Annotated in this window: 55 protein-coding genes and 2 tRNA genes; 17 read left to right on the forward strand and 40 right to left on the reverse strand. The window is 54.1% G+C overall.

The annotated features are described in order from the left end of the window. Window positions 1-404: DUF4345 domain-containing protein (locus RUE5091_RS19665; RefSeq protein WP_131726341.1), on the forward strand; the 404-nt coding region annotated here is incomplete at its 5' end. Between the two features lie 133 nt (window positions 405-537). Here the strand turns inward: RUE5091_RS19665 and RUE5091_RS19670 are convergent. The 5 genes from RUE5091_RS19670 to RUE5091_RS19690 are packed head-to-tail and all read right to left on the reverse strand — an operon-like array spanning window position 538 to window position 5,344. Beyond that, window positions 538-1,296: an SDR family NAD(P)-dependent oxidoreductase gene (locus RUE5091_RS19670; RefSeq protein WP_058283649.1), complete on the reverse strand. Its 759-nt coding sequence runs from the start codon at window positions 1,294-1,296 to the stop codon at window positions 538-540. 18 nt (window positions 1,297-1,314) lie between these two features. Further along, complete coding sequence (locus tag RUE5091_RS19675; RefSeq protein ID WP_010442232.1) at window positions 1,315-2,136, reverse strand: ABC transporter permease; 822 nt, start codon at window positions 2,134-2,136, stop codon at window positions 1,315-1,317. A 7-nt stretch (window positions 2,137-2,143) separates the two neighbouring features. Further along, window positions 2,144-2,995 (reverse strand): ABC transporter permease, encoded by an 852-nt coding sequence (locus RUE5091_RS19680; protein ID WP_058283650.1) that lies wholly within the window; start codon window positions 2,993-2,995, stop codon window positions 2,144-2,146. Between the two features lie 38 nt (window positions 2,996-3,033). Next, window positions 3,034-4,197 carry an ABC transporter substrate-binding protein gene (locus RUE5091_RS19685; protein WP_058283651.1) on the reverse strand — a complete coding sequence of 388 codons (1,164 nt, stop codon included), beginning with the start codon at window positions 4,195-4,197 and terminating at the stop codon, window positions 3,034-3,036. Window positions 4,198-4,231: 34 nt separating this feature from the next. Further along, on the reverse strand, window positions 4,232-5,344 hold the full coding sequence (locus tag RUE5091_RS19690; protein WP_082643741.1) for an ABC transporter ATP-binding protein: 1,113 nt from the start codon (window positions 5,342-5,344) through the stop codon (window positions 4,232-4,234). Window positions 5,345-5,485: 141 nt separating this feature from the next. Between RUE5091_RS19690 and RUE5091_RS19695 the strand changes: the two genes are divergently transcribed. The 3 genes from RUE5091_RS19695 to RUE5091_RS19705 all read left to right on the forward strand — a co-directional run bounded on the left by RUE5091_RS19695 (window position 5,486) and on the right by RUE5091_RS19705 (window position 8,258). Then, window positions 5,486-6,253 carry a helix-turn-helix transcriptional regulator gene (locus RUE5091_RS19695; RefSeq protein WP_112297204.1) on the forward strand — a complete coding sequence of 256 codons (768 nt, stop codon included), beginning with the start codon at window positions 5,486-5,488 and terminating at the stop codon, window positions 6,251-6,253. Window positions 6,254-6,489: 236 nt separating this feature from the next. Next, window positions 6,490-6,693, forward strand: coding sequence for a hypothetical protein (locus tag RUE5091_RS19700; protein ID WP_058283652.1), 204 nt, complete (start codon window positions 6,490-6,492; stop codon window positions 6,691-6,693). 332 nt (window positions 6,694-7,025) lie between these two features. Continuing rightward, window positions 7,026-8,258: a flavin-containing monooxygenase gene (locus RUE5091_RS19705; RefSeq protein ID WP_058283653.1), complete on the forward strand. Its 1,233-nt coding sequence runs from the start codon at window positions 7,026-7,028 to the stop codon at window positions 8,256-8,258. A gap of 55 nt (window positions 8,259-8,313) precedes the next feature. On the opposite strand, the gene RUE5091_RS19710 is transcribed toward RUE5091_RS19705, so the two are convergent. Further along, window positions 8,314-9,210 carry a LysR family transcriptional regulator gene (locus RUE5091_RS19710; protein WP_082643731.1) on the reverse strand — a complete coding sequence of 299 codons (897 nt, stop codon included), beginning with the start codon at window positions 9,208-9,210 and terminating at the stop codon, window positions 8,314-8,316. A gap of 159 nt (window positions 9,211-9,369) precedes the next feature. Here RUE5091_RS19710 and RUE5091_RS19715 point away from each other — a divergent pair, with 159 nt between their 5' ends. The 5 genes from RUE5091_RS19715 to RUE5091_RS19735 all read left to right on the forward strand — a co-directional run bounded on the left by RUE5091_RS19715 (window position 9,370) and on the right by RUE5091_RS19735 (window position 12,507). Then, window positions 9,370-9,780 carry a GFA family protein gene (locus tag RUE5091_RS19715; RefSeq protein ID WP_082643732.1) on the forward strand — a complete coding sequence of 137 codons (411 nt, stop codon included), beginning with the start codon at window positions 9,370-9,372 and terminating at the stop codon, window positions 9,778-9,780. A gap of 31 nt (window positions 9,781-9,811) precedes the next feature. Continuing rightward, the gene (locus RUE5091_RS19720) at window positions 9,812-10,006 is read left to right on the forward strand and encodes a DUF1059 domain-containing protein (RefSeq protein WP_058283656.1); all 195 of its coding nucleotides are present in this window, start codon (window positions 9,812-9,814) and stop codon (window positions 10,004-10,006) included. A 232-nt stretch (window positions 10,007-10,238) separates the two neighbouring features. Then, window positions 10,239-10,859, forward strand: coding sequence for a DUF1326 domain-containing protein (locus tag RUE5091_RS19725; protein WP_165590803.1), 621 nt, complete (start codon window positions 10,239-10,241; stop codon window positions 10,857-10,859). Between the two features lie 28 nt (window positions 10,860-10,887). After that, window positions 10,888-11,658 (forward strand): DUF2182 domain-containing protein, encoded by a 771-nt coding sequence (locus RUE5091_RS19730; RefSeq protein WP_058283713.1) that lies wholly within the window; start codon window positions 10,888-10,890, stop codon window positions 11,656-11,658. Window positions 11,659-11,832: 174 nt separating this feature from the next. After that, complete coding sequence (locus RUE5091_RS19735; protein WP_058283658.1) at window positions 11,833-12,507, forward strand: class I SAM-dependent methyltransferase; 675 nt, start codon at window positions 11,833-11,835, stop codon at window positions 12,505-12,507. A gap of 247 nt (window positions 12,508-12,754) precedes the next feature. Here the strand turns inward: RUE5091_RS19735 and RUE5091_RS19740 are convergent, their stop codons facing one another. The 4 genes from RUE5091_RS19740 to RUE5091_RS19755 all read right to left on the reverse strand — a co-directional run bounded on the left by RUE5091_RS19740 (window position 12,755) and on the right by RUE5091_RS19755 (window position 19,322). Next, the gene (locus tag RUE5091_RS19740) at window positions 12,755-13,552 is read right to left on the reverse strand and encodes a GNAT family N-acetyltransferase (protein WP_058283659.1); all 798 of its coding nucleotides are present in this window, start codon (window positions 13,550-13,552) and stop codon (window positions 12,755-12,757) included. Window positions 13,553-13,923: 371 nt separating this feature from the next. Beyond that, window positions 13,924-15,339: an FAD-binding oxidoreductase gene (locus RUE5091_RS19745; protein ID WP_058283660.1), complete on the reverse strand. Its 1,416-nt coding sequence runs from the start codon at window positions 15,337-15,339 to the stop codon at window positions 13,924-13,926. Between the two features lie 117 nt (window positions 15,340-15,456). Further along, complete coding sequence (locus tag RUE5091_RS19750; RefSeq protein WP_058283661.1) at window positions 15,457-15,714, reverse strand: DUF4242 domain-containing protein; 258 nt, start codon at window positions 15,712-15,714, stop codon at window positions 15,457-15,459. 26 nt (window positions 15,715-15,740) lie between these two features. Further along, window positions 15,741-19,322, reverse strand: coding sequence for an adenylate/guanylate cyclase domain-containing protein (locus tag RUE5091_RS19755; RefSeq protein WP_058283662.1), 3,582 nt, complete (start codon window positions 19,320-19,322; stop codon window positions 15,741-15,743). Between the two features lie 503 nt (window positions 19,323-19,825). On the opposite strand from RUE5091_RS19755, the gene RUE5091_RS19760 reads away from it, so the two are divergent. Together RUE5091_RS19760 and RUE5091_RS19765 are read left to right on the forward strand one after the other, a co-directional pair. Then, window positions 19,826-20,731, forward strand: a complete 906-nt coding sequence (locus tag RUE5091_RS19760) for an ankyrin repeat domain-containing protein (RefSeq protein ID WP_058283663.1) — start codon at window positions 19,826-19,828, stop codon at window positions 20,729-20,731. Window positions 20,732-21,046: 315 nt separating this feature from the next. After that, the gene (locus tag RUE5091_RS19765) at window positions 21,047-21,547 is read left to right on the forward strand and encodes a hypothetical protein (protein WP_058283664.1); all 501 of its coding nucleotides are present in this window, start codon (window positions 21,047-21,049) and stop codon (window positions 21,545-21,547) included. A gap of 3 nt (window positions 21,548-21,550) precedes the next feature. Here the strand turns inward: RUE5091_RS19765 and RUE5091_RS19770 are convergent, their stop codons facing one another. From RUE5091_RS19770 to RUE5091_RS19780, 4 genes are all read right to left on the reverse strand, one after another. Beyond that, window positions 21,551-24,295: an AsmA family protein gene (locus RUE5091_RS19770; RefSeq protein WP_082643734.1), complete on the reverse strand. Its 2,745-nt coding sequence runs from the start codon at window positions 24,293-24,295 to the stop codon at window positions 21,551-21,553. Window positions 24,296-24,695: 400 nt separating this feature from the next. Beyond that, on the reverse strand, window positions 24,696-25,076 hold the full coding sequence (locus RUE5091_RS19775; RefSeq protein WP_131726342.1) for a hypothetical protein: 381 nt from the start codon (window positions 25,074-25,076) through the stop codon (window positions 24,696-24,698). Window positions 25,077-25,100: 24 nt separating this feature from the next. Further along, on the reverse strand, window positions 25,101-25,223 hold the full coding sequence (locus RUE5091_RS23760; RefSeq protein WP_010437819.1) for a hypothetical protein: 123 nt from the start codon (window positions 25,221-25,223) through the stop codon (window positions 25,101-25,103). Between the two features lie 64 nt (window positions 25,224-25,287). Further along, a complete protein-coding gene (locus tag RUE5091_RS19780) occupies window positions 25,288-25,587 on the reverse strand; it encodes a hypothetical protein (protein WP_058283667.1) in 300 nt (99 codons plus the stop codon). Window positions 25,588-26,154: 567 nt separating this feature from the next. Between RUE5091_RS19780 and RUE5091_RS19785 the strand changes: the two genes are divergently transcribed. The 3 genes from RUE5091_RS19785 to RUE5091_RS23640 all read left to right on the forward strand — a co-directional run bounded on the left by RUE5091_RS19785 (window position 26,155) and on the right by RUE5091_RS23640 (window position 27,845). Then, complete coding sequence (locus tag RUE5091_RS19785; RefSeq protein WP_058283668.1) at window positions 26,155-26,670, forward strand: DUF805 domain-containing protein; 516 nt, start codon at window positions 26,155-26,157, stop codon at window positions 26,668-26,670. 73 nt (window positions 26,671-26,743) lie between these two features. Beyond that, window positions 26,744-27,514: a hypothetical protein gene (locus RUE5091_RS19790; protein ID WP_082643735.1), complete on the forward strand. Its 771-nt coding sequence runs from the start codon at window positions 26,744-26,746 to the stop codon at window positions 27,512-27,514. After that, window positions 27,498-27,845: a hypothetical protein gene (locus tag RUE5091_RS23640; RefSeq protein ID WP_058283670.1), complete on the forward strand. Its 348-nt coding sequence runs from the start codon at window positions 27,498-27,500 to the stop codon at window positions 27,843-27,845. The genes RUE5091_RS19790 and RUE5091_RS23640 overlap by 17 nt, the downstream gene beginning before the upstream one ends. A gap of 753 nt (window positions 27,846-28,598) precedes the next feature. Here the strand turns inward: RUE5091_RS23640 and RUE5091_RS19800 are convergent. The 9 genes from RUE5091_RS19800 to RUE5091_RS19840 form a co-directional block, all read right to left on the reverse strand. Then, window positions 28,599-30,335, reverse strand: coding sequence for a Mur ligase family protein (locus RUE5091_RS19800; protein WP_082643736.1), 1,737 nt, complete (start codon window positions 30,333-30,335; stop codon window positions 28,599-28,601). Window positions 30,336-30,349: 14 nt separating this feature from the next. Next, entirely contained in the window at window positions 30,350-33,151 is a 2,802-nt protein-coding gene (gene cphA, locus RUE5091_RS19805; RefSeq protein WP_058283671.1) for a cyanophycin synthetase, read from the reverse strand. Between the two features lie 20 nt (window positions 33,152-33,171). Beyond that, window positions 33,172-34,062 carry a cyanophycinase gene (locus tag RUE5091_RS19810; RefSeq protein WP_082643737.1) on the reverse strand — a complete coding sequence of 297 codons (891 nt, stop codon included), beginning with the start codon at window positions 34,060-34,062 and terminating at the stop codon, window positions 33,172-33,174. A 55-nt stretch (window positions 34,063-34,117) separates the two neighbouring features. Next, complete coding sequence (iadA, locus tag RUE5091_RS19815; RefSeq protein ID WP_058283672.1) at window positions 34,118-35,284, reverse strand: beta-aspartyl-peptidase; 1,167 nt, start codon at window positions 35,282-35,284, stop codon at window positions 34,118-34,120. 538 nt (window positions 35,285-35,822) lie between these two features. Continuing rightward, on the reverse strand, window positions 35,823-36,413 hold the full coding sequence (locus RUE5091_RS19820; protein WP_058283673.1) for a hypothetical protein: 591 nt from the start codon (window positions 36,411-36,413) through the stop codon (window positions 35,823-35,825). 736 nt (window positions 36,414-37,149) lie between these two features. Beyond that, window positions 37,150-38,352: a tyrosine-type recombinase/integrase gene (locus RUE5091_RS19825; RefSeq protein ID WP_058283674.1), complete on the reverse strand. Its 1,203-nt coding sequence runs from the start codon at window positions 38,350-38,352 to the stop codon at window positions 37,150-37,152. Between the two features lie 705 nt (window positions 38,353-39,057). Further along, the gene (locus RUE5091_RS19830) at window positions 39,058-40,035 is read right to left on the reverse strand and encodes a hypothetical protein (RefSeq protein ID WP_058283675.1); all 978 of its coding nucleotides are present in this window, start codon (window positions 40,033-40,035) and stop codon (window positions 39,058-39,060) included. Beyond that, window positions 40,032-41,711: a hypothetical protein gene (locus RUE5091_RS19835; RefSeq protein WP_058283676.1), complete on the reverse strand. Its 1,680-nt coding sequence runs from the start codon at window positions 41,709-41,711 to the stop codon at window positions 40,032-40,034. Before RUE5091_RS19835 ends, RUE5091_RS19830 begins: the two co-directional genes overlap by 4 nt. Before the next feature lie 880 nt (window positions 41,712-42,591). After that, window positions 42,592-42,927 (reverse strand): hypothetical protein, encoded by a 336-nt coding sequence (locus RUE5091_RS19840; RefSeq protein WP_131726343.1) that lies wholly within the window; start codon window positions 42,925-42,927, stop codon window positions 42,592-42,594. Window positions 42,928-43,098: 171 nt separating this feature from the next. Here RUE5091_RS19840 and RUE5091_RS19845 point away from each other — a divergent pair, with 171 nt between their 5' ends. Next, a complete protein-coding gene (locus tag RUE5091_RS19845; protein ID WP_243470824.1) occupies window positions 43,099-43,719 on the forward strand; it encodes a type ISP restriction/modification enzyme in 621 nt (206 codons plus the stop codon). Between the two features lie 273 nt (window positions 43,720-43,992). Here RUE5091_RS19845 and RUE5091_RS19850 read toward each other — a convergent pair. The 6 genes from RUE5091_RS19850 to RUE5091_RS19875 form a co-directional block, all read right to left on the reverse strand. After that, a tRNA-Phe gene (locus RUE5091_RS19850) sits at window positions 43,993-44,067 on the reverse strand. A 79-nt stretch (window positions 44,068-44,146) separates the two neighbouring features. Continuing rightward, window positions 44,147-44,329: a DNA gyrase inhibitor YacG gene (locus tag RUE5091_RS19855; protein ID WP_058283679.1), complete on the reverse strand. Its 183-nt coding sequence runs from the start codon at window positions 44,327-44,329 to the stop codon at window positions 44,147-44,149. Beyond that, the gene (locus RUE5091_RS19860) at window positions 44,326-45,348 is read right to left on the reverse strand and encodes a ribonuclease E/G (protein ID WP_058283680.1); all 1,023 of its coding nucleotides are present in this window, start codon (window positions 45,346-45,348) and stop codon (window positions 44,326-44,328) included. Before RUE5091_RS19860 ends, RUE5091_RS19855 begins: the two co-directional genes overlap by 4 nt. After that, window positions 45,345-45,923 carry a Maf family protein gene (locus RUE5091_RS19865; RefSeq protein WP_058283681.1) on the reverse strand — a complete coding sequence of 193 codons (579 nt, stop codon included), beginning with the start codon at window positions 45,921-45,923 and terminating at the stop codon, window positions 45,345-45,347. The genes RUE5091_RS19860 and RUE5091_RS19865 overlap by 4 nt, the downstream gene beginning before the upstream one ends. Window positions 45,924-45,934: 11 nt before the next feature. Next, window positions 45,935-46,153 carry a translation initiation factor IF-1 gene (infA, locus tag RUE5091_RS19870; protein WP_005978431.1) on the reverse strand — a complete coding sequence of 73 codons (219 nt, stop codon included), beginning with the start codon at window positions 46,151-46,153 and terminating at the stop codon, window positions 45,935-45,937. Between the two features lie 91 nt (window positions 46,154-46,244). After that, the gene (locus RUE5091_RS19875; protein ID WP_058283682.1) at window positions 46,245-47,120 is read right to left on the reverse strand and encodes a carbon-nitrogen hydrolase family protein; all 876 of its coding nucleotides are present in this window, start codon (window positions 47,118-47,120) and stop codon (window positions 46,245-46,247) included. A gap of 147 nt (window positions 47,121-47,267) precedes the next feature. On the opposite strand from RUE5091_RS19875, the gene RUE5091_RS19880 reads away from it, so the two are divergent. Further along, window positions 47,268-47,483, forward strand: a complete 216-nt coding sequence (locus RUE5091_RS19880; RefSeq protein ID WP_058283683.1) for a hypothetical protein — start codon at window positions 47,268-47,270, stop codon at window positions 47,481-47,483. Between the two features lie 14 nt (window positions 47,484-47,497). On the opposite strand, the gene RUE5091_RS19885 is transcribed toward RUE5091_RS19880, so the two are convergent. From RUE5091_RS19885 to RUE5091_RS23325, 10 genes are all read right to left on the reverse strand, one after another. Next, window positions 47,498-48,097: a GNAT family N-acetyltransferase gene (locus RUE5091_RS19885; protein ID WP_058283684.1), complete on the reverse strand. Its 600-nt coding sequence runs from the start codon at window positions 48,095-48,097 to the stop codon at window positions 47,498-47,500. After that, a complete protein-coding gene (locus tag RUE5091_RS19890) occupies window positions 48,090-48,488 on the reverse strand; it encodes a ketosteroid isomerase-related protein (RefSeq protein WP_058283685.1) in 399 nt (132 codons plus the stop codon). Before RUE5091_RS19890 ends, RUE5091_RS19885 begins: the two co-directional genes overlap by 8 nt. 2 nt (window positions 48,489-48,490) lie before the next feature. After that, window positions 48,491-48,943: an arsenate-mycothiol transferase ArsC gene (locus RUE5091_RS19895; RefSeq protein ID WP_082643738.1), complete on the reverse strand. Its 453-nt coding sequence runs from the start codon at window positions 48,941-48,943 to the stop codon at window positions 48,491-48,493. A 3-nt stretch (window positions 48,944-48,946) separates the two neighbouring features. Beyond that, entirely contained in the window at window positions 48,947-49,426 is a 480-nt protein-coding gene (locus tag RUE5091_RS19900) for a UPF0262 family protein (protein ID WP_058283715.1), read from the reverse strand. A gap of 70 nt (window positions 49,427-49,496) precedes the next feature. Next, complete coding sequence (locus RUE5091_RS19905) at window positions 49,497-50,297, reverse strand: hypothetical protein (protein ID WP_058283687.1); 801 nt, start codon at window positions 50,295-50,297, stop codon at window positions 49,497-49,499. A gap of 131 nt (window positions 50,298-50,428) precedes the next feature. Beyond that, a complete protein-coding gene (hisD, locus tag RUE5091_RS19910) occupies window positions 50,429-51,730 on the reverse strand; it encodes a histidinol dehydrogenase (RefSeq protein WP_058283688.1) in 1,302 nt (433 codons plus the stop codon). A 60-nt stretch (window positions 51,731-51,790) separates the two neighbouring features. Next, window positions 51,791-52,309, reverse strand: coding sequence for a GNAT family N-acetyltransferase (locus tag RUE5091_RS19915; RefSeq protein WP_058283689.1), 519 nt, complete (start codon window positions 52,307-52,309; stop codon window positions 51,791-51,793). Further along, window positions 52,310-52,786 carry a DUF2948 family protein gene (locus tag RUE5091_RS19920; protein ID WP_058283690.1) on the reverse strand — a complete coding sequence of 159 codons (477 nt, stop codon included), beginning with the start codon at window positions 52,784-52,786 and terminating at the stop codon, window positions 52,310-52,312. Then, on the reverse strand, window positions 52,783-54,051 hold the full coding sequence (gene murA / locus RUE5091_RS19925) for a UDP-N-acetylglucosamine 1-carboxyvinyltransferase (RefSeq protein WP_058283691.1): 1,269 nt from the start codon (window positions 54,049-54,051) through the stop codon (window positions 52,783-52,785). Before murA ends, RUE5091_RS19920 begins: the two co-directional genes overlap by 4 nt. A 6-nt stretch (window positions 54,052-54,057) precedes the next feature. Next, complete coding sequence (locus RUE5091_RS23325; protein ID WP_165590804.1) at window positions 54,058-54,213, reverse strand: hypothetical protein; 156 nt, start codon at window positions 54,211-54,213, stop codon at window positions 54,058-54,060. A gap of 83 nt (window positions 54,214-54,296) precedes the next feature. Here RUE5091_RS23325 and RUE5091_RS19930 point away from each other — a divergent pair. Next, window positions 54,297-54,371, forward strand: a tRNA-Thr gene (locus tag RUE5091_RS19930). A 1,296-nt stretch (window positions 54,372-55,667) separates the two neighbouring features. Here the strand turns inward: RUE5091_RS19930 and RUE5091_RS19940 are convergent. Beyond that, window positions 55,668-56,267, reverse strand: a complete 600-nt coding sequence (locus RUE5091_RS19940) for a hypothetical protein (protein ID WP_243470825.1) — start codon at window positions 56,265-56,267, stop codon at window positions 55,668-55,670. Window positions 56,268-56,489: the final 222 nt, after the last annotated feature.

Raw genomic sequence — 56,489 nt, forward strand, 5'->3', positions numbered from 1 at the left:
TGAAACTTGAACTTAGATGCAGACTTATCTTGGGCATGTCCGGATTAACGGCATTTGCAATAGGTCTGGCCATCACATTGGACCCACAGTCTTTCTACGCCAACTACGGCATCGTACTCTCACCGCAGCCAAACCTGATGAGCGAGTTGCGTGCACCTGCTGCCAATCTCGCGGTACTTGGCCTGATCATTTTGTGCGGAGCATTTTACCAAAAGTTGATCCAGGCCTCAGCCTTGCTTGGGGCTACGGTTTTCTCAGCTTTCGCCGTGGGCAGGACAATCAGTTTCGTCCTCGATGGTTGGCCATCCGAAAACATTCTTGCCGCATTTGCGATAGAGGTTTTGCTTGCGGTGTTGTGTTTGTGGGTTGTCGGTGGAAATGCGAAATCTGCAGCGCCTGCCTGAGACGGTTTTGTCCACGTAGAAGTCGTTCACACCTAGTGCAGCGAACGGCTGCCCTGAGCCCAAAGCGGACTGAAATGTGCTCGCCAAAATGAATTGCGGCGATAGACATTCTCTTGAGCGGTCTAACCCACCACTAAATGCATTCACCGCCATCGATAACCAGGGCTTGCCCCGTCATAAAAGCGGATTCATCTGAAGCTAAATAGACGATCCCATGGCCAATCTCTTCAACTGTCGCCCATCGACTCATGGGGATCGCCTGCTCGATGTAGCTTTCCAGTTTGGCACGGCCTCCCATCTGCTTTTCGAAGCCTGCATTGAAAGGGGTGTCTACAAATCCTGGACATAGGGCATTGAAACGGATTGCATGGACAGCGTAGTCGGCTGCCATCTGCCGGACCATCGCAACAGCAGCGTGCTTTGTAGTCGCATAGGCGATCATACCCCGGTCATATTGAACCCCAGAATTGGAGGCCGTGACGATCACGCTGCCTCCACCTTGTGATTTCATATGGGGGACGGCTGCACGCGCGGCAATGAAGTGAGCGCGGACATTCAATGCCCAAGAAGCATCCATTCCATCTGGTTCCACTTCTTCCAGTGTTCCTTCGATCTGCAACCCAGCGTGAGAGTGCAACACGTCAAGCCGACCGAAGTTTTTAACTGCTTCGTCTATGGTTCTGGTAAGGGCATCGTCATCGGTCACATCAAGCTGTATGGCAGATGCTTGATTTCCCTGCGCATCGATCGCGGCCACAGTGGCTTCAGCAAGTGTTGCATCGCGATCGGTTACCACAACATGCGCACCCTCTTGTGCCATTGCCATTGAACCCGCCCGACCAATTCCTGATCCCGCGCCCGTCACGAGCGCGACCTTACCTGCAAGCCGCATGTCACTTGGCTCCTTTATTTAATTATTCGATTTTGAGGCGCCTCGGCGCAAAAGCAGCTGCGCTGCAACGAGCAACAAGAGCGACGCGCCCATAACCATAGTGCCGATGGCATTGATCTCGGGTGTTACGCCGCGCCGGATGGATGAGAATATGTAGATTGGCAGGGTTGTTTCTGAGCCAGCTACGAAGAATGCGATGATGAAATCATCAAATGAGAAAGTGAAGCTGAGCAGGAAGCCTGCCAAAATTGCCGGTGCTATCAACGGCAGGGTCACCTGTCGAAAGGTGCCCCAGGGCGTCGCAAAGAGGTCAGCCGAAGCTTCCATGAGCGCGCGGTCCATACCCGATAGCCTTGCACGTACGATGATTATGACCAGCGCCATTGTGAACATGGTGTGTGCGGCGACAAGCGTGGGCATCCCCATGGAAAGTTGCGGGGGATTTGCTCCATCGGGCCATAGGCTTGCAAGAAGCGGGTTTAGCCAGCCGAATACGGTGACCAGAGCAATGAGTGTCGCGATGCCGATGACGATACCGGGTATCATTATCGCAATATAAATCATCGCATCAAACAAAGTTCGGAGCCATCCCTTAACCCCTTGTAAAGCGATGGCCGCCATGGTTCCGAGAGTGGATGCGAGGCAAGCAGTTATGAATGCCGCAAGCAGACTGGTCTCGAGCGCGTCCATTACAAATGGGTTGTTGAGCGCTTTACCATACCATTGGGTCGAGAACCCCATGAACTGGCTTGCGTGTCGTCCGGCATTAAAGCTGAAAAGCGCGATGATGCCGATTGGAATATAGAGAAAAAGGTAGACGCAAATCGCGTATAAGCGCATCGGACCCTCACATCAGCGAGACATCTTCGCGCTGGCCACCCAGGCGCGCGATGAATTTCATGTAAATTGAAACAGTGACAAGCATTACGACAACCAGAGTCATTGCGACCGCCGATCCGTACGCCCAGTTCCGAGACTGCAGGAACAGGTCCACCAGCGCATTTCCGACGAAAAAAACCTTTCCGCCGCCCAAGATCGCTGGGATCAGAAACTCGCCCATCAGCAAGATGAAGACCAGCATGCAGCCAGTTGCGATACCAGGTACCGACAAAGGAAGTGTCACCTGACGGAACGTACGCCATGGGGTAGAGCCGAGATCAGCCGATGCTTCCAGAAGGCGTTTATCCAGTTTGTCTAAGCTTACAAAAATCGGGAAAACCATCAGAGGTAGATACCCATAGACAATCCCGACAAGCACAGCGAACGGCGTATTTATCAGGCGGACATCATCGATGCCGATCGACTCCAGTAAAGCGGGCAAGCCACGCCCCCCAAGGATGAAAATCCAAGCGTATGACCGGATCAGAATCGATGTCCAGAACGGCACGATCACTAGGATCAACAGCGAAGTTCTCCACTTTGGTGAACAACGCACCGCAAGAAAGTAGGCGAGCGGGTAGGCAATTACCAACGCAGCGATAGTCCCCAGAGGTGCAAGGATCAAAGTGTTCTTAAACGCCGTCCATCGCGCAGGAAGGTTGGCATATTGTTCCAACGTGAACGCTGGAACGTAGCCTCCGGCGGCACCCCGTTCGCCAAAGGAAAAGACGAAGACGACCAGCAGAGGAAGGGCTAGCATTACCAAAAGCCATATTCCTGCTGGAGCCAGCAACAGTGCTTTTCTGCCTCGTTCGGTCATTTTGTCCTCGTCTTTTCCGATATTGGCGGCCTTGCCGCTTAGGCCGACTTGAAGCGGGCGAGCAACTCGGCACGGTTTGGATCGGTTAGTGTAGCCGCCGCGCCGAACTCGAGTGCATTCAGAAGGTCAGCTGCCGGATAAAGGATCGGATCTTCCAGTAGTTCCTTCGGCAGCAACGCATTGGTGCGAGCATCAGCCGATGGATAGCCGTGAGCGAGGACTTCTTTCGCATTAACTTCCGGGTTCAGCAGGAAGTCGATCAAGGCATAAGCGGCATCCATATGGGGTGCGCCCTTAGGAATAGCGTAGTAGTCGGACCAGAGTTCACCGCCCTCAGTCCCCAGAACGTAGGCGATTTCAGGCATGTCGACATTCATCTGCTTGCCGTCACCTGTCCAGCACATCGTCATCCAGGCATCACCGTTACGCATCGGCGGCTGATAATCCGACGAGATTGCAAACAGATGCGGTTTGGCATCCAGCAACAATTTCTCGGCATCCGCCAGTTCCTTCTCATCGACCGAGTTGAAGGAGTAGCCGAAGTATTTCAGGGCATTACCGATGGTGGTGAGTTGGTAATCATGCACCATTGTCCGGCCTGAGTAACCTTCCATAGTAAGGTCCCAGAACTCTTTCCATGTGGTTGGAGTCGGAGCGCCGTCAAGCTTGCTGGTGTTCACTGCAAAGCCAGTCGTGCCCCAGTTTTTTGGCACCGCGTAAAGCTGGCCATCGACAGAACCGGCATCGGAAAAGCGCTGTTCGAATGAACCTGCGTCGTAGTTTGGCAGTTTGGACGTATCGAGCGGGATGATCAGATCTTCACCCACATACGTAGTGATGGTGTAGTTGGTTGGAACGAAAACGTCCCAGCCAGACCCTCCAGCCTGTAGTTTTGCCAACATCTCTTCGTTCGAACCAAAAACATTGACCTGAACATGGGCGCCAGTGGCTTCCGTGAAGGCTTCGAAGTTCATCTCGTCATGGTAGTTCGGCCATGTGGCGAGGATCACTCGGTCGCCAATGTCCCCGGCAGCAAATGCCGGGCGTGGACGCAACCCAGGAACGGCCGTGCCCAGAACGGCCGTTGCCATCCCAAGACCTGTCACGCCTAAGAAATGTCGCCGTGTAACCGAACCCTTTTGGTACCGGCGAAGCTCTTCCATGAACTTTTGCTTGGAAATAGTCCCATTATCCTTGGTCATTGTGAACCTCTCTGTTGTTGGATTGCGGGATTTGTTATTTTTCCAGGATCAGCAGTGCGCCTTCGCCCCATGAAACAAAGGCCTGCTCTCCTGCATTGAACGTCCCCTCGTTCAATTCCGCTTGCCTTGGCACAAGTACGTGGAAATCACCCAGTGCTTCGTTGCGCGCAAGGTATTCTGTGTGCTCACCAAGGAAGATCCGATTTTGAATGGTAACTGGCAGAGCGATTTCAGCTGTGGGTAGCGCGCGGGTCAGCGTGATCTGTTCAGGACGGATACTAACGCACACTTCCTGCCCTGCATCTATTGGAATCTCCGGAGTTCCGTGCACCTTTTGGCCACTCGCTAAACGCACAGTGATTTGGTCGGCTGCTGAGTCAGTCACAGTTGCATCAAAGAAATTTGAGGTGCCTACAAATCCAGCCACGTAGCGGCTGCGGGGCATGTCATAGAGTTCGCGTGGGCTGCCAACCTGCACAATACTGCCGCCTTCCATCACACAAATTCGGTCGGACATTGAAAGCGCTTCTTCTTGGTCGTGCGTGACGAGGACAAAAGTTATTCCCAGTTGTCGTTGCAGGTTCTGCAGTTCAAACTGCATTTCTTTTCGAAGCTTTCGATCCAGAGCAGCCATTGGTTCATCAAGCAGCAAAAGCTTGGGCTCGTTTACGATCGCACGCGCCAAAGCGACGCGTTGCTGCTGACCACCAGACATCTCCCAGATGCGACGTGGGCCAAACCCACCAAGACGGACAGTTTCCAGCGCTTGCTCAACCTTTGTCGCGATTGTTTGTTTGTCTACGCGTGGTCGTTGTTGGCGCAGGCCGTACGCGATGTTGTCGAACACGCTTAGGTGAGGAAAAAGAGCATAGTGCTGAAACACCATGTTGACTGGGCGATGGTGCGCATCCAAGTCGTTGACGACTTCTCCATCGAGCAACACCTGACCTTCGGTTGGCTTCTCGAAACCTGCCAACATTCTAAGCGCAGTGGTTTTGCCGCAACCAGATGGGCCTAAGAACGACAGGAACTCTCCTTTCCCAATGGAAAGATTCAGGTCTTTGGCGGCGACCACATTCCCGAAGGTCTTGGTCACTCCTCGGAGTTCCGCAATCGTCTGCATAGTGACGCTCATGTCAAAGCTCATATACTGCCGTTTTCCTTTTGCTTGATTTTTTGGCATTTGTTGGCATACCACTCAAACAAGGAAAAAGTAACAATAACTCGGAATAACTGTATATACCACAATTGGGGTATAGAGGTGCTTTTCGAAAATCTGGAGCGGCGTGTGTACGATTGGATGGAAGAGGCCGGCAGGGTCGTGGAGAAGATCGGAACCCCAGAATTTCCATGTGCTTTGGCAGATGGCTTACGGCAGGTCGCACCATTTGATTTTACGGTGGTGTTTGGCCATGTCGGAACCGAAGCACCAATAGACCTTCACGACGATTTCCCAAAAAGCAAACGGCGTATTTTTGTTGAGGATTACCAAGCCGGGCCCTACGTACTTGATCCATTTTTTTTGGCCGCGACAAAGCCAATAACACCGGGTCTGTATCGCATGCGTGATATCGCACCGGACAGGTTCTATCAGGGCGAATACTATCGCAGCTATTACAAAAGGACTGGGTTAGCAGAGGAGATTGGCTACTTTATCGATATCCCAGGCGCTGGGATGATTGTGGTCTCGCTCATGCGAGCAGAGAAGCCTTTTTCCGCCAAGGAAATTCGTCATTTGCACGCTCTATGGCCGCTCGTTCGGGCAGCCTGCTGCAAACATTGGAGTGACTTTCCAACGATGGCCCGCGGCGCCGCAGCGAATGGCGTTAGTCGTCGCGTTGATCTAGCATTCCAGGCATTTGGCGATGGCGTTCTGACGCCACGAGAACGAGAAGTCGTTGAGTTCACATTGAAGGGCCATTCGGCAGAAGCTGTTGGCACAATTCTCGGCATCTCTCCAGGCACAGTCCGCATCCACAGACGCAACATTTACGCGAAACTTAGGATCAACTCGCAGGGTGAGCTTTTTTCAAAGTTCATTGAAAAGGCGCTTTAAAAGGTTCCTTGAACACCCACTTTATCCGTTTTGCCGACCTTGCTACCTTGTGACCCGGAAAGCACCAAACATTTGGACGGCACTGTCTGATAGCCAAGGAACCCAAAGGGAGAGGGTTGGGACGCCCGGGACCCATGTTGGGCTAAATTAATACCCGAAAACGCTTTCGGGCCATTGTCTATCTAACCGGATCAGCCGTTTTAAAAATGGCGTCAAGATACGAAAGGCAAAATTTCATGGACGCACCAGTTATCCAGTTGATTTTTATGCTCATCTTGCTGGTTGTCGTGATCTGGCTTTATATCCTGCCTATCACGATGGCAGGGCGGCGCAACCGATCCGGTTTGATCTGGTTCCTGATCGGTCTGGTTGGATCACCCCTTTTGGCTATTCTTTTGCTGCTGGCTCTAGGTGACGCACCCGAACAACCAACAACCTAATTTTGGGACGATACCATCTGACACTCAAAAGGGCTTAACCGGAGGGTATCTGGACGCTCGTGAGCCATAACGTCCTGCTCAGCATGCAATAAGGGTGCCATTTGAGACACTATACTTCCGGAAGTGAAGACAACTAATCCTTCTCACTCTCCACAACCGTGTACTGTAAACCCAAGGTCGGTCGATTTGATTGGAGAACCACAGACCGCTTTGTCCGCATCGCAGTCGTATACGCCGAGTGCCGCGAATAACCGCTTCGAGCCCTGAGCGGACATTGATACGTTGAAGCAACTAGCTGTCGCCGATAGAGTTTCATAGAGAGGTTTGCTGCTATGTACACCCTGATTGACACTGTGGTTGTGGGCGGAGGTCAAGCTGGTCTTTCCGTTAGCTGGCACTTAAAGCAGGCTGGTCATGACCACGTTGTTTTGGACCGCGGGCAGATTGGCGATACATGGCGTAACCGTTGGGACTCGTTCTGCCTGGTCTCTCCTAACAAACTCTGCCGACTTCCAGGTTTCCATTACGATGGGGATGATCCCGATGGTTTCATGCTCCGCGATGAGATCGTCAAATACATCGAAGACTATGCGAAAAGTTTTGGTCCGCCCTATCGAGGGGGCGTCGAGGTGGCTAGAATCGAGGCAAGTGCAGGACCGGGTCGGTTCAAACTATCCACATCAGATGGCGAAATCAGAGCGCAGAACTTGATCGTCACCGTCGGCACGCATCAACACCCGAATATACCAAGTTGGCATTACGATCTGCCCGAAAGGGTTACTGGCATACATACGTGTGACTATCGCAACTCAGCGAGCCTACCGGATGGTGCGGTATTCATTATTGGAAGTGGTCAGTCAGGGTGTCAGGTCGCTGAGGACCTGCACTTATCCGGGCGCGACGTACATCTTGCAGTGGGCAGTGCTGGCCGCATCCCACGTCGCTATAGGGGTCGCGACATTTTTGAATGGGACTTGGCGACTGGGTACATGAATATGGCGGTAAAGGACCATCCCAAAGGGACAGCTATCCGGTTCAAAGCCCATCCACATCTCTCTGGGCGAGAGGGTGGTCGTATTATTGATCTGCGCCAGATGGCGCTCGACGGGGTCAAACTACACAGCAAGATTGAGGGTGTTAAAGACGGGTGTCTGATTTTGGCGGGCGGACTTGAAGAGACGCTCAAGGCAGTGGACGATGTGTGTCGCGCGGAAATGGAGAGCATCGACACGTTTGTTGCAGAGAATGGACTCGATGATCCCAAGGAAATTGTTGTCCCGATCAACTGGCAGCCCAAACCTGAACAACCGTTCTTCGACTTGGCTGCAGCAAATGTTTCAACCGTCATATACGCAACTGGGTTTCACCGCGATTTTGGATGGATCGACTTGCCAGTCTTCGATGAGACTGGCTATCCGCTTTATGAGCGAGGTACTACGGATATAGCAGGCCTGTACTTCTGCGGACTGCATTGGATGCATACACAAGGGTCTGGCCTGTTTTATGGCGTGGGCGAGGACGCGGCGTACGTAGTTGATCACTTGATTTCCACTTCGAACAAATGAGGTGCGCGACAGCCTCGAGCCTAGCTTGGTTCGAAGGTTTCCAACTGCAACTGGATCAGTTTTCGGACGTGTTTGCCGAGACGACTTGCGACTGAGATATAAGCCAGTTGACGAACACCTCAGCCTCGGGACGCTGAAATTCTGCTTGAGTCTGGATGTAATAGACGCCGAAGAGTGGCTGAGAGAACAACTCAATCATCCGACCAGATGACAGATCGTCCTCGAAAAAAGCTCTGGCAGAATACGTGATACCGTCACCCCGGCGAACCGCAGTCATGATCAGGTTCCCAGGCATGTGATTTATGGTCAATGGCTCGGGAGGTACGACCCCATGATAGGTGAACCAGTCGGCCGCCTCGTTGGTGCCTAGTTCCTGCAACCAGGGCAGCTTCGTTAATGAGGCCGGGTCACGCAGATCTTGGCCTTCCACCAGTGAAGGTGCTCCGATCACGACCATGTCGGAAACAAGGACAGTATCCTGTTTTTTTCTTGGCATGCGTCTATCGTGATACCGAATGGCGACATCGATACCACCTGGCTTTATCTGAACCAGTTCAGAAGTTGGGTTCAGCATCAAAGTGATCTCTGGATGTTGTTGTTGAAACTCTGCCATTCTCGGCAATAGCCACTCCACCGCGAATGCTGGTGACATGGTCACTTGAACGGGACGGTGTGCTGCATGTTCCGCCAGTCGTTCGACACCCCTTCCGATAATTTCAAAGCCGATACCCAGTTCACGTGCAAGCATGATGCCTGGCTCGGTCAGCTCAATGCTGCGCCCACGTTTAGCAACGAGAGCTACACCCAAATGTCTTTCCAACGATTTCACCTGCTGGCTGACAGCCGCTTGGGTAACGTTCAAGCGTTCAGCCGCCACGGTGTAACTCCCTGCTTCCGCAACTGCTGAGAAAGCGCGCAAAGCGTTCATCGGGGGAAGGTGCAACCAATCCATACTATAGTTTTTCTAAAGCTTTGTTAGACTATTTGAGTCGCATGATATCGGCATTCTTGACATTATTCACAGTGAAATCTGTTCTAAAATCATGAGATATTAGAGCAGATGCCTCATTATCGATGTAAACCTAGCCGTACGTCATGAGAGCTTGATACGATGAAAAAAATTCAAGGTGGATGTTACTGTGGTGCTGTTCGATACCAGATCGCGACACCACCTGTCTGGTCGGGACATTGCCATTGTCGTTCATGCCAAATGGCTCTTGGTGGCGCCTTTGCAACTTGGGCTAAGGTAGCCACCGAAGACTTCGCCGTTATCAAAGGCGAAATCCAACACATGGAGAAAACTCCGGGTATTCGTCGCGGGTTTTGTCGGGACTGTGGAACGACGTTGACCTATGCGGCCCTAAATGAAGTTGATGGCCAAGACTGGAGCGCTGATGCGTGGTTTTCTGCTGTAACGTTGGACGACCCATCGATTGCGCAGCCCAAGGCCCACGTCTTCGTCTCACATCAGCAGCCATGGATAAAACTCGACGACGGGCTGCCGACGTTTCCTGAGTTCTAATCAAGTTTCCGAGCGAACGGAGGAGAAAGCGATGAACACTGTTTATTCATATGCCTGCAAGGATTGCGAGGGCATGGAGGCCTGCCCAGGCAAAGTGATCGCAGCGACCAAAGATGAAGTATGGAAACTCATGGAGCTCCACGCGGTGGTCGCTCATGGAGAGAACCCCAGCTCGTGGGATGCCGACACTCGGGCATATCTGGGAACATTGATAAAACCAGCATGATCAAATCAGTTAAGCTTCGAACCCAATGATATTTCGGTTTGGATCGCTTAGTGACGAATGGCGGCTTTGTTGCGAAGGACCGGCTTGGGCTGCCAACCAGCTAATCATGTAAGCTGTAGGGATAGGCAGCTCTGTGCCCTGAGGAGACATGGTTAACCTTCTGGTTGATTGGTGAAAAGCAGCCTTTCTGCTAAAATGCAGCTGTGGAAAATGTGGGATGGGAGGAGAAATCATGTCTTGGAATGTTTCAGGTGAACTCGTCGAAACCTGCAATTGCAACATGCTTTGCCCATGCTGGTTCGGACAAGCTGACCTCATGCTCTTGGACCAAGGGTATTGCGCGACTTCCCTGTTGATACGCATTCGCGAGGGCTCTCATGAAGGCGTGGACCTTTCTGGCCAAAACGCGATTGTCTCATTGCATTTCCCCGGGCCGACACTGTTCGACGCCAACGGCACCGGGCGAGTGTATATTGACGAAAACGCCAGCGAGGCGCAGGCGGCGGCATTGGAGACAATTTTGCAGGGTGCGTCCGGCGGCGGCATGGAGGTGCCGGCAAGCCTGTTGTCGACCTGGCTTCCGACCAAACGCGCCGGGATCAGCGTGACCGAGGCCGATGGCGAAATAGCTGCAAGCGTGGCCGGTGTGGGCGAGATGAAATCCCGTCGTCTGGTCAATGATCTCGGCAACAAGATGAAACTGCAGAACGCCGCGTTCAGCCTCGCCTTCGGGCATGAGGGGCATGAAGGTGATCTGGCCCCCAGTGACGGCACCACCTGGAACGACTCGGATATGCCCGTGACCTGGACAGGCCGGTCGGGTGTGGTCGGACAAGTCGCCTGGGCCGGCTGAGGCCGGGCCGGATCGTAAGGCCATCATAATGAATGCTTTAGGAGTTGCACAACGGGATCGGGCGCTGGTTCTGGCTGCGCTAGTCGCGCTCACGGCGCTGGCGTGGGCCTATACAATTTACCTCGGGCTTGGTTCGTCCTCGATGACGATGGTCGGTGACATGGCCATGCCGATGATGATGCAGTGGTCCGTCGCGGATTTTGTCTTCATGCTTATCATGTGGGCGGTGATGATGTTCGCGATGATGCTGCCTTCGGTTACACCCGCCGTAATGATCTATGAGCGGGTCCGCGCGAAGCGGGAGGAGGCAGGGCGGCCCTTCGTGCCAACGGGCAGCTTCGTGGCGGGGTATCTGTTGGTTTGGCTGGGGTTCTCGCTGGCGGCGACGGTATTGAATTGGTGGCTGCACACGGGTGGCGCGCTGTCCTCCATGATGGGGAGGGTTGCGCCGACCGTGGGCGGCGTGATGTTGATATTCGCCGGGTTGTTCCAATGGACGCCACTCAAGAACGCTTGCCTGGAGCATTGCCGCTCGCCCATGAGTTTTCTGACGGCTCATTGGCAGGAGGGATCCCTGGGTGCCGCGAAGATGGGGCTTCGCCACGGGGCCTACTGTCTTGGCTGCTGCTGGATGCTGATGGTGCTGTTGTTTGTATTGGGCGTCATGAACCTGCCGTGGGTTGCCGTCCTTACAATCGTGGTGTTGGCGGAAAAGACGTTGCCATTCGGGCGGTTTCTGAGTCGTGGATTGGGCGTGGTTTTGATTGTCTGGGGCGGGTGGCTGATCATGCTCGCCTGAGGAAACGTTGGTGTATTCACAGGCTGGATAAAGGCCACCGCGGAGCGATCTTCAAAACGTCACCGGACAAGCAATTTCTTCGGGAGTTTAAATTCCGCTCCGAACCCAAAGCGGAAATAGGGGAACTGGTGTGCTAAACTGTTGCAAGACCATTCAGATTTGCAGGAGTTGGCCATGACTCACATCGATCACCTAAAATCGATATGCAAACTTGAAGGGATTCAAGTCGTCGATGTTGGTGCGGGTGACGGCGTCTATTCGCGAGACTTGTACGCTGCAGGAGCCAAAGTCACTGCAATAGAAATAGATCCGGACAAAGTTGCTAAAGCCAAAGAAGATCTACCAAGACATATCGACGTTAGGCTTGGGGCTGCCGAAGACCTGCCTCTCGACTCCGGCTCGCAGGACCTCGCGTGTTTGTTCTTCTCACTTCATCACATTCCAGTCGAGGTTCAGCACACTGCTTTCACTGAAATTCGCCGCGTTCTTGGAAGCAGTGGGCGGTTGCACATAGTGGAGCCCTATCCTTATGGGACAATGTTTTACGTTGTACGATTGGTGGAAGACGAAACCCTCGTTCGAACGCATTCTCACGAAACACTTAACCACTTGGACGGAGTAGACGGATTTCGGTTGGAAAACAAAAAAGAGTACGTCCTTACTCGTGAATATCCGACTTTCGAAGCGTTCCTAGAAAAGATTGTTTGGCCGGATCCAGATCGTTCTAGAGCTTATGAAAAGGTTTCTTCCGACATGGAAGACGCATTCAACCGGTCGGTCGAAACCCTTGATGGGAAGATCGTTTTACACCAGCCCTGCGCCGCATACCACTTTATCGTTTCCTGTTAACGGCTGCCATACCGCGAGATCCAGCTCCATATGGTAATTGTGCCCACATAGCGATCCTTGGAGATTATTCCATGAAATCATGGACGCGGCCTTGGGTTCGGCAAAGCAATTGGCCAGTAACCTCCGGCAAGCGGCTACAACTAGCCCAAGCAGACTAGAACTCGTCCTAATCTTAGTTTTTTAAGAAGTTTCAGTCAGGTTCGCGCGAGTGTCGTTGATATAACGCGACAACAAACTTCCGAATGGCTCACTTGGTCAATCGATCTTCCGAGTATATATTCGGGTCGATGATCGCGACTATGTCGCTGCCGCTATCCTCCAAGCCAAGTCTTTCGCACAACCGTGCCGATGCAACGTTGCCCGGAGCAATGCCTGTCTTGAACCCAGTTGCGCCAAGCTTTTCATGAGAGTGTATCATAGCTTTGGCTCCCAAGACTTTTGCTACACCTTCGCCCATGCGTTCAGGCTTGGTCGAAAGTTGCCCCCATTGAGCGCGACGATGCAGCCTACTGCTGGGCGGATGGCACAGAACTGAGCCCGCGGTTGCAACGGGAGCACCTGAGCTGTCAAAGACGACCATCGCAAATCCGGGGCGAGACAATCCGCGCATAACCGGCCCTATTGGCGGTAGAACACCGTGGCTCATTGCGACTTCTGCGAAAGCTTCAAGCCATTCTGGCGGAGAGTCTCGATCAATCACACGTACGGTCAAATCCTCGGGCAACGCCCGTGTGGCAATTATTTTCCGAGCAATGTCAACACAGTTCAGCCCGCCAAGATAACAAGCTATTGTGTCGGTTTTTAATCCCTGACTTTCAATGACTTCTCGCGTCTTTGCCACCTCCTGACGCGGTATGCTTTCTATCGCCGTGATGCCGAGTATTCGAGCCATTGCAACGGCATCATCCAAAGCCCCGCTGTACTCGTTGGCAATTTGAATACCGCGCCCATGGCTACAAAATCGAGGGTCATCACCCAATAGCTGGATAAGATGCTCACCCATGGTCGACATGCGTCGCTGTGCATCACTTCCAAATACTTCCATAGGTTATCCTTTGGGCCGCCGCAAAATGGTTCGACGATGATCGTTTGATATGAGTTGCGTCGTCAAGCGCACGTCAGACGCGAGACCGCGACGAAAAGAGAGTTATTGGTCTAGGGTGAATGTCAACTATGTCCGCAGTGCGGTTACTCACGACAATTCGACGAACGACCGCACCGAGCCCAAAGCGGACACATATTGAATTTCTTGGCCGTATCTACGGAAACCACAACCCATTGGTTGCATGATTACCAGCGCGATCGTCGCTTGGATGCTCCACTTGGCCTGAAAACTAGCCAACTAGAAATGCGGCGCGACGCCAAGGCAAAATTCTCAACATCAATCTGGATCAGTTTATGCAGTTCTGAATTCCATCAAGCAGGCAAGATATTGTGGTTAACCCTGAACAAGTTGGTGGGGTCATAACTACGCTTTATCTTAGACAGTTTCTCGCCATTCTCGCCATACGCTCCGGTCATGTGGTCTGCTTCGTCTTCCGGCATGAAATTGACATAGGCACTACCGCTCGCATGCGGTTGCATCTGGTCGTATAGCTTGCGCGCCCATTCGATACATTGAGCATCCTTGCTGGGGTCCTCCCAACGCGTGTGAACATTCATGATGAAGTGAGCAGATCTTTGGGGATAAGCGGTTGAACCGGCCTCGACGCGCGCCATTGCTCCGCCCACATGAGCAATAAAAACTTCACACGCCGGGTCAGGAAGGCTGGAAATCGCATCCAAGAGTCCTGAGATTGCATCCGAAGAAAGTGCATCGAAATCATGGCTCTTCCAGTAATTCCTGGCGCCTGGCGTCAACAAAGGATCAAAAGCGGCTTGCCAATCTACGAACTTGTGGGGAGATATCACATCGGAGATTGGTTCACCTAGCGCGCGTAGTGCCGCCATAGCTTTTTCACCTTCTGCCATCGGCCCGCTATAGCAGGCTGCAAAGATCAGCACCTCTCGCCCATGCCACTCAGCTGGCAGGAACGGTAGAGGGGGCGCTTTTCGCATCACACTCCAGACGGTCAGCTCATCCGGGGAATTGTCAGCAATCGTAGCAAATTCAGCGAGGAGCTCTGGCGCATTTTCTATCGGATGAACAATGAGGCCAGACAGGACATCGGGTCCTAGCTCATGCAGTTGGAATTCAAATGAGGTTACGACACCAAAGTTTCCACCCCCACCGCGGATAGCCCAGAAAAGTTCCGGGTGGCTTGTAGGAGATGCGGTTACAATGGCTCCGTCCGCAGTCACAACTTCCGCTGAGAGCAGGTTGTCGATCGTCATGCCAAATTTCCGGGTGGTCCATCCAAAGCCGCCGCCAAGGGTAAGGCCTGCGATGCCCGTGGTCGAGTTGATGCCAACGGGAACGGCAAGTCCATGTGCCTGCGTTTCACGATCCACATCTCCCAGCTGTGCTCCCGGTGCAACCCGAGCAGTCTTGTTGACAGGGTCTACGTGAACCGACCGCATCTGGGACAGATCGAGCATGACTGTTTCATCTGCGACGGCGTGCCCTGCAATCTGATGCCCACCTGACCGAACCGACATAACGAGGCCGGTCTCTCGTACGAAATTCACTGCCTTCTGCACATCGCTTGCCCCCAGAGCGCGGATCACGAAACCTGGGTAACGTTCGAACATGCTGTTCCACGTAGTTCTTGCGTCTTCGTATTCCGGGGTGCCTTTCTGGTAGACCCCGCCGCGAAGTGATGCATCAAGAGCGTCCAAAGTGTCTTGATTCACAATAGCTGTACTTCCGTCGAGTGTTTTCAGGTCAAACATTCGTAAGCCTCCCAATAGTCAGGTCAGGCTTCTTGTAGGGCTGCCTCAGCTAATTGTTAATTCCGTCGCGTTGTCTCGCGAAGTCGTTTCATTGAGTTGGGTAAAATTGGCTGCTGGTCAGGCGAATATTGCCGGATCAATCCGATCCACGGGCGTAATGACGTCGGCGGGAATATTCAGGCGCTCAGCTGCCTTCCTGAGGCTCTCCTCATCAGGGGCTTCGTACAAGCAGTATGTTTTGCGCTTATCTGCACTTAGAAACGAAAATATCCACTCGACGCCGACCTCGTCATTGATTTCTTTGATGTGAATTTTGTCATCATCGCTGACGTTTAGCTGCTCGGCAAAGTTTCTTTCAATTATGTACCTAGGCATAAAGTCCCCCAAAACATTCAAGTACCTTAACTCGCTACTCCTTCGAGCTTTGACCTTAGGGAAACCATACCCAATTTCTGCGAAATTGCCAACGCTTCCCCTTCCAGTTGAAACGCCTGTTCCACATCATTCGGGCGTCCCCGTCGCCTTAATGCAGATGCATAAGCCGCCTTGCTGTGCGCAATCCAAGGCGGGCATTTCATGCGGGTGTCTATTTCTATGGCCTTCTGGAACATCGCCTCAGCGGCATCCCAGTCCTTCAACACCATGCCCAGGCTGCCGAGGCGTCGCGCAGCTGCGCCAGTACAAACAGTGGTCGCCCCTGCGGTGATCGTCAATTCTTCGTAGGGGGCCAGCAATCCATAAAGCGTCTTAGCGTGTTCCTGATGCTCAATGGCGACACATATGTCGGCAAGATATGACAATGTCGTTGAATACATGGCATCAGGTGGAAGATCGAAGCCATTGGCAGCCATTTCACTCAGTATACGTTCAGAAGCTTCCTTGTATCCCAGTTCGGCAGCGATAAGGCCAAAACCCGGTTTCCACGAAATGTCTTCAGGGCTGTCTTTCATCAGTTGCTTGATCACAGGCGCAACCTCGTGCAGTCGGTTTTGCTCGCGGCGGATGGTAAACATCTGAACCCCGAAGACGCCCTCAACATGTTCTCCATGGGTCCTTCGACCGATCTTCACTGCCTCAGTCGCGTGTTTTTCTGCTTGCTCAAAATCGCCGTCCATAATTGCAACCATGGCGCGTGCGTGCTTCTGAACCCAATAGAGTTGAAGATGATTGTCTTTTTCCGAAATCTCGGTGAGCAAACCCAGAGAATGGTCCATTAATTCGCGGTCGGCCATCTCGGCACCTACAAACAGGCTGAGGGTTCGGTCTCGCCCTTGATCGACACTACCAAGATGCTCGGCTACACCGTGCATAGCCTCCAGATTTTCCCGCCAATGGTGGGCCTCTCGTCCCTTCCGCGCGACAAATGGGGCCCCAAAATGCATCATCATTACCGAGAACTGAGATTTATAGTCTCCCAATTTTGCAGCCAGCTCCATGGATTGCTGGCCGAAACGTGCCCCTTCGGAAAACTGACCGACGAACATGTGGGCGCGCGCAAGCTGGCTCATCAATCTGCACCGACGGACTTCATCATCATCGGGTAGGTCTTTCAGCGCATTATCGCAGAGTTCGATCGCCTCGCTGTGCCTTTCGCTGGACATCATGCATGAGTCAGCGAAGTGATTGGCCGCGTCAGCGGCTAGCTCCACGTTGCGCGCCGCCTGGGCAGCGTTGGAAGCGTCTTTCAGAACTGCTATCCCTTGAGGCAATTGGCCCAAACTGTCATGGCTGCGGCCGACCAGGATCTTGCCCTTGATCAACTCTGTATTGGAGTCTGATCCAAGTTTTTCGGCAGCTCTCAAAGTTTCTTTAGCGTTCGTCATCGCTTCTTGGCTGGCAGATCGCACCAACGCCATTTCTGTCGCGGTCTGCCATTTTTCAAACGCGGCACTCCAGTCCTCAGCTTCAGAAAGGTGGCGCGCGACCAGCTCAGGGCGACGCTCAATCTCAGATGACCTTATCCGCATCAAAGCGCGCGCGACGTCTGCGTGCTGTTGTCTCCGGGTTGAACTCAACATGGATTGATAGGCGGTATCGCGAATAAGGGCATGGCGGAAAACGAAGTGCCCGCGATTGTGCCCGCTTTCAAAGATCAGGCCTGTTCGAGAAAGCTCTTCGAGCCATTTGTTGATATCAGATTTTTCAAGGCCTTTCGCGGCACATAATATGCTCGGCTCAAATTCTCGGCCAATTACCGATCCTGTAAGGGCAACCTGTTTTGCCTCTGGCGAAACTGCGTCGAGCCGCGCCATCAACGCGCCTTTCAATGACGATGGTATGTAGCTTTGCCCCTGCTCGCCGGATTCGACAATGGCTCGGGTCACTTCTTCCACGAATAGCGGAACACCATCGGTTTTTTCAATTATTGTAGCGATCAGAGCTTTGTCCGGTCTCTTGCCTGTAATGTTTTCGACAAGGTTTGAGACATGCGCAGAATCAAATCGGCGTAAAACTAGAGACTGTACGTGTGTGTCCCCATCATCACGGGCCAATCCCCACCCGGGTCTGTGGGTTATCAAGATCATCAGAGGAAGATCGGTGCATATCGATTTAAACCGCTCCAACAATGCTTGTGTGGAAGGATCGATCCAATGAGCATCTTCTACGCAAAGAATAACCGGGTGCACGCTTGCCCGCACCTGCACTGTGTGGATTAATGTTTGGATTGTCGTGTCGCGCTGCTCCTGCGGTGACATCTCGAGCACCTTTTGGGCAAGCGCACTACGCGGTGCGACCAACGCTGCAAAGACAGGCAGAACTTGTTCCCAGTCCAACCCTGGTCGACCTTCAAGCATTTTTCTGACATGCTCAAGGATCAGATTGTCATCAAAGTCCGGTTCAACACCCGCATCCTGGGATATTCGTTGGGCTACCGGATGAAAGGGGCTGCTGCTGAGATAGGGGGAACAGTTCAGCCTTATGACATCGACTTCGTCGTTTTCGGTGATTTCAGCAAGGAATTCCTCTGTAAGCCGCGACTTTCCTATTCCGGCTTCACCGGAGAGCAGAACAACTTCTCCGTGGCCATTCTGAGCACGTTGCCATGATTGCAGTAAAATTCCCTTTTCGTAGTCCCGGCCAACCATGACGCTGTCGACATCGTCTCGATGTGAGGCCTGAAACCGGCTTTCCGCGCTGCGTTCTGACATCACTTTCTGAACACTACGTGGTTCAGCAAACCCCTTAAGCTCTGCCTGCCCAAGAGATTTAAACTCAAATATCCGATGTAAAGCTGTCTCGGTTTCCTCAACTGACAAAACGACTGAGTTTGGCTCTGCATGTTCTTGAATCCGTGCCGCAAGATTGACTACCGGACCAGTCATGGCCCCCTCCTCATATGTATTTTCGCCAATGGTATCGCCGACCACAACATCACCACTCGCAACTCCCAGTCTGACTGACAAAGGCTCTCCGTCAGGCGTTTTGAGTTCTTTGACTCGGTGAACAGACTCAAGACTAGCTTTTACCGCCCGAATTGCGTGATCTTCGAAAGCCCGCGGCCATCCGAAAAACACGAGCAGACCATCGCCCAAATACTTTGCAACGTAGCCACCATATCGGCTCACGGCTCCTGCAACGGCATCTTGATAGTTCTGTAGCAAGTCCCGCATGTCTTCGGGATCAAAGCGATTGGTGAGTTCAGTCGAACCGACAAGATCGGCAAACAAAACAGTTACGTGACGCCTCTCTGCAGTAGGCGGTTCGACATGCTTCTGTTTGCGCGGATCATCACTTTGTGAATTGACTGAGGTGGGCGCTTGTTCACGAGCTGCTTGTGACGGCGAGGTTGCGTGCTGTTGGCCGACTAGCTCGTGAATTGCAGCGAGGATGATTTTGCGGTGACCAAGGCTTACTCCGAGCTCTTTTAAGTCGTCGCCAGATAGTAGTGGCAGAACACGCGCATCAATATCGTTTTCCGCAAAAACATCTGCGTACTGACTCAGGTCGAGATCAATTAACCATTTGTCTATTTCAGCCGACATCTTTGGATCATGCTGAGATACGCGGCACTAATCAAGAAAACGCTTTCAAAATGAACTGACTATTCAATGAATGGCGTCTGCTTTCATTTATCTTCGGGTCACTCTACAATTCCGGCTCTTGCCACCGCGTTCTAGATTTACACGACTGGCTGATTGGCTGCACGCGTTTGATGTTTTGCCTTTGAAGGCGACTTTGTCCGCATTGTGCGAAATTGGCTGGCCTGAGATTTTGCGCTTGCAGCGAACGGCAGGTTCGACGGGCCGCGCCGCGGCATGACAAACTGTGGGTCAACGGCGGGAATGGGCCGGGCGTGACGGGGACTGACGCCGTGATTTGGCAGATGCTGCGCCGAATCCGATGACTGCTACGAGCCCAGAGCGGACCCGACCATTGGGCAGTCTAAGTCAACTGGTTTTGTAAAACGGTAAAGTATTGGCATGGCGGTGAATTGCGGCGAGTTATGATATAGTTGGCGCAGCTACGACTGACGGAGGTTTTCTTGATGCTACGTTTCAGTATCGCCAATTTGTTCCTTTTCCCGGTTCTAACGGTGGCTCTGTTTTCGCAGGTTGCTCAGGCAGATGATATTTTGCAGGCGGCCAGTAATGGTGATGCCGAGGCGCTGGAGGCGTCGCTTGCTGCCGAAGGAAGCGTTGATCCAACCAGTTTGGAGCGGCCTTTGTTCTTCGCCGCTCAATCCGGCCATACCGACATTGTTGCAATCCTTCTCGAACATGGCGCAGATGCCAACGCAACGCTCGACTTTGGTAGTCCGTTGCAAAAGGCAGCCCGTGGCAACCATGAAAAGATAGTTGAACTTTTACTGAAGGCGGGAGCAGACCCAAGCGCACAGGCCGGCGATAAAGACTATACTCCGCTTCATGATGCTGCCGAGAGAGGCTCACTGGACGCCGCCAAAGTTCTTGTCGCTTATGGTGCAAATGTAAATGCACGAGAGTTTTGGGGTGTGCCGCCGATCCATCTGGCCACAATAAAAGATAAGGCAGAGATGATTTCGTTTCTCTCAGAAAGCGGTGCACAACCAATCGAACCGCCGCCCATATCCGAAACTGAATTGGCGATCGCCGACCTTGAGCTCGGGCGGATTTCAGCGATTGGTTGTACGCAATGCCATATTATCGAAGAAGGAACCGTGCCATCCGGAGCGCACAATCACGGTCCGTCGCTCATAGGTGTTGTCGGGCGCACCAAAGCGGGTGTTGAAGGTTACAAATACTCAAACGCAATGGCTTCCCTATCCGGTGATTGGAACATCTCAGAACTCAATCAATTCATCGCCGATCCCGCAGGGCGTGTTCCCGGAACAGAGATGGCATTGATGCCGGATCTATCGGACGCCGAAAGGGTCGCTTTGATTGCGTTCCTTAGCACGCTTCGAGCGCAGTGAGCCAATATCAATACGCTAGTACAGGCAATCGGGCTAAGGTCCGCTTTGTCCGCATACCGGACATACCAGCGAATTTGTTGAATGACCGCTTCGAGCCCAAAGTTACCAGGTGCTGCAGTCCGCGCTAACGACAGTAATGCGCAGAAAGCGGACTTTGCAAAGTTTGACGTGCAGCCCACAACTGTCGTTGGACAAGTTCTCCGGATGCCGTCGGCGTTGGCTCAACATTCCATAAATCGAATGGTTGTATTTGATTAATCCAGCGCGATACTCTGAATGCAGCTTTATATCTTCGGAACAAGTGTGGGGCATCGAATGAACAAGTTGGCGCTGACAGCAATGGCATTGATCTCCACTGGCGCGGTGTGGGGTGCCGGTATGGAGCGATGGGGTGACTCCGGCGACTGGACAATCCTGATTGATCCCGAAAAGGGCAGCGGCTGTCTGGCGTGGAAGCCCTTTGAAAACGACATGACCGTTGAAATCGGCGCGGCACCCAATCAGGCTGGTGGCTTTTTTGCAGCCTTTAATCCGGCCTGGGTGCAAATCGAGGACGGTGCGACGGGCATGGTAAAGTTCGACTTTGGTGATGCGAAATTCGAAGGTGAAGCAATTGGAGTCTTCAAGAATGGAGTACCCGGTGGCTACGCTTTTTTCGACAACCCGGCGTTTGTAACCGAGTTTGGAAAACGCCAAAGCGTCACGATCATTGGCGAAAGCGGGGCCGAGGTGGAGCTTGATCTCAGCGGGTCTGCAAAAGCCATTGAGGCCGTTCTGGAGTGCCAGGCCGAACAGCCAGAACCACTGAAGAATTAAGTATTATTGCAATTGATTGATGTCCGGCAGGCACGGTTGCCTGTCGATAGGCATTGCATCAGCGCCTTCTGGAGCCTTGTTTCTGGACCCGCCCACATCCAGCTTGAACTTTGGCGACGAAAGCTGGCCAGTCACATCAAAGGGCCAAGCGCTTCGGGATAAGGGTTTGCCAACGCGCCGCGGCTCAGCTCTAATCGCAATGCTGTCGTTCAGCCAGTCCACTTGTCCCTTGGCCACTAATTGAACCGATCCCGTTTCAATGACGATGGAGTTTGAGCTGACTTGCCCGGCTTGGATATCGACCGGGGCAACCACACAAGTGATGTCGGTGTAGCCTTGTCTGAACTCCTCTGAAAACAGCCAGGGGAAAATGCCCAGCCCCGCCAGTTCTAATAGGCTGGTGCTGATGTAGCCCTGCGACATCGACAAAGACGCGCTGCCGCGCATGGAGTTTATGAAGGCCTTGCCAGTGGTAGTGCTGCCGGAAACGTTAAACTCTCCGCTCAAACGGCCATAGGCATCAATACCAATTCCCAACTCATCAAGGATCTCACCGAATTCCCATCCCGAGGTTGATCCCGACAATGAAAGCCAATCGGGTGAATCAACCATGTCCATGACCGCCCGAAGGCTGAAGTTTCCGCCACCATAAGCCATCTGAAGGGGGCCGAAATCCACGGTTCCTTCTTTAGCTGATAATTGGCTTGAAACAGACGTTACACCTTGCTGGCCTACAATCTCTTTGAACTCGATCTGTACCTCGACGTCTGCTTCTTGCAGCACGCGTCGCACATCCAGAAGATCGGCAGGTTTCCCTTTTTCCTTTGGGAACACCAAGAGCTGGACGTCTGTCTCCTTCGGCAGAACCAAGGGCTGAACTTCGGCTTCAGGTTCTTTTGTGGCCTCGCCTACCAGGCTTTTCAGTTGATCCAGTACGGCAGTCAGGTTCTTCAGGTCGTTGAGATCGAGCTTTTCACTCGTGATGTTGCCACGGACGACGGATGCACCTTCGGGAAACTGTGCATCCAAAGCTGCAAGAAGATGCGAAGACCCGGCTTCGAACTGGATTGCGGCATCAAAGTCCTCGCCCTTTTTAGAGGTATCAGCATCGATAGCTAGTGATCCGATTTCGACAGGTTGCAGATTGAGCGCGGTCAGAAACTGGGCACCGTCGTCGACATCCAGTTCCACATCGAAATCGAGACCAGCCAGCCCTTTGAGCTCGTTGACGGATAGTGCAAGATCGAGCGCCCAAAGATCGGTGCCGTATGTGGTCGCGTTAAACCTGTTGAGTGAAACCGGCCCGCCCGCATTGGATATGTTGAAATCGGCTTTGATGCCGCCGAACTGGTCAACATAGTCTTTATCGAGGTTGGGCAAAATTAACTTGGCGGGCCCGTTCAGCACACCATCGAATGTTACGTCCTGAAGCTGAAGCAGATCGAGGATTTCACCTTCGGCTTTCAGGACAGGCTCTTCAATTGGCCCAGCTTGCAGCGCGATGCCCAGCATGGCGAGCCGGCCGTCTGGCATGCGGCGAATGCTTTCGATAGAGGCTGGACCGATTACGTCTAACCCCTGGTCAAACGCATTGGTCTGGAACAGCAACTTCTCGAATTCGAAGGAAGCCAGGGATCCAACCATATGCATTTCAAAGCCCGTGAACTTCAATTCCTGGATACTTTTAGCTGCTGGCGGCGGCTGTCCTTCCGGATGAAGTCGCGCGTTGAAAAGCAGGTCGACGCCCTGAGCGATGTAGAGGTCATCTATTGAACCTTCAGCTTCGAGTTTTTGTCCGTCCTCCAGGCTTACGGTGGTTGTAAACGCCTCGATCTTCAGGGCGTCCTGAGACACGAGCTCAGCCTGCAACTGGCCATTGCCTTCCAAAACGCGTTCCAATCCAATGACATCTAGAAAATCACCGAATTCACCGGTGTCCATCTCCAATACAGCTCGATAGCCACCACCTTCGTCCTCCGAGAAAGGCTCACCATCGTAGCTTACGGTCATTTCGCCAAAACTGGCCCGCGTCGTAAACGGTGCGGCGTGTGGGTAGTCGCCTTCGATTTGGAAACCCTGACCGTTGACGGAGCCGGATCCAGAGACCTTCGTTCTTTGTCCATTATCCACTTGTTCGAGCGCGAGTGACTGAAGGTCAAACACAAACGAGAAGCCCGAGACCTTGTCGTCGATGTTTAACCCGATTGACGTGAAACTGACGTTCTTGTCGCTCAGGAAGTTCAGGATCCCACTGCTTTCTGTGTCGCTTTCATCGATACTATCAGCGCTAGCGACGTCTTTTTGATCGTCCGCTGATACAGGTTCCTCGGACAAGGGCCTGGGTGTTGGCCTGTCTTTTCGCCAACTCGTGGTGCCGTCTGCGGCTGTAAGAATATTCGCTTGAAGGCCTTCCACTACCAGATTGTCAAAATGCAGACGCCCGCTGGTCAAAGCGGCAATGTCCAACTCCAGTTCCAGCAGGTTCAATTTTACAAGTGGTGAATCCGGCATTGTCTGGCTCGGGATGACCACCCCGCCAACGTAGATGTGACTAATGCGTCCAAGCGCGACGCTTACATCATCGTTCACCAAAAGGGGCCGACCAATTTGTTCCGAAAGAACTCCTTCCACAAGGTTGCGGCGCATGTCCGAGAACATCGGAGCAGCAAACAACAACCAAACAAACGCGACTGCTGCGAATGCGAGAAGTGCGACAAGCCCAATTATCCTAAATAGCCAAACCCTCATGCGCTCCCCTATCGCCGCTTTCGCCCTTCAGTCTCTGACAAGCAGATATTCGGACCACCTAACTGAACGCCCCTTCTGAACCATATTCAGGTCGGTTGGGCCGTGTCACTATTCGTCTTTGATAGCCCCGCCAGTCGCTTTTGTTCTTCCCATAAGTACACTTGCCCTATTGGTTGTAGCCTCTTTGGAAGTCTGGATTGGTCCAAAAGTCTGAACGTCATCGACCTATTGGACGCGCGTTGCTGAAAAGGTAGTAAGCGCAAAATGTACAAGAAGGGCTTTTTTCATCGCCAGGTCCGGTGTCCGGGTTTTCAACTTGGGCCGGGGTTCACAGAAAGATCGCCCCGGCCAGCGTCAGGACAAGCGAGGTAATTCTTGCCGTGAAACATCGTACTTTCATCTAGTTGAGAAGATCACCGACGACGCCGACGGCATCAACAACGGTGGACAGGTCATTCGTAACTTCGAGGACTTCGCCATCGACCTGAATGTAGCGGTTTCCTTTGCCCGGCTCCTTCAGCTTCCATTTGGAAAGGTCCCCAATATCCTCGAACTCCAGATCAGATGGGAGCTTGGCACCGCGCGTGTAGCGTTTGATCTGACCAGGTGGGATAGTCTTTGGGCCTTTGCCGGGTTTGTCTTCAATCTGAATACTGACATCACCGTCTTTGCCCCCCTTGTTCGGCTTTTTACCCTTGTTGTCTTTGGCATGGGCATCGCTGCCTCCAAGGGTGAAAAACACAACTGATAAGGCTGCGAGAATTCCGTATACGATCTTCATAGACTTTTCCTTTACTTCCTAACTTCATTCAACCGGAGTTGAAAATTCCGGCACGCGCTTCAGGGCTTCGATCATGTCCGCGCTCGTCATCAGTTCGATGAACGTGTAGTATTTCAGAACCCCTTGGCTCAGACGCGAAGAATACATGGCCTGCACTATCCGAAGAGCGAGCCAGTGCTGCGCAGCCGTTGTCGGCTAAGCAGCAGACTGCTCACAATGCGCCTTCGTCGCCCAGGAACTCGATACCAGCTGTCGCGCCATCACTGTAAGCAATGCAATTCCAAGGAGCACGATCCTCGCCAACGCCTACAGTGACCTGTGTTCCCGCCTCGCTAAACGCGGATGAGAGCACCACGACTTGCGAATTGTTTGTCGTATTGGCTACATCTCGCAAACATGCTTGCTGAGCCGGTGTGAGCTCGGCGGACGCGCTTGATGTACTCGTATCGTCACAGGCCGCAAGCATTGCGAAACAAGTTGCGCCTGCAATCATCACCATCTTGTTGGTCATTTTCTCCTCCCTCTGGGTCCTTTGAAATTAGTGAAACTGGATGCGCTTGTTTGAAGCTCTCGCGTCTGAGTACCCAACAGAACATGCTTCCATCCTGTGAATACCTTTCCCAAAACTTGCTGCGGCGGGCTTGGTCGGCGGAACAACATTTCGTTGACTATCGGGGCCGCCAACAACGTGTGAAGGCCGAATGACGACACTGGCGAAAGCTAGAGCAAACTTTGGAAAGATGGGGAGAACGTTAGGTTTCAACATCGCGTCCTCCCAACGCTCGATCATTATTAAAGGCCTTCCGACCGCCAGCACTCACTCTAGCAGTCGGAAGGGCCCGACAAGTCGGGCGACAGCGACAACAACGGAGGTAAAATGAAAGTTGTGTCGAATTCGCATGTTTGAATCTATTTATTCATAAATCAACATATTTTCCGCGCGTAAACTTCTTTACGCTCTCGTATGATAAGCGTCTGCTTTCAAAAAAAGGATAGTGAGCGCATCCTTAGGGGCGAGTGAGTTCTTCTAAGCGGCGAAGCGTTTTTCGGCGCACAGAAAGATAAAAAGGAGTGAAAAATGGGAATTGGTGAAGCCGTTAAAACGTGTTTTTCGAAATACTTCCAGTTCTCCGGTCGGGCTTTACGCTCAGAATACTGGTGGTTCTTCTTGTTCGTGGTTCTCGCGAGCGCTGCTTTAGCTGTGCTGGATACGATCATATTCGGGACCAACCCCGAAACAGGGCAGGGATCTCGGGTTCTGTCCTCTGTTTTCCAACTGGCTGTTCTCATACCCATGCTGGCCGCCGGTTGGCGGAGGCTGCATGATACAGGACGACCTGGCTGGTATTTGCTGCTGCCGATGGCGCTCAGCATTACAACGCTCTTTGTTATGCTGGGTGGGGTGGCGTTCTTCTCGGTTTTGGAGCAAGGGACCGAGAACCCTGACGCATTACGAGGACCCGCGGCAGTCCTGGGCGTGACCGGTATTGTTGTTGTCTCAATTCTTCAATTGGTTCTGTCCATTCTGATGATCTGGTGGCTGACGCGCCCTTCGGAAGAAGGCGCAAACGAATACGGCGAACCTGTTTCCTGACCTGGTTGTCCAGGTAACAAGCCGGCACCTCTGCTGAATGACAGTGCGAACCGCAGCGCCATGGAGAGAGAAAATGAGTTGCAAGCCGATTTCCCTTGGAATGTTGCTGTTGGCTATGGCGACCACAGCATCAGCGGAGTGGTCGTTCAGTCCCGGGCCTAATCCCAATGCATTTATTCAGACCGGAAACATGACGCTGGAACTTCAGTGTAACCGTATCCGATTTGCTCCAGCTGGATATGAGGAAAGCCAGGACATTGTGGACAAGCAGGGGCTTTCCATTCGTTTTTTGAAGAACGGCACCACTGAAGTTGGTGCATTTCAGGTTGGCGCAGAAAACGCTGCCTTGCAGATCGTCGACAATTATCCGGTCGAGGTCAGCTTCAATAGTCAGCAGGACTATAGTTTCGTTCTGGACCAGCTTGCGGCCAATGCTTCGGTCAATCTGTCGATGATTGATCAAGACGTCAGCTATGGAATCTTTGACTTAAAAGGTTCCAGCGCGGCAATTCGGTCCCTTCGTTCCGCCTGCGAGTCAGGTGCTAGTCAGGGGGCCTCTTACGAAGCACCCGAAGGCATCGTCTATTGTGGTGGCGGAGCGATAAAACGCGTGATCGAGCCCGTAATTTTGGACAATCCGGAGGGAGAGTGGGACGCGCGAGTAACGGTCAATGGCGAGTCGATCAGAGCCATGACTGCCTACAGTTACTTCGGAAATTCTGAGCCGCCGACCGGATTTGTCGTCGCCCTACTTGGGGAAGACAGGTCCGAGTTTCTGATTTTTAGCGAGGGCTCGGCAAACTGGCTGGAATACGGGGACTACAGGTATGATCAATGCAATTGATGCCGCTATCCAACCGGCTTCTCAATTAGTGCGCCAGTTGAAATGTTTGGTTTCCGCGATTGTGCTGGTTTCGGGTTTAATTGGGATTTCACCAGCTTTTGCGGCTGACTTATCACAACTACCAACCGGTTTGCGGACAAAGATTGATCTGGCGACACAGGCCTGCGCGTCGTTCAACGACGGTCAGTTTGACTTAGATTGGGGCGCGGTTGAAAGGGTCGATCTAGACGGAGATTTGCAACGCGACTGGGTTCTGAATGAGTCTGGTTTTGCGTGCTCGAGCACCGCATCTCTTTACTGCGGAACTGGCGGATGCATGTCGCACTTTTGAGTTAGCGAAGAGGTGCACTCCTTGCTCAACCAAGGCTGGATGGTCGTTGATTTTGGGCGTCGACGCGTTGTCGTAGCGGATATTCATGGATCCAATTGCGACGGAATAAACCCAACGCCATGCGTCAGCGCCAGTGTTTGGGATGGCGAAGCCGACATTTGGCGCTCATCTGCTGGCGATGGGAGTAAGCTGCATTTGGGCACCGCAAATAAGCCTGACGGCCTGTTTATTCGATGAGTTCTCTTTAGCATGCAAACTTATGGGCAAAGTTCCAAGATTTTCTTTAATGAAATCAATGTCAGAAATGCAGCGTTATGAGCGCACCTAGATCCGGTCTCGGAAATTGCAAAGTCTTGTTACGAATGTCCGCTTTGGGCTGAGACCGGTCCTCAGGAACCATTGAGCCAACGGTAAATTGTCCGCAAGCCGGTCGTAGCCAAGATTTGGGAGAGCGACCGCTTTATGGTGAGAGCGGTCGTTCCTGTTCGAAACTCCGAGTTTTCGGGGGTGAACGCCCGCTCAAGGCCGCTAATCGGTCATCTAAGTAAATCCGTCAGGTGACTGCGCTGAGCCCAAAGTACCGGATACTGCGCAACGATCACTTGGCGGGTTCTGCACCGTAGTCCGCCTCCGATCGGTCTCAGGACGAAGGTGCAACATTTTTGGTGCATACTTCCCTGCCTGTTTGCATTTGCGCGCGCTTACATCGCCGTGTGCTAGCTACAACTGCGTGACACCGGCACCCGGCTCTGTTTATCGGTCGAGCATCGCGAGAACGGCGTCGCGATCGGACAGAACCAGCAGCAAGGCAACATCTCCCGGCTCAAGCTTTTCAAGTATCATTGAAGCGGCTTGTGTGGGCGAAGGAGCTCTGAGTATTTGGTGCGCACCATACCCATGGTCCAACGCTGCCCGTTCGATCAGATCAGAAATGTCACCCAATTCGCGACCTCTGAGATACCCCTCAAGTTCTGTTGCGACGACCACGTCGGGTTTGAAGTTCAGCGCCGTCGCAGTGACGTCATGGATATCCTGATCGGATCTGTCCCCGGCATGGCTGAGCATTATAAAACGCCGTTTTGCCGGCAGGCTGGACAGGGCATCGCAAACGGCCGAAATCGAATGCGGGTTATGGGCAAAATCCACAAAAACCCGCGCGCCATTATAGAGAAACTCGTTGCAACGGCCCGGGTTGTCCCTGGCGTCGGGCTTGAACCCTGCCAACCCCTTTCGAGCTGCCTGAACGGGCAGGTTCAATGCCAGGGCAAGGCATAAGGCCGCTAGGGCGTTAAGGATGTTGTATTTTGCTACGCCCCCCATGGTCAGGGGCACATCGCCGACGGCGATCACCACCCGTTCCGCCGCACCATCGAAAAAGACGATTTTTCCCGACCGCACATAGGCACAGCACTTGCCCGCATCGCGGGCCTGACGGATCAGGGCATTCTGCGCATCCAGCGAATACCACCAGATATTCGCAGATGTATTCGCCGCCTCGGCACGGACAAATTCATCATCGGCATTCAGTGCCAGCACGCCACCCTCGGCCAGCGTGCGATGCACGGCGAATTTGGCCTGAGCCAGTTCCGGCACCGTGTTGACCCCGTATTGCCCCAGATGGTCGTTTGCCACATTGGTGACCGCCGCTGCCGTTGCCGCGCGGGTCGGCAGACCCCGGCGCAGGATACCTCCGCGCGCGACTTCCAGACAGGCGACCTCCAGCCTTTTGTCACGCAACAGCATTCGACCGCCGCCAGGACCGGAATAATCGCCACGGTCGAGAATGTCGTCTCCCACCCGCACAAATTCGGTCGAGGTCAGCCCGGCAACCTTGCCAGAAGCGCGCGCGATCGCCTCAAGCAAACGGGTTGTAGTTGTTTTGCCGTTGGTTCCGGTAATGAAGGCCACCGGGATATTGTGCAGAGCCGACCAGTCCAAGTCATCGGGGGTAGGCAGCGCATCGACCGGCCAGGTCTGACTGCCAGTACCGTGCCCGATCGACACTTCGTCATCATCGCACAGGATATCCACACCATGCGCCTCTGCTGCCGCAATCAGGGCAATCAGCGCGGGATTGGCTTCCTTCTCCATAACGCTTTTGACATCCGCAACCATCTGATCGAAATCGCCGGGCTCGGATGCCAACAGTTCGGAAGCACAGAAATGCCAGACGGTTTGCACCGCGAAGATCGCGGAATAGAGCTGATCCATCGGCGCTGAAATCGCCAGATTGACGCCACCGGTGAAACTGCGGTGGGTTACGTCCTGATCCTGCCAGCCAAGCCCGTCCAGCACGCGGCGCGCGTGTTTTTCCCACAAAGCGGTGACCTGCGCGGTGCCGATATCGGTGAAAAACACATCCATCACCGCGCCGGGGCGGTTCCACAACAGTCCCGGCCCGGTCAGGCGTCGGGCATCGTCTACTCGGATATGATCGGCGTACGCGCTTTCAATTGTCAGCGCGTTTTCAAGCTCTTCGATCCGGTCCATTCCGGTACCCCCGCTCAATCCGCGTCTTCGCTGATGTCGCGGGCCAGGCGCACGCCGCGCGCATCCCGGATCAGGTTCTGGTCGCTTTCGAACATGTCCTCGAACGAGGTGTCGATGGGGCTTGCCACCGGCGCAGCCTCTGTGACTGGCGCTTCGCTATCGGAGTTGAAATAGATGATCTGCTTCCAGCAGCGCGTTGTATCATCACCGAAAATCACCAGCAGATCGCCCGGTGCGGCCTGTTCCAACGCTGCAGTCACCGCTTCGACCTCATCCGGGATGATCGTGATCGCGGCATCATCGACGCCGTTGTCGATCAGGACCTGCCGCATCATTTGCGGCACTTCGTCGTGTCCACGGCCCCGGCGGCGGTCATCTGCCTTGCAGATGAAATGATCAAAATGCCCGGCCAATGCGGCGGCCCCGTCTACGATATCCTCATCGCGCCGGTCGCCGGGCATCGCAACAACGCACAGCCTTCGGCCCTTGACCTCCAACTGATCGGCCAACGCCGCCATCGCCTTGAGCGCGGCAGGGTTGTGGCCATAGTCGAGGATCACCTTGAAGGGATGCTCGTCATAGACATTCAGCCGCCCGGGTGCCTGGAAATAGCTGGTGTCGAAGGTGCGCAGCCCGTGGCGGATATTGTCCAGGTCCACTCCGAAGCTATAGGCCATCGCGGCGGCGAACATTGCGTTCTGGACGTTGAAAATGGCCTTGCCTTCCAATGCCGCCGGGATCAGATGCGACCACAGCACCGGGATATGAAGACCGTTGTCATAAATGGTCAGCATGTCACCATTCATGCCCTTTTCAAGCACAATGGCCTTGCCGCCTGCTTTGATATGTTCCTTGACCAGGCTGTGCCCCGGGTTGGTGGTGACATAAAAGATCTGATCCGCACCGGCATAGTCGGCCATTTTCAGACAGTTGATGTCATCGGCATTCAAAACGGCCGTGTCGGTGGCGCTTTCCACCACCACGCGTTTGACAACGGCCAGTTCCTCAACCGTGTTGATGCCGCCAAGGCCCAGATGATCTGCCGAGACGTTCAGACAGGCCGCTACGTTCGAGCGCTGATAGCCCAGACCCGACCGCACAAGTCCGCCACGTGCGGTTTCCATCACCGCAAAATCGACAGCCGGGTCGCGCAGAACGATCTGTGCCGACTTGGGTCCCGTCATGTCGCCCTTGACGCTCAGCTTGCCGTCAACATAAACACCATCGGTCGAGGTCATGCCAACGGTCTTGCCGCTGGTTTTAATGATGTGCCCCAGCATCCTTGAAGTGGTCGTCTTGCCGTTGGTTCCGGTGATTGCCGCGATGGGGATGCGGGTTTCCTCGGTGGCCGGAAACAGCATGTCGATCACTTTGCCCGCCACGTCGCGCGGCTGACCTTCGGACGGTGCCACGTGCATCCGGAAACCGGGGGCGGCGTTCACCTCGACAATCGCGCCGCCGATATCCTTGTAGGATTTGGTGATGTCGTCGATAAGGAAATCGACACCGCCCACATCCAGCCCGACGGCCATGATGGCACGCTCGGCCATGTCACGGTTGTCAGGGTGCACCACATCCGTCAGATCAATGGCCGTGCCGCCGGTCGACAGGTTCGCGGTTGATCGCAGATAGAAGACCTCGCCGTCAGGCAGCACAGTTTTTTCCGTCACGCCTGCATTTTCCATCAGGCGTTTGGCCTGATTGTCGATCTCCAGCATGGTCAGCACTTTTTCATGCCCGATGCCACGGCGCGGATCCTCGTTCACGATATCGACCAGTTCGGCAATCGTGTGCGTGCCATCGCCTACCACATGGCCCGGCACGCGCTTGGCCACCGCGACCAGCTTGTTGTTCACCACCAGCATCCGGTGATCGAACCCGGTGATGAAGCTTTCCACCAGAATGGCACGGCTGCGGGAATGTTCCTTGGCTTCGGCAAAGCCTGCCTCGACCTCTTCATCCGAGTTCAGGTTGATCGAAACACCGCGCCCATGATTGGCATCGAGCGGTTTGACCACCACCGGGTGCCCGATCCGTGCGGCGGCGCGCACGGCTTCACGCGCGGAATAGACCATGCGTTGCTGCGGCACAGGCAGGCCCAGATCGTTCAGCAGATTGTGCGTGTCTTCCTTGTCGCAGGAAATCTCGACCGAGATATGCTTGGTCTCAGAGGTTATGGTTGCCTGAATGCGTTTCTGGTATTTGCCGTGCCCGAACTGAACCAGTGACCCAGAATTCAGCCTGATCCAAGGGATGTCACGCTCTTGCGCGGCCTTAACCAATGAGCCGGTTGAGGGACCAAATTCCTTGCGCTGCGCCCGCAGCACAAAGCTACGCAACTCGTCATCCCAGTTGAATTCCGGGTCGAAGTCGTAGTCCACCTGTTCCTTGAAGGATTGCGGCAATAGATGCATCAGCAGCCGCATTGCCAGCTTGCCTGCGTCCAGACCAACATCGCGCTGGCGGTATTCGTAAACCATGTTGTATTGGCCGGGTTCGCCTGTGCCGCGCGTGCGGCCAAAGGTTACATCCGAACCGGCCACGTTCTGCACTTCAATGGCACAATGTTCCAAAACATGACCAAGCCAAGTACCTTCATCTTCGCGCAATCGGCGGATGAAACCACCGGGTTCGCGGTAGGAACAGCCATGTTCCGCCAGACCGGGAAGGGCCTGGGTCAATGCATCAATAAACTCGGAACCAATTTTGGCCGAAGGCCAATCTTCCAAAACGCCCAGATCAATGACGTGGCGAATGACCGGAAAACTTGCCCAGACATTCGGGCCGACAAAGACATTGGTCGAGATTATTTTCATGAGGTTCCTCGTTGGTTAGATTATTGTTTCCCCCCGCTGGCGGCCTCATCCCCGGACAGATCCGGCAATGTGCAGAACGCCATATGCTCATCCGGCGGAAAAGCCTGGCGAGCCGTCAGATCATAACGGCACCCTTCACCCAGAACGTCAAGCCGAAGTCCAAGAAGGCTGAGTGCTTCGCCGCGACGGGCATCCCACATCGAAGAATGGGTCAAATGGCTCGCATCCACCACGGTAACCGTTCCGCTGCCGATTACTTCAAAGACGTTATCGGGCCCAATGAAGGCCGCCGTGTCTTCGTCAACGCCCAATCCGATTAGAAAAGGGTTAAAAGATGAAGCGGTTAGCAATCGACCCAGGCGGTTGCGTTGGGTGAAATGCTGATCAATGATGACGGCGTTGGTCAAACCCATACCGGGAGCCAGCGTGATGTTACCTTCGGCTGGACCAGAGTTGCTGCTGCCGCCTGCTACCATATGCTCGGACATGATCGAAGCACCGGCCGAGGTTCCTGCAACCGGCACCCCTGCCGCGTTTCGGCGCCGGATTTTCTGGGCGACCAGCGTGCCTCCAAGAATCGCTGACAGGCGCAACTGGTTCCCACCGGTCAAAAAAATCCCGGTAGCACGATCCAGCATCCCCGCGTAATCCGGGTTGTCGCAATCGGCGCGGCGCGAGATAGGCAGGAATTCAACCTTGCCTGCACCAAGCTCGGAAAAGATGCGGTTATAGTCCGGTCCGGTTTCTTCCAGCATCGAGGCTGTTGGGATCACGACGATATCAGCGTCGGCACCGCCGGATAGTTCTACGAACTTTCGGTGAATCTGCATTTCCTTGACGCGGTCTTCACCGCCGCCGATCGGAATGATGAACCCGCGCGGGGTTTCTGCATCAACGGGTGCAGGGCACATATCTTAACTACCTTCCGGTGCTATAGCGGGCAGCCACCGAGGACCGCGCGGACGCTCAAACCTGTTCATACATGCCGCGTCGGGCTATCTGGCCGTCGCGTACATGCCATTCCCCCCGGGCCATCACATGCCGCACGGCAGTGTTTTCGTCAAGAACGACCAAATCAGCGTCCATACCCACGTTCAGACGACCCTTTCGGTGCAGCTTCAGCAGGTCAGCGACATTTGAGGTCAGCGGAGCCAGAGCTTCGGGCATTGGTACTCCTCTGTTGGTGAGTTCGCGCAGCATGTCCGGCAAAGTGTCGGACAAACCCACACCGAACCGTGTCAGATTGCCTTCATGGTCAAAGGCGGGCAGGCAGCCACCACCGTCAGAGCTGATGGTGAAACGGTCCGCGTGACCGCCCAAATCGCGAAACTGAATGTAGGCCTCAGCAGCAGAGATGCCCGGCTCGACATGTCCGCAAGGGAATGCGGTTGCGTCGATGTAACATCCGTGCCGTGCTAGTGCCACGGCCTGTTCGAAGAGTGGTTTGTTGCGATTGACATGGGTTGGATTGAAGACGCGTGCGGGGATTTCGCAGGTCGCGATAGCCTGTTCCAACATTGACAGCCCTCGCTCGCCATCTCCCATATGGCAATGCACAATCCCCGCCTTGCCAGTCATCAGACCCGCGACATGGGCCTCGCTCGCGATCCGCAGAAACTCGTCCAATGTCGGTTGGCTCGACCGGTGATCACTGATCGCCAGTTCCCCAACACCGATGACCGGATCAAGGAACACAATGTCTCCACGGGCTGAACCGGTGAGGGTGGTCAGTGGGACGTGATAGCCACCGGTGTGACACCAGGCTGAAAGTCCTTCTTCCCGCAACCCATAGGCCTGTTGCACCAGCGTCTGGGTGTTGCGGGTCAGATCGTCCGTGCCCAATACTCCAACGACTGAAGTGACACCGGCACGCGTGAAAGAGGACAGGACAAGCGGCGGCACCCGACTGGCTGGTCCGGTTTCACCGCCACCGCCAGTTATATGCGCATGCCCATCAATAAAACCCGGAACAACCGCTGCACCTTCGACGTCAATGATCTCTGCCTGAAGCTGGTCCGGCAATTCGGGATTTTTACTGCCGAGGTAAATGATGCGCTCACCCGCGGTGAGAATATGGCCCAAACCTACAGGCTCAGGTGAATAGAGACGCGCATTCTTGATGAGCTTCAACACGTTGCAAATCCGTCAGTAGGAGCGAAGACGTCCTTCTTTGCACCAAATGGCAGCAAAAGAACCATCCCCTTTTTCAGGGAAAGCGTAGATGTCGGTCGTACGCCACTAGCAGACAATGAGAAAAATGAAGCGGATGGCAAGTTTGTCCGCAGAGTGGTCATTCGGGGAAAATCGATCAATGTCTGCTATGCGGACAAAGCTGTCATTGGCTCAGAGGTATGCAATGACAGCGTTTTGCCAAATGCGGACATTTCCGCTCCACTCGTTGGGCGGGACGACGGCCTTAGCTTTGCTCAATCACGGTGTAACCTCTGGACGCTTAACTTTTGACACAGCTACACTAACTCGAAAAACAAACCTTCTGTACTGCCGATAAGACAAACAGCAGCATCGAGGAGACGTCGTACTGCGAAGTTGTTTTGTCAGTTTGACAAGATGTACTCGGGTTTCTCTCCGCCATCGCCAAACAAATTCGGATTTTTGACTTTGTTTAGTAAGCGCGTACAATTGCAACAGCTTTAGACGCAAAATCCGCAAGTTAGACCAGCTTCACAGAGACGAAGAGAGGAACGCGGGCGGCACGGGAGGGGGATATGATGAGACTATCTGTTTGGCTATTAGCCTTCGTGTTGCTTACCGGCTGCTGGGAGAAAGAAGAAGAAACGACCCAGACACAAATACGACCTGTCAGAGCCACCCATACGAGGATATGCTCGCTCAAAGACAAGGCTGACGAAATCTCAGTACACAAAGTGCTCTGTTCTTGGTCTTCTGTCGGAATAGTTGCGTCGTTGATTATGCGGAACCTTTGACTGCCGCTGACCTCGTAGCGATAACTTCTTCGGGCAAAAGTTGTCTGACCATCCATATTCTGGGCACCGGTTTCTTGCACTACCCGCGAAGCCATAAACGACTTTCCGTTACCAGCCCCACCCACGAGGAATACCAAGCGTACTATCCCATCGTTGGTCTTAATTCCTCCCTCAATCAGGCTGCTTACAGCTTCCATTGCTCCAGGAGCTGAGGGGCCATCGGGCCAGTTATCCTTTGCAGTAAAGAGGTTCGGGGCCGCCGCGACACCAGCACCACCAAATGCGCGATCGGCAATCCAAGAAGGGTAGCTATCCATGCGCAAGGTTCCTTTAGGCCCATTGGGCAATTCTGTTTATCCGAGCGACTTCAATCCACCAATCTGGCAAAATTTTGGCCGCAGTTGCCGATTAGTAGTAGTAAAGATCTCTTTTTCACATAGTTATCAGAGCGTTCCTGACGTTCAACCCTGCACGTTTACAGGAGGGTTTGAACTAACGCGAGAGTACCCTCGGATGTCTAATCCGATCTTCGAGCCTGGAGGCACCAGTCTTGAACTAAACTCTTGTATTTTATCGATAATGTTTCGCTTTCAGGTGCGCTTCACCGCCCATATACAAACGTTTTAACCGCGGATTACAGTGCCGCAGCCTCGCCAAACAGTCATTTCTTGATCCTTTGCGCGCCCAACGGGTATTTCGCGACGGAGTGCCATGAAATCTGTTTCAACGCTTGCATAGACAACAAGCGTTAGCCCCTCAGCGGTGGATGATCTGCGATGGACCAAGCCTGTTCCTCTGTCTGACAAAACATCGAGGACGTCTCGAGTACGGTCGCCCAAAAGCACTTAGGGCGGCAGACTAAAAAGATAACGCAACGGCGCAAATCCATCACAGCGTCCCGTGGGAAGCTTTAAGCGCCTGACTTATATTGTTTTTTAGAAGAACTGGTGACGCAGAAGAGACTCGCCCCCTACCTCATCATTACGAATGGCGTGCTCTACCAGCCAAGCTAAAGCGGCTTACTAAACCAGAATAGCTTTGTTCTTCCCCCGTTTATTGGCCGTCAGTTGCAACGAGTTGCAATTCGTCAAGTTTGTTCGCCCACCATTCGGCCATTCTCACACGCTCATCCCAAAAGTCGCCACGCAGATAGGCGCGCCTGGTTTTGTTTTCTTCCTCATGGGATAGAGCACGTTCAATTGCGTCAATACTCCACAGTCCACTTTCGGTTGCCAATGTAGTGAACGTTGAACGAAAGCCGTGGGCGCTGACCTCTTCCTTAGCGAATCCCATCCTCCGCAAAGCATTGTTGAAAGTGTTCGAACTGAGCGGCTTCTTCCAATCAGCGACTCCGGGCAAAACATAGCCATCCTCCTGTGAAAGAGGTCGTAGGCGCTGAAGAATTTCGATCGCCTGCGCCGGCAAAGGAGCGCGATGATCGCGTCTCATTTTCATGCGATCTCTTGGGACTGTCCAAACATATTCTTCAAGATTGAATTCCGGCCACTTGGCCTGCCTCAGTTCACCAGGTCGCACATGCAGGATCGCTAGGAGCTGAGCACCAAGCTTCGTTTGGATATGACCACCATATGCGTCTATGGCAGCTAGCAACTCACCAAGGCGTTTGGGATTAAGGATTGCGGCGCGGTGAGCGACTTGTTTCTTTTGCAGTGCTCCCCGGAGAGCGTAGGTAGGATCATTGATGTCCACACCCGTTGCGATCGCATAACGGCAAACTTCTCCGATGACCGATAGGACCCGACCCGCAGTTTCGCGTTTGCCTGCATCCTCTATTGGTTTGACCGTCGCAAAAACATCAGCCGGACGCAGTTCTTTCACGGGACGGTGTCCGACTCCCTCATTGGCCTGATCAATCAACCACGCTTTCTTTTTTAGCGTTTGTGATGCTTTACCTTCCCGGCGGTTCTTTTCCAAAAGCTCTGCCGCAAACGCTGCGAATGTGTCCTCGTCACTGAGTACCGCAGCTCGCTTTCGCATTTGCTTTCGAACACCCGGATCCTGACCATCCAAGATCAGGCGTTTATCACGATCTCTTTTCTCGCGAGCCTCTTTCAGCGAAATCAGAGGGTATGGACCGTAAGACATAGTCTTTTCTCGGCCCTTGTACCGATATTTCAATCGCCAAAGCTTTGATCCATGCGGTTGGACCGCAATGTACAATCCACCTTGGTCGGAAACCTTGTAGGGCTTTTCCTCGGGTTTGAGGTTCCGAATCTTCATATCACTAAGCGGCATTCAAGAATCCAATGTTTCTACCCCCAAAAATACCCCCATCTGACTTGGCTTCTAGCGCATTTTGTTGGACGTTCATGGACACATGTTGCCGCTTAACTATTGATTAATCAATATATAATGGGAAATCACGAACGTTGATGGATTTTGAAGTGGTGCCCGGGGGCGGAATCGAACCACCGACACGAGGATTTTCAATCAGTCTGGGAATCCCCACATCCCGCCACAAGTTGCCTCATCCAACCACATTAACTCGTTGACCTTGTTGGATATCTCGCCTGCATACCGCCACATCAGGTCAAATGACGCCACACCCAACCACACGGGTGGCTGTCACCCATAAGCTACCCTAACTTAGTATCCATGCCGCTCAATCGGTTGTGCCTTGAAGCCGAATCAATCTGCCGGTTTGACCGTTGAGACATTCACCCAGAGAGAGCCAGCCAGGCGATTAGCGTCAGCAATAGCACCACCATGAAGAATGTCGCCAACAACATGAACGAATGAATTGCGTTTGCGACGGCAGGATGGAGAAGCAAGAGCATTCCACCTAAGATCAAGACAAATAGAGCGAGAAAGGACCACATCACATGTTTGCCTGGTTAGACTGTTTTGTTACCTCACTAAGAGGCAAGTCAGTGTGTCGCGCTGTTTGATCTCCAGCACGGACAAGTAGTTCGATTAAGGGGCACAGGTTGTTATCGGCATTTATTTATTCGTTCCAGATGCCAGCGCATGCCAGTTGGCCATCTCACCACCAAAGGAATTCCACCATTCACGAAGGTCGTTGATAGCCCGCAATCCCTCACGGACCGCATCAATTTGGGGAGTGAAAGAGGCCTGCGTATCCAAACGCGGCGTATCTATGACAATTCCCAAAGATTGCCCTGCAGGACGAAGATACGCCCCAAGCGCTTTCAGAGAATCTGGTGCCGGAGCGCGTGCAGCGAGAGTTCCCCATCCGCCTAGCATCAGCTTCGCTGACGCCGAGGGTGCGTTCATGTCACGGGTCTGAACCGACACGCGTGGCCTGGGAATGCCAGCGTAATCGCGTAGCATCGCCTTCGAGACAAAATAGATCGTCCGGGATCCAGTGGGTCGAACACCGTTTCCGTTGGGGTTGTGCTTGATCACTACTTCCGGGAAATGCTGGCGAGCGAATTCCTCGTACTCGGCGAAAAAGGCGGCGCTTGCGCTGTTTGGCTCCGGGTCGTACGGGGTTTCCGCCTGAGCTATGGCAGCATCAAGAAGGGCGAGATCAGGACCAGTCAGTGCTGGCCGGAGACTCTCGTAACTCACTTGATGATCGAAGGCCGTCGTATGGCGACTTCCCCGAAGATAAATCTCCGGTGCCAGTAATACGGACGCCGCGCGCACTCCTGACGCGATAAGCGTTGAGACACTTGCACGATACCGCTCTGGCTGTGCATCACCGGAGCGGGTAACACTGTATCCGGCATCAATCTTGTTCTCGACCAAGAGGATTGAGCCGTCGGCATGTGTGATCTCAAGATCGGTGCTTCCGCCATGATCGGAAGAGCGATGCTGGGTCTGGGTGGACAACGCAATTATGCTATTCGTTGTGCTTTCACCAACGACTGTAAGGAAAGTCCTAGCAAAACCCGGGTTGTTCTTAAGTGCGCGAGCAAACAACGCGTCGGTTTGACGTTCGTAAATGCGAGTCATTCTTGAGTATCCTTTGCTTCAGAACCGCTTTTCCATCGACGCAATAGAGCGTTGCTATTGCGCTCACGGGCAGCGTGCCAATCCGCCTGCAAGCGCGAAGTCTGCTCCTGCAAAAGGTCAATCTTCTCTTGAAGAGCTTCTTTGATGAGGCCGTTGTGCAGGCAGCACTCAATCCAGGTTGCGTTGCTGCGATCGGGGAAATTGAGTTCGTACAAAGGCGGCAAATTTCTTGCCCATACAGTATCGAACTTTGCTGTGGCAAGGTTATGAGAGGGAGCCCAAGGGCAAGATGCTATGAGCTGATTTGCTCTCTTCGACACATTCGTAACTGCCCAATCTTGAGTTAGCCAGTAGCGGAGATATGGCGCGGAAGCTGGAGTGTATGACAAAAGGAACGGGTCCGACAATTCAGCGCCCGGGGCGCAAACCGGGTCGTAATCGAATACCCAACTCGGAGCTCTTTCAATCTCATCGGTAACTTTTATGCTGCCGTCACTATTGGATGGGATCGTTACCCGCCAGAAATCGCCATTCCTCGAACGAATGTGAGGAAAAACAGGCCCGCCATCATCAGCACGGGCGGTAGGTAAAGCACGTTCAAGGGCGAGATCGTAACCGCCAATGACGTGGTGCGTACCTCCGAATTCATGGGCGTCATCAAAGCGGACTTCTACACGGGGACGCGACTCGAACGCTCCCATAAAACCACGCCGGCCATCCGGCACAATGCAGAGCCTGATTTCGCGAATCCAGTATAACTCGCCGGATACAGCTTTTTTCCCTGGCGCATCCTCGGGGATATTGTAGTGCCGCTTACCGCCCATTTCTCCGGTGACCCCGGCTCCCGGACATAGGTATTTTCCACTGGCTAGATGATCTCCATCAAGGGGGCGTAGCAAAGCTTCAGGAGCCAAATGAAAAACTTCGGGCCTTGCGAAAAGATAGGGCACGTTCAGAAATGGAACTGATGGGAATGGAAACATCGTTTCCGGCTCTCCGCATTCGCCGAACATATAGCCCAATAGTTCCTCAACGCTTTCCATATTGGAGTTTTCGGTTGCCACGAGCTGGTCGCTAAACATTTCCCATTCACAACTCATGCGTTGAATGGCATCGAACGTGTCCCCCAAACGGTTACTGTCACCAAGATCCGAGCAAAGGGCCTTGACCAGAATTGCCAGCGTCTCTGACGGACGATCATCGGGAGGCGCCACACCGGCCTGCCTAGTTTTACGTGACCAGAGCGACAACTCGCGCAACATTGCAAGCTTCCAATCATCCGGGTCCGTTCCACAATGCTCAGCAGCAACGGTTATGCCCACTAAATAGGGCTCTAATGCTTTCTGAGGCGTACTCTTCTTTTCGTACTTTTTCATCAGATCCTGAGTTGCTGGATCCTCGCCATTCCGAAGAGTCCAATTGCTCAAACGAAATTCTCGCCGATTGGAATGGTTTCTCTGCAAGCGGGCACAGACGGTGTCTTGAAATTCTTCCTTTCTCATACCCTCTTTCTTGGCTGTCTTCCAAGCACGCGTTAGGTGAAATGCTGCCTTCAACCTGTCGCGTGGCCCAAGCTTAATGCCCGAGTGAACAGCTTCATGATGCAAGGTGTTGAGACGCTCGACATCGGCTTCGCGCTGTAACAGCCTGCGCCGTTCTTTATCCAGTTCTTCCATAGAAACCTCTCAATACTGCGATCTGTAACGCCGACCACTAGGCCCATCATGCACGGGCATTACGGTTACGATCTGCGCGGCGCTATCACTCCAGATAAGCGCATATCGACCAAGCCGATCGTCGATATTTAGTGCCGCCGCACGCCGACGACTGACACGCAAGAGTCGGCAGTTTCCTCCAATCGGCTTATCAACATCCGCGTATGTAAGAAGCGCGTTCATAAAGCGCTTTGTAATGCCACGCTGGGCTGACCGCCGGTTGCTATGTTCCGAGTGTCTCATCGGGTCCTCCGTATCAATTGATCGAAAGATGCCCTGTTCCAGGCGACAGTTCGAGACAGAATCTGACTTCTGTCATTTTTTTTTCAGTATATTTGGTAAACCTTTTTCTGTATTTTTTTCTGCATTATTTTCACAGGACACCGCTGATCCAGTAATGCAGGTAACTTTACGACGAGGTGCAATGCTTAGACGACGGTGGTTCCACCTAGGTCCGCTCAATGGATCTGCGGTGTTAAGCGGTGGTAACTTCCCTGCCCCAAGAAACGGAACGCAACATATACGGCATGGGCGAAAACTCAGCGCATCAACAAGCAATGGAGCCACGCGGTTAGACAGCAACAAGCCGTCACATCACGCCGCCACACACAACCATGCGGGTGGCTGTCACCCATAAGCTACCCTAACTTAGTATCCATGCCGCTCAATCGGTTGTGCCTTGAAGCCGAATCAATCTGCCGGGTTGATCCGTTGGAAAGATAGCTGGATCGCGATCAATCTAAACTCTCGTACGATTACGACGCCCGCCTGAAAACGCATCAAGTAAACATCGGAAATCGATAATCGATAGGGACCTAGCTTAACTTGACCTAGAAACGCATTACCATCGAAGCCCCATATTCTCGAGCCGCGCAGCACCCAACAGACGGCGAATTTCGCTTGCTGTGCCTGCTTTCAAGACGAACTGCTCATTTTCCGGAGAGCTCGCCGATATTAATTTGACAGCGCCAATGCCACAGAAGTTTCGACACACGCCATTTTCCAACACCGCTTCGATACCGGCATAAACAAACCGGCGCGGAATTCTTGCCCCTTCAATGAGCGGAATATCCTCACACATTGCTGAAGCAACGAGCGCGCCAGCGGAGCGCCTCTTGAAGGCCGTCGGCTGCGTGCCAGTGCTACTTGGCTTTAGGCTTCTTTTGAAACGTGACATTGGCTTGACCGGAGTACTCTCAACGGAGGTGATGGTGCTAAAAAACTCATTTAGGGCACAAGTATGATGGTCCTTCGAGGCACCCGAAAGAGTGGCCGTGTGACGCTCAAGCGAAGTTGGCGCGGGCCCATCCCCCAGGCCACCTGCAAGGTTAGTCAGCTGCCCTCCTTCATGGATACGACCATGGTGTCGAATAAGCTCAGTCTCACGGTGAAGCGCCGCGCCATCCGTCCTATGAACGCTATCAATTCCGTAAGTCACCTTCTTTCCCTCAGAATAGTTAGGCTAAAGGAACTCGCCGAGCATCCAGACCACGGCATCCCGGACGAACTGGTGGCGTTCAATTACATTTACGGTGTTCTGTATTGTCCTGCCTACCGCGACACCTACGCAGAGTTCCTGAAAATCGACTTTCCACGTATTCCCTGGCCTGCAACACCGGAGGAATTCTGGAGTGTTGCTGAAAAGGGCGGCCAACTTCGCAAGTTACACCTGATGGACCCTGCCCTTATCGGAGCTTCGCCGTATTCCTTCACAGGCGAAGGCGACAATGTAGTGGATCATTCCTATTTTGAGAGTGGGAAGGTTTGGATCAATGACACCCAGCACTTCGCAAATACGCCGGAAGAGTCATGGGGCTTTGACATCGGCGGCTACCGACCTGCGCAAAAATGGCTAAAAGACCGCAAGGGACGGGAACTTAGCTATAGCGAAGTTCAACACTATCAGCGAGTTTTGAAGGTTCTGGCCGAGACGGATCGGATCATGTCCACGATCCAGATGACTCTATAAAGCAGATCGACGAAACTCAGACTCACCATAGCGGAAATCACCCAGCTTTGTTGGTTGCCCGTAATCTTGGCAAACTCCCAGTACGATTGTGCCACACTATTTATGATTTGACACTCGATACACTTACTCACTGCGGTGTGCATCAATGTCCGCTTACAAGAAAATCAGGTGCAAAACTCGTCAGCTGTTACCCAAATTGTCACCCAGGCGTGAAAACGAGCACGAGAGGAATCATTTGAAATCATGTAAGATATTGTTTTAATAGAATTTTAGTGGTGCCCGGGGGCGGAATCGAACCACCGACACGAGGATTTTCAATCCACTGCTCTACCCCTGAGCTACCCGGGCACGGGAACAATATCAATCGTTGGGTGGAGGCCTTCTATGACTTGCTACAGGCAGTGTCCAGAGGCTTTTTCAGATTTTTTCAATGTGGACGTGATTGCTTGGTTTCGCCTTCGGCAACGTCCGCGTCCAGGTCTTCTTCGCGCTGTGATGGGACTGCATATGACCCGTTCAGCCACTTGGCCAGATCGATGTCTGCGCAGCGTTTCGAACAGAACGGACGGAACTTGGCGACAGTGCTTTCACCACAGATCGGACAACTCACTTCAGCACCTCAGTCAACGGAATACGGCCGCGTTTTCGTTGCAATTCGTAGTGACCCAACGGAGTCCAGCCCGCCAGAGTAGTCTCGATTCCATCTGCCTTGAACGCGGTACGCAGGACCGATTCAAACCCGCGCCGATCTTTTTTGGGCATTGGGGCCAGATCCAGCGTGATTTGTCCACCAAGCCCCCGGACACGCAGCGCACGAGCCAACGTTCTGGCGCAGGCGAAGTTCGCTTTGGTTCCAGCGGCCAGCGACGTGTCAGACCCGGTGTTCACGTCCACTGCAACCAAGGCACGTGTGGGCTGGATATACAGGTGCCCACCGCCCGGAAGCGGTTCGGAAATGCCGCGAACCACGTCCAGCGCATCGAGCACGCCTTGCGTCTCGAACCCTCCGTCCTGTGTCACCACCTCGGCCGGGTCGGTCCAGTCGCGCCAGGCCAGGACATGGGGGCCATCACCCTCCAGCAACACTTCAGGTTCGGTGCCCTCATCATTCAGAACCTGATCGGCATGGGTCAGCATAGCGCTGATGTCTTCGGCGATCTCTCCGGCGTCCGCCCCCAGACAGCAGGAGCGTAAAATCAGGCCATAGGTGCTGTCGTCCATGCAATCATGGGCGATCTCAAGCAGGCGATCACGCTCGTCCTCGTCGCGGATGGATCGCGAGATATTCAGACCCGGCGCATCCGGTGTGACAATCGCGTAGCGGCTTTTGAACAGAACACGATCTGTGACCGGCAATGCCTTACCCGGCTCGGAATAGCCTGTGACCTGCACCAGCATCAGGGCACCCGGCGCCAAGCCTTTGACCTGTCGCAGAAAGGCCGGACCGTCGGGGGTTGTCAGGAACATGCCGCCCTGCCCCTTAACCGGACGATCAGCCCGGGCGCGATAGATTGTACCCGGTGCGGGGGTATCCCCTGCGATCAAAAAATCGTCCAGCTTGCCATCCACCATCAAGGCGGCGGCCTCGCGGTTGTCGATATGGTCCAGAACGATGGTACGGCCCTTCATGATGCCTCTCGATACAGGGGATAGCCGATGCCTTGCAATAGGGCGGCAGTTTCTGACAGTGGCAGGCCGACAATGCCGGTGAACGAGCCTGAAATCCATGGAATAAAGGCCCCAGCCGGGCCTTGAATGGCGTAAGCACCTGCTTTGCCCAGCCAATCTCCGGTTGCCAGATAGGCGTTGATCTCAACATCCGATAGACGCTTGACTTTGACCTGAGAAACCACATCACGTTGCAACACGCAATCACCACGCCGCACAGCGACTGATGTGATAACGCGATGCCGCCGACCGGACAGGGCATGCAGGAATTCAACCGCTTGCCCTACATTTTCGGGTTTACCCAGAATGCGACGACCAAGAGCAACGGTAGTGTCCGCACACAGGGTGACATCATCGCTACCTGCCTGAACAGCCTGCACTTTTGCCCGTGTGATGCGGTTGCAGTAGGGCACGGGCAGCTCGCCTTTCAAAGGCGTCTCGTCAATGTCGGGGGCGCGGATGGCATCGGGCTGCACGCCAAGCTGGGCCAGCAGGTCCAGCCGCCTTGGGCTGCCCGATCCTAAGATAAACGCCATTGCGGCAGGCGTTACTTGAAGCGGTAGTTGATCCGACCCTTGGTCAGATCATAGGGGGTCATCTCGACCTGAACCTTGTCGCCGGCCAGAACACGGATGCGGTTCTTACGCATCTTGCCTGCCGTATGTGCGATGATCTCATGGCCGTTTTCCAGCTCGACCCGAAATGTCGCATTAGGCAGGAGTTCCTTCACGACACCGGGAAATTCGAGCGTATCTTCCTTGGCCATGTTGTCTCCATCATTACGTTGCACCCGCAGAATCTACGGGGATGTGCGCTTAAATGAGCCCATTTCGGGCTTATTTCAAGGCCAGAATCACCTAAAGGCGCGATAATGTGACGCAATCGACTCGGGCGGGCTGCTCCTCCCAATGGGTTCGGTTCAGCACGTGGCCGTCGGCGCGGACCTCGGCAATCGCCGAAAGGTCGATATCCGCATAGGTCCAGCCCGGTTGGTTCAGGGTACCTTCAGCCAGCACCCCGGTCGGCGGAAAGCCTTTGTCGGGCGGGCCGAAAATGCCGCCGGTGCCGGTGTTTCTATCCACCGCTTCGGACCAGTCATTGTTCCCCACCAAAGACGCCATAACCGTAACACATTGATTTTCCAGTGCCCGAGACATCGCGCCAATCCGCACGCGCCAATAACCGGCCAGTGCCTCGGTACACGAGGGGACAAGAATCAGATCGGCTTCGCTCAGCGCGCGGCCCAGCAGCGGAAACTCGCTGTCATAGCAGATCAGCACCCCAATCTTGCCCAGCGCAGTGTCGAACAGTTTCAGTGGCCCGCCCGGCGCAATATCCCAGTCTTCGCGTTCGAACCGAGTCATGATCTGCTTGTCCTGATGATCCCGCCCGCCATCGGGCGCATAGAGTGCTGTGCGGTTCACCGGTCGGCCTGACCTCTTCACAACCGGTGCCGACGCACCCAGAATGTAGGTTTTGTATTCCTGTGCGAGGCGCTGATGCACGGCCTGCGCCTGCTCCATCCGATCTGACACGGCATGGATCGAGCGTTCCAAATCGCCCGCCACTTCTGAACCGTCGAGCGTCGACAACTCCATCGCGCCGTATTCGGGGAAAACCAGTAACTCGGCCCCCTGCCCCGCAGCCTGCGCGACCCAGCGGTCCAGCTTATCTTCATACTGCGCCCAACTTTCGAGCCAATCGAGATTGTAGGCGGCGGTTGCGACTTTCATTTCTGTTTCCTCAGATCTGATTTGGCGAGACACTAATTGAAGGTGACTCAATCTGTATAGACGCTATGTTCGTCTCCGCCTTCATCGACGGTAAAGTGAATTGGCAGGGGGCATCGGAAATGGTTCTATACGTGCGGGAGGACGGCCATGCAAAACCCGGAAAGCTTCGAGAAGTTCTATTATGCTAAGGTGGGTATGGGCGAAGCCTGCGGCTGTGCAGAACGCGTGATCGACGTGTTCGAATTCAATCGGCAGGGTGGCGCGCAAGCAAAAAAGGCGATGAAATCAAATAAGCGCAACAACCGAAGCTTCAGAGGATGGGCCGTCAAATACGGTTTACTCAGCCGTAAACGTCAGGCTTGAAGCGCAGCGGTGGATTACGACGACAAATTCCGCATCCAAAACTGCAACGGCTTCAACGTCTCGCCCTCTTCCCCGATATCTTTCCACGAAAACTGCGCGATTGCCCAGGGCAGTGGCTCATATCCCCGCGCGCGCCAGAAGGTATCCAGCGGTCGGTAATTATCGGGCCGCATCGGGTGATCCGCAGGGCGCTGCACACCGCAGAAGGCACATTTTTTGAAGCCCAGCGCGCGGGCATGCGCCTCGCGCAGGTCAAAGAATTTATGGCCTACGCCTTGCCCCCGATAGTCGGACAGCAGAACGGATTCAGCACAATAGAAGATTTCGGACAGATCCAGATCGGCGCCCTCAAACGCAGCAGCGAAGTCGTCAGCGTGGTCCGTTAAAGGCGCCCCGGTCGAGGCCCCGATCAGGCGGTCACCGTCGAAGGCCCCAACAACAATGGCCTTGTCGCTGTCGCGGTAGGATTGCAGGTACTTACGCTCGTACTCCAGATCACCGTCATAGAGATACGGCCACGCCCGAAACACCTCGATCCGTAGACGGGCCACGTCGTCCAGAGCGGCCTCCAGCGCCGCTCCGGTCAGCGGGCGGACGGCGGTGACCTCAGCCATTTGAGACCTGTTTGGTCCAGTCTGCGAGGTTGTAGAAGGTGGTAACGCGGGTGATCTTGTCGTCCTTCAGGTCAAAGAACGACCCTGCAGGCAGGCGATAGGTTTGACCGAAGGCATCGGGCAGGCCTTCGTCAGTTTCCAGATAGGTGCCGTTCACGATGAACTCGGCCGCCGCGCGAGTGCCACCTTCGGCGTCGAACACCACGATATCGGTCAGATTCTCGCGGTAGCAGCGGTTCATGTGATCGCAGAAGGCGGCGAATTTCTCTTTGCCGACGCGGATCTGGCCTTCGTTCACGTGATGGGCCACGTCATCCGACAGGCAGGCCAGCATGCCGTCCACGTCACCCGCGTTAAAGGCCTCGAAATAGGTTTTGACGGTCTGGTTCATGGTCACTCCGTTGGTTCGCCCCAGCGATCCTTCAGATGTTTGATGATCTGATCGCGGGTCTGTCGGTAGTGAATTAACTTTTGTTCGCGATTCTCGCCCAGTCCGGTAGGGTCCATTATTGGCCAATAATCGACATCCAGGTGAAAAACACGGGTCAATTCCAGCGCCCGGCGCTGGCTGGCTGGAGACAGGGCGACAATCAAGTCAAAGGAGCTGAGGTCATCGCCCCATTCCTCCATCTCATCAAATGAGCGCGCCCGGTGGCGGGACAGTTCGACATCAATCTCGTGACAGACCGAGATGCAAAAGCCGTCAATCTCAAGATCGTTATGCACGCCGGCGGATTGCACATAGGTGCCGGTGCCATAGAATTTCTTCATAATGCCTTCAGCCATCGGAGACCGAACCGAGTTGTGGTCGCAACAAAACAGGACCGACTGCGGTAAAGGCGTCACCCGTCAGCCCCCGAAGTGCAGCACGCAGATCAACGTGAACAGGCGGCGGGCGGTGTCGGTGTCAATATCGGCCTTTCCTTCTAGCCGTTCTTGCAACACGCGACTGCCTTCGTTGTGGATACCGCGCCGGGCCATGTCGATGGTTTCTATCTGGCTGGGCGGCAGGGTTTTGACCGCGTTGAAGTAGCTTTCACAGATCTGGAAATAGTCTTTGACCACCTGCCTGAACGGGCCAAGAGACAGGTGGAATTCAGCTGCTTTTTCCTCGGCTTCGGTATTGATGTCAAAGACCAGTCGCTTTTCACGGATCGACAATTGCACATGATACGGCCCGTCCGGCACCGCGCGGCCGTCGCGCTGCGGCAGGGTAAAGCTGTTGTCTTCCAGCAGATCATAGATGGCAACTTTGCGCTCCTGCTCGATCTCGGGGGTCGGCGGGGGCAAGTTGCGATCATCCAGTTCGATTTGCGAAATGCGGGTCATCAGGGCCATCGTCCGTTCAAGTCTGATTTGATTTATCGCAACATATTGGCGTCGACAACGCGTGAATGGATCAAATCGGGTGATCTGCCGGGTCAATGCCGTGTTTTTTCAGTAAATGGTCGATCAACGATCCTGATTCAAAGCTTTGATGCCCTGCAAACATCTTTCGGAACCAAGACCCATAAAAATGGATCGACATCTTGCTTTGCCAGTCCAGAAAATCCAGTTTTGACATATCAGGATCATTCCACAAGGATCGATAACGAGGTGGGATCGAATACAGATCAGTCCGCGCAGTCGCCCTATTCCGCTCATCACTTTGATAAATAAAGTGGTACAGCATCGGTGGACCAAGGCTGAACAATGGCAGCGACCAATAGGTCGATTTGCCGTAAATCTCCAGATAGGCACGCTGTCGCTCGGCGGACCACCAGGGCGGCAACAGATCGCTGTCAAAGGCGAAACTGCACATCTGCTTCAAAACCGGGCTGTCGGAAGGAAAGGCCAGTACGCCGTTCATCATCCGGCCTTTCTTCTTGTTGCCCTGCGGAAACAGATACCCCTGCTTGGTTTCAAAAGGCCGAAGGGCATAGGCATCCGCATCGACCCAGATATGGTCTGTATCCTGTGCCAACCTGAGCCGGAACAGATCGGCATGCACTGCAACAGATCGCGTGATTGGATCGCGATAGATTTCTTCGGTATTAAAAATCTCTCGGGCATTACGGGCTTCGATAAAATCCGGGATGTCTTCGAGATCACCGTAGTGATAGACAATTGGTTTTTGATCGACATCGGCAAAGGATTTCAGGCACAGGTGCTCCAGAAAACTGAACCGCTTCCCAATCCACAATGTGGCCACACGCTCCATTTCAGGCACCCTGCATTCGAAATGCTTTGCTCATGATTTCAACCTGTCGACAAAATCGCCTGCTCGTTCAAGGCGTGATCGGCGATCAGGTCGGCAATGTGCCCAAATCGCCGCAACCGGTTATGACGGAGTTAATCGTTCAGCCGCGCCAAGCGCGCTGTGACCGACAATCCGTGCGCCTCAAGACTTTCCGATTGTGCCAGCTGTTCCGCTGCGGGACCGATAGCGCGTAGCGCTTCGGGCGTCATCTGGCTGAGCGTTGTGCGCTTGAGGAATTCCATCACGCTGAGGCCGGATGAGAAACGCGCCGAGCGCGCGGTGGGCAGCACATGGTTGGGACCGCCGACATAATCGCCAATGGCTTCGGGCGTATATTGTCCAAGGAAAATCGCACCTGCATGGATGGTTTTTTCGCTGAGCACGACCGGATCGGCCACGCAAAGCTCCAGATGTTCCGGTGCGATGCGATTGGACAGGGCTGCGGCCTCGTCCAGATCGCGCACGGTGATCACCGCGCCATAGTCACGCCAGCTGGCCCCGGCGATGACACGCCGCTGTAGGGTTTCAAGACGTTTTTCAACCGCTTGCGTCACAGCCTGCCCAAAGGCGGCATCATCAGTGATCAGGATCGACTGGGCGCTTTCATCATGTTCGGCCTGGCTGAGCAGATCCAGCGCGATCCAGTCAGGATCATTGTCTTTGTCCGCGATCACCAGAATTTCAGAAGGCCCTGCAATCATGTCGATGCCAACCTTACCGAACACCCGGCGTTTAGCCGCGGCGACAAAGGCGTTGCCGGGGCCGGTGATTTTGTCCACTGGCGCGATAGACGCGGTGCCATATGCCAGCGCCGCAATCGCCTGCGCGCCGCCGATGCGATAGATCTCATCCACACCAGAAAGCCGCGCGGCCAGCAGAACCAGCGGGTTCACCTGCCGGTCCGGCGTTGGCACCGCGATAGCCAACCGTTCGACGCCTGCCACCTTGGCTGGGACTGCATTCATCAGAACCGAAGACGGGTATGATGCCAGCCCGCCCGGTACGTAAAGCCCGGCTGCGGACACTGCTGACCAGCGCCAGCCCAGTGTTGCCCCGGTCGCGTCGGTCCACTGATGGTCTTCGGGCATTTGTTTTTCGTGATAAGCGCGGATGCGATCGGCGGCCAGTTCCAGCGCGGTGCGGTCTGTGTCCGACACCTGCGCAACCGCCACGTCAATTTCTTCGGCGGAAAAGGCCAGTGTGTCTGGCGTCAGCTCAAGCCGGTCGAACTTGGCGGTCAGCTCGATCACAGCTGCATCGCCCCGACTGCGCACATCGTCGATGATCTGCGCCACGGTGGCGTCCACATCGGGGCTGTCCTCGCGCTTGGCCGACAACAACGCCTGAAAGGCGGATTCGAACTCGGGCGATGTGGTATCAAGGAAAACGGGCATGATCAGGCTCTCTGGGGCGTTTCGTCCGGACATATCGCCCGGTTGGCTTGGCCTCAACCCTTAGTCCCTGGGGTGCAGCGATTTGCGCATCGCGAAACACGAAACATCGCCGCGCGCGCCACACTGGCCGGTGGCCTGCCAGCCGTGTCGCCGGTAAAAATCCTGCGCGGTTTTTGTCGCCTCTAGCCTGACGTCGAAATGACCCGAGGCAATCAACTCATCTTCCAGCCGGTGCAGCAAGGCCGCCCCGATGCCATGCCCAATATGATCCGGATCGACATACAGCAGCGTGACCTCGTCATCACGCAGACCGCCCACGGCGGCAACCCGCCCCGCATGTTCAACCAGCCAGATATTCGCACTATCGGCGATCCAGTTCCGAATTGATGCAGGATCCTTGTTCGCGATCCAGTGCGCGATGGCCTGTGGGTCGCCCTGATGATCGGCGACGCACAGCCGGGTGATTGAACGGATCAGCACCCGGCTTAGATCGAACACGTCAAAGACAGTGGCGCGGCGCAGGATCACCCCGCCCGACACCTGCGAGAACGCCTGAGAAATACCGCGCTTGTTCTGCATCTATTCAGGGTGATGTGGTGCCTGACCCGAGGGGGCTTTGTACGGCCGCGTCACATCCTTAAGCGTTGCGTCCAGCGCCTCGACCTTCAGCCGGATGGCTCCATCACCAGCCAACGTCAGCAATATCTGACCGGCCCCGTCTTCGCCTGCCTCAAAATCAACCGACAACAGGGACATCACCATCTCCTTGTCGCTGCGGTCGATGCCCTGGCTGGCAACCGACAGCACTGAATCGAACACCAGAACGGCCTGGACCCGTTCAAACGGACGATCCCGGCGGGTCGCGGCATCTTTATCCTCCCACCGGAAGCGATTCAGCAGCAGGCCAAACCGACGCTGCGAGGGCTGCCATGTCATCTCGGTCACTGGAAACACGGCATCTTGCGCCAGCGTCGAGATGACCTGCAGGTCATCTGCATCCTCGGCACCCAGATTCAGCGGGGCCTCGCGCCCGTCGTGGAAACTTGCGTCTGTCATTGGCCCTTGATCCGTTCTATTTTTGCACCCACGCCTTCCAGCTTGCGCACCACATGCTCATATCCGCGGTCCAGATGATAGACCCGACTGACCGTTGTCTCGCCTTCGGCCGCCAAACCGGCCAAAATCAACGATACCGAAGCCCGCAGATCCGTCGCCATCACCGGCGCGCCTTTCAGCTGGTTCACACCTGTAACCGTGGCCGTGCCGCCATGCACTTCGATATTTGCGCCCATGCGCACCAGTTCAGGCGCATGCATAAAGCGATTCTCAAAAATGCGCTCTTCCAGAACCGAGGTCCCCTCGGCCGTGCACATCAACGCCATCATCTGCGCTTGCAGGTCTGTTGGGAAACCCGGAAAAGGCTCTGTCACCACATCCACCGAGGCCACGCGCCCATTTTTGCGCGCCACTTTCAGACCCTTTTCGGTCTCGGTCACGCTGACGCCCGCTGCGTCCAGCTTGGCAGCAAAGGACTCCACCAGAGACATACGGCCACCCAGCAATTCCACCTCACCGCCGCAGATGGCCGGGGCCAGCATGTAGGTGCCCAGCTCAATCCGATCAGTCACAACCTGATGTGTCGCACCATGCAGCCTGTCAACGCCCTGAATCTCGATGGTCGAGGTCCCCTCACCCGAGATTTGCGCGCCCATCTTGCGCAGGCACTCAACCAGATCAACGATCTCTGGCTCGCGCGCGGCGTTCTTCAGAACAGTGGTGCCCTTGGCCAGAGTGGCCGCCATGACAATGTTTTCTGTCGCACCTACGGATGCAAAGCGCATCTCGTGCACAGCGCCTTTTAGGCCGCCGGGAGCCTTGGCGTGCAGATACCCATCACTCAACTCAATGTCAGCGCCCAGAGCCTCGAGCCCTTCAACATGCAAGTCCATAGGTCGCGCACCAATTGCGCAACCACCAGGCAGGGACACAACAGCCTGCCCAAAGCGCGCCAGCAATGGGCCCAATACCAGATTTGACGCCCGCATCTTGCGCACGATCTCATAATCAGCTGTCTGACTGGTCAGATCGTGGCTGGACATCGCAATCACCTGCCCGTCCTGCAAAGACGACACTTCGGCCCCCAGCGATTGCAGTAACTGTGTCATGGTCTTGATGTCGCTTAACCGAGGCGCATTGGTCAGCGTCAGCGGTTCTTCGCTTAACAAAGTTGCGGGCATCAGCGTTAGACACGCGTTCTTGGCCCCCGCAATCGGTATCTGACCGTTCAGCGGCCCGTTGCCTGTCACCAGAATCGAATCCATCTGCTCTTATCCCTCGTCCTTGTCGGCCTTGTCATCCGCGCTTGCGCGCGCCTTGGCCTGCGCCTTGCGCCTTGCCATATTCGCTTTCAGCGCAGCCTTCAGCCGCTCTTCGCGCGCATCACCGGATTTGCCGTGTTTTTTGGGTGCATTTCTGTCTGCCATGATCTTTCTCTACAGGAGGCGAAAAAAACCGTCCAGACACCCTTGCGCACCGTTTCGATTGAGTCTAATCACCCGCCCACAGCGCTGCTGTAGCTCAGAGGTAGAGCACTCCCTTGGTAAGGGAGAGGTCGAGAGTTCAATTCTCTCCAGCAGCACCATATCCCTTAAAAATTCATCTAGTTATCAATACATTGTGTTTTTTATTCTATTTACAGCCCACTCCTTGGCCCACCTTTTGAAAATACCATTCTCAACTTCGTTGTTTGCTATCCGAAATATCGGCGCGAGTGCCAACTGTGGTATACGAAATTGGTTTTCTCGAAGCCTTGCGACACTTCCGCCTCAGAATTGGCAGGTCTTAACTGACAGAAAAGTAAGCTGATTCTCGGGGTCCTATACCTCAAGCTAAAGGACTTTTCTTTAATTCTCACGTTCGTCCGAAACCTAAGCATTCTGAAAAAATGTAGGTGGTGCTTTATTGAGCATCCAAAATCAGAGCTTCACTTTAACCGCTACAATTTCTCCAACACAGATTAATCACTTGAGTCGCTACAGTGATCGAGTTGCACAACAAAGGGGGCGGGTTGCGGGCAAAAGGAGCGTTGGCTACAGCAAAAAAGTAGGCAGCTGGCACATTACAGCTAAAGGTCACAATAAGGAGATGAGGTCTTTCGGTGAATAGCCAATTCCCAGAGAAATCTGCTGGTCGCTACAACCCAGTCCATGCAATGCTATTCAGGTGAAAAACCCAGCTAATACAAACGTTCAGGTGCTAAAATGTTAAAGCGGATGTGGGCGAAGATCACTTGGAAACCATCGCCTAAGCATCCGCAAGATTTCTATTGCCTGACACCCTATCTGAACAGCCTAGACCCGATTGAAAATCCCCGCACCGGGATCCGTGACGGACAAAAGGAACGCGAAGCTGGGCGAGACAGAAGGACCGGCAAAACAATCTGGTTGCCGCTTTCTGATTAAGCGTCCTTCGTGCGTCAGCGCTAGATCTGCCCCGACCATCGTCAGGTTCGTTAACCCACGCCTTCGTTTCTCGGCATTGAGCAGCAAGTTGGGCTCACTGCGGACCTCGGAGAGAACGCAGCACCTGTCGGTTAGAACCGCCCAGCTACGATGAGGACGGCCTCATAAGAGACATTCACCACCCAGCCTCGATGCTGCGGTCGCAGCTCGCATTCCGGCCGTTCGCTGCGGGAGCAAATTCGAGCCATTGGTGAACTGGAAGTGCGCGGACAAAGTTGCCGTAGGCTCAATGGTGGCTGGGGACCGGTCGCAGCCCAAAGAGGACCTTTTCAACCAAGCTTTGCAATTTAATAAACTCGTAACGAAGCGGCATTTAAACTATTTCCACCCAAAAACCGCTTCCAAAGCGCGATCCCCCAAACTGACTTGGTAATATCAGGTTCAATGCGGGCGACACGCCTACCAATGCTGCCCGATCACTCAGTTGCGAAGCAATAAAATAGACCCGCCCCGCCAGAACGCGGCAGATGCTCCTCGCCGCAACCGCGCGAGCCGTGCGATGAATTCCAGGACAACATGTTTCGGGCATCGTTGAGACCTACACGGTCATGGTGCCCAACAATCGCAGACCCGTCTTCACTATTCGAAGTCCAGTTGCTGCATGTCGTGTCGCCACCTGCCGTCGAGAAGTGTCCTGCGGAATCGGAACCGGTCAGAATGTCATGTTTGTTTGGCTGACTGCCACGCCCATTGACAGGATTACCATTCTCGTCCAGCGCGGTTTGAAGATTAATTTTCACGCCGTCACTGTGCAGGTCTTCAACATTGTTGGCGATGAGCTCTCCATTGGCATTATACCAAGGACCCGTCCCGATCCGGTCGCGTGCAGAAATGCCATTGGTGATTGTCATCGGGTCGGTGCTGCGATCAATGGACATTGAGGTGCTCAGATAGGCCGCAAAAGTTTTTGAAGAACCGGCGGCGGAAGCAAGTGCATTGCAATGAGCATCGGCACCTTCGAGGCCGCCCAGATTGGCACCGTCCCCCTTGCCCACACTAGTGATGAAGAACGACATCTCCTCGCCTGCCGATTGGGCCTGAGCGATTGCCGCGAAACAGCAGATTACGAGTGCAGCAACCCCATGGGCGGTTGTTCCGTTGGTGAATTTCGACATGTGTGTCTCCCTTCTTGCTGTTTGATCACTGATGCTAGCTATATGTAACCATCGGGTCCATCCAAGTGACGGATGTATGACACTATGGTGTTGGCGCCATTCACTACAACCAGTCGTGCATGA

Source organism: Ruegeria denitrificans (genome assembly GCF_001458295.1).
GTDB lineage: Bacteria > Pseudomonadota > Alphaproteobacteria > Rhodobacterales > Rhodobacteraceae > Ruegeria > Ruegeria denitrificans.

Bases quoted from the DNA above. Each gene is read 5' to 3' on its own strand.
- RUE5091_RS19670 (WP_058283649.1), bottom strand. From the start codon at position 1,296: ATGCGGCTTGCAGGTAAGGTCGCGCTCGTGACGGGCGCGGGATCAGGA.
- RUE5091_RS19675 (WP_010442232.1), bottom strand. From the start codon at position 2,136: ATGCGCTTATACGCGATTTGCGTCTACCTTTTTCTCTATATTCCAATC.
- RUE5091_RS19680 (WP_058283650.1), bottom strand. From the start codon at position 2,995: ATGACCGAACGAGGCAGAAAAGCACTGTTGCTGGCTCCAGCAGGAATA.
- RUE5091_RS19685 (WP_058283651.1), bottom strand. From the start codon at position 4,197: ATGACCAAGGATAATGGGACTATTTCCAAGCAAAAGTTCATGGAAGAG.
- RUE5091_RS19690 (WP_082643741.1), bottom strand. From the start codon at position 5,344: ATGAGCTTTGACATGAGCGTCACTATGCAGACGATTGCGGAACTCCGA.
- RUE5091_RS19700 (WP_058283652.1), top strand. From the start codon at position 6,490: ATGGACGCACCAGTTATCCAGTTGATTTTTATGCTCATCTTGCTGGTT.
- RUE5091_RS19705 (WP_058283653.1), top strand. From the start codon at position 7,026: ATGTACACCCTGATTGACACTGTGGTTGTGGGCGGAGGTCAAGCTGGT.
- RUE5091_RS19710 (WP_082643731.1), bottom strand. From the start codon at position 9,210: ATGGATTGGTTGCACCTTCCCCCGATGAACGCTTTGCGCGCTTTCTCA.
- RUE5091_RS19715 (WP_082643732.1), top strand. From the start codon at position 9,370: ATGAAAAAAATTCAAGGTGGATGTTACTGTGGTGCTGTTCGATACCAG.
- RUE5091_RS19720 (WP_058283656.1), top strand. From the start codon at position 9,812: ATGAACACTGTTTATTCATATGCCTGCAAGGATTGCGAGGGCATGGAG.
- RUE5091_RS19725 (WP_165590803.1), top strand. From the start codon at position 10,239: ATGTCTTGGAATGTTTCAGGTGAACTCGTCGAAACCTGCAATTGCAAC.
- RUE5091_RS19730 (WP_058283713.1), top strand. From the start codon at position 10,888: ATGAATGCTTTAGGAGTTGCACAACGGGATCGGGCGCTGGTTCTGGCT.
- RUE5091_RS19735 (WP_058283658.1), top strand. From the start codon at position 11,833: ATGACTCACATCGATCACCTAAAATCGATATGCAAACTTGAAGGGATT.
- RUE5091_RS19740 (WP_058283659.1), bottom strand. From the start codon at position 13,552: ATGGAAGTATTTGGAAGTGATGCACAGCGACGCATGTCGACCATGGGT.
- RUE5091_RS19745 (WP_058283660.1), bottom strand. From the start codon at position 15,339: ATGTTTGACCTGAAAACACTCGACGGAAGTACAGCTATTGTGAATCAA.
- RUE5091_RS19750 (WP_058283661.1), bottom strand. From the start codon at position 15,714: ATGCCTAGGTACATAATTGAAAGAAACTTTGCCGAGCAGCTAAACGTC.
- RUE5091_RS19755 (WP_058283662.1), bottom strand. From the start codon at position 19,322: ATGTCGGCTGAAATAGACAAATGGTTAATTGATCTCGACCTGAGTCAG.
- RUE5091_RS19760 (WP_058283663.1), top strand. From the start codon at position 19,826: ATGCTACGTTTCAGTATCGCCAATTTGTTCCTTTTCCCGGTTCTAACG.
- RUE5091_RS19765 (WP_058283664.1), top strand. From the start codon at position 21,047: ATGAACAAGTTGGCGCTGACAGCAATGGCATTGATCTCCACTGGCGCG.
- RUE5091_RS19770 (WP_082643734.1), bottom strand. From the start codon at position 24,295: ATGAGGGTTTGGCTATTTAGGATAATTGGGCTTGTCGCACTTCTCGCA.
- RUE5091_RS19775 (WP_131726342.1), bottom strand. From the start codon at position 25,076: ATGAAGATCGTATACGGAATTCTCGCAGCCTTATCAGTTGTGTTTTTC.
- RUE5091_RS23760 (WP_010437819.1), bottom strand. From the start codon at position 25,223: ATGTATTCTTCGCGTCTGAGCCAAGGGGTTCTGAAATACTACACGTTC.
- RUE5091_RS19780 (WP_058283667.1), bottom strand. From the start codon at position 25,587: ATGACCAACAAGATGGTGATGATTGCAGGCGCAACTTGTTTCGCAATG.
- RUE5091_RS19785 (WP_058283668.1), top strand. From the start codon at position 26,155: ATGGGAATTGGTGAAGCCGTTAAAACGTGTTTTTCGAAATACTTCCAG.
- RUE5091_RS19790 (WP_082643735.1), top strand. From the start codon at position 26,744: ATGAGTTGCAAGCCGATTTCCCTTGGAATGTTGCTGTTGGCTATGGCG.
- RUE5091_RS23640 (WP_058283670.1), top strand. From the start codon at position 27,498: ATGATCAATGCAATTGATGCCGCTATCCAACCGGCTTCTCAATTAGTG.
- RUE5091_RS19800 (WP_082643736.1), bottom strand. From the start codon at position 30,335: ATGGACCGGATCGAAGAGCTTGAAAACGCGCTGACAATTGAAAGCGCG.
- cphA (WP_058283671.1), bottom strand. From the start codon at position 33,151: ATGAAAATAATCTCGACCAATGTCTTTGTCGGCCCGAATGTCTGGGCA.
- RUE5091_RS19810 (WP_082643737.1), bottom strand. From the start codon at position 34,062: ATGTGCCCTGCACCCGTTGATGCAGAAACCCCGCGCGGGTTCATCATT.
- RUE5091_RS19820 (WP_058283673.1), bottom strand. From the start codon at position 36,413: ATGGATAGCTACCCTTCTTGGATTGCCGATCGCGCATTTGGTGGTGCT.
- RUE5091_RS19825 (WP_058283674.1), bottom strand. From the start codon at position 38,352: ATGCCGCTTAGTGATATGAAGATTCGGAACCTCAAACCCGAGGAAAAG.
- RUE5091_RS19830 (WP_058283675.1), bottom strand. From the start codon at position 40,035: ATGACTCGCATTTACGAACGTCAAACCGACGCGTTGTTTGCTCGCGCA.
- RUE5091_RS19835 (WP_058283676.1), bottom strand. From the start codon at position 41,711: ATGGAAGAACTGGATAAAGAACGGCGCAGGCTGTTACAGCGCGAAGCC.
- RUE5091_RS19840 (WP_131726343.1), bottom strand. From the start codon at position 42,927: ATGTCACGTTTCAAAAGAAGCCTAAAGCCAAGTAGCACTGGCACGCAG.
- RUE5091_RS19845 (WP_243470824.1), top strand. From the start codon at position 43,099: ATGGATACGACCATGGTGTCGAATAAGCTCAGTCTCACGGTGAAGCGC.
- RUE5091_RS19860 (WP_058283680.1), bottom strand. From the start codon at position 45,348: ATGAAGGGCCGTACCATCGTTCTGGACCATATCGACAACCGCGAGGCC.
- RUE5091_RS19865 (WP_058283681.1), bottom strand. From the start codon at position 45,923: ATGGCGTTTATCTTAGGATCGGGCAGCCCAAGGCGGCTGGACCTGCTG.
- infA (WP_005978431.1), bottom strand. From the start codon at position 46,153: ATGGCCAAGGAAGATACGCTCGAATTTCCCGGTGTCGTGAAGGAACTC.
- RUE5091_RS19875 (WP_058283682.1), bottom strand. From the start codon at position 47,120: ATGAAAGTCGCAACCGCCGCCTACAATCTCGATTGGCTCGAAAGTTGG.
- RUE5091_RS19880 (WP_058283683.1), top strand. From the start codon at position 47,268: ATGCAAAACCCGGAAAGCTTCGAGAAGTTCTATTATGCTAAGGTGGGT.
- RUE5091_RS19885 (WP_058283684.1), bottom strand. From the start codon at position 48,097: ATGGCTGAGGTCACCGCCGTCCGCCCGCTGACCGGAGCGGCGCTGGAG.
- RUE5091_RS19890 (WP_058283685.1), bottom strand. From the start codon at position 48,488: ATGAACCAGACCGTCAAAACCTATTTCGAGGCCTTTAACGCGGGTGAC.
- RUE5091_RS19900 (WP_058283715.1), bottom strand. From the start codon at position 49,426: ATGACCCGCATTTCGCAAATCGAACTGGATGATCGCAACTTGCCCCCG.
- RUE5091_RS19905 (WP_058283687.1), bottom strand. From the start codon at position 50,297: ATGGAGCGTGTGGCCACATTGTGGATTGGGAAGCGGTTCAGTTTTCTG.
- hisD (WP_058283688.1), bottom strand. From the start codon at position 51,730: ATGCCCGTTTTCCTTGATACCACATCGCCCGAGTTCGAATCCGCCTTT.
- RUE5091_RS19915 (WP_058283689.1), bottom strand. From the start codon at position 52,309: ATGCAGAACAAGCGCGGTATTTCTCAGGCGTTCTCGCAGGTGTCGGGC.
- RUE5091_RS19920 (WP_058283690.1), bottom strand. From the start codon at position 52,786: ATGACAGACGCAAGTTTCCACGACGGGCGCGAGGCCCCGCTGAATCTG.
- murA (WP_058283691.1), bottom strand. From the start codon at position 54,051: ATGGATTCGATTCTGGTGACAGGCAACGGGCCGCTGAACGGTCAGATA.
- RUE5091_RS23325 (WP_165590804.1), bottom strand. From the start codon at position 54,213: ATGGCAGACAGAAATGCACCCAAAAAACACGGCAAATCCGGTGATGCG.
- RUE5091_RS19940 (WP_243470825.1), bottom strand. From the start codon at position 56,267: ATGTCGTTCTTCATCACTAGTGTGGGCAAGGGGGACGGTGCCAATCTG.